Genomic DNA, 57671 nt, shown 5'->3' on the forward strand with positions numbered 1-57671 from the left:
GACTACGGCATCTGCGGCGACCTGTTCAAGGTCACCCCGCTGCTGATCGAGGCCATCAAGGCCGCCAAGGCTGCGAAATAAGAACCCCCAAATTTGGGAAAACTGGCCCCCGGCGCTTTTCAAAAGCGCCGGGGGCCATTGGCTGCCTGATGGATGTGAAGATCCCCCGGAGGACGACAGTCCTTCGGGGGATCTTTATCATGCGGGGGAGACCGTGGGATTTCTTATTTCCGTGGAAATGGATTTGGAATATCGCTGACACCGCAGATATAGTCCATGCTGACATTATAATATTTTGCCAGGATGATCATGCTCTCCAAAGGAATGCGGCTCTTGCCAAGTTCGTAATCAGAGTAGGTTTTTTGACCAACCTTCAAAAGTTCTGCGATATATGTCTGACTTACGCCTGCTTTTTTCCGCAGATTTTGTATCCGTTCCATGTACTGCAAAAACATCACCTCAAGATAAGTATACAACAGAGTTTATAACTCTAAAACCACCGTTTGAATCAAAGAACGTATTATCATTTGAGATGACAGAGATATCACAGAGAAGAGACAGGGGGAGGTGATTCGATGGAGTCCAGCTGTGAGACCTGCGCCTACTTTGTGCGGCATTATATCAAAATCGGGGAGAAGTATAAAACGGCATCCGGCGGGCACTGTTTTTATCCCCGCATCAAACTGCGCTTTGAGGATACGCCGGCCTGTGATCACTATCAGGCGCAGGAAAAGCAAAAAGCTGACTGACCCAAAGGTCAGTCAGCTTTTTGCTGGATGTCCGTGACGGTCAGCCTGCCGCCGTCCACGGAGAATTTCACCTCCATCCCCGCGAACCCAAAGCCATAGACCCGTGCGGGGTCGTTTTGGTAATGGGGCCGGGGGTCCTGGGCCAGCACGCCCCGCAGGGCCTCCAGCCGTTCCGCCGGGACGCGGGGCAGAAGGGCGTCGGGGATGACCACCTCCAGCGTCTCCCCGGCGGGGACGGAGGCAAAGCCGCCTAAGGCGTCGGGGTGGCAGTCGGCGTAGGGGATGTAGGGCTTGATGTCCAGAATGGGCGTGCCGTCCATCAGGTCCGCGCCCCGGATGCGCAGGATGGGGCCGTGCTCCGCCGTCTGCTGGATGCCTGCCAGCTTCACGGAGGACAGGGCGATGGGGTTGGGCCGGAAGGGGGAGCGGGTGGCAAACACCCCCATCCGCCGGTTGCCGCCCAGCCGGGGCGGCCGCACGGTGGGGGACCACTCCCCGCGGATGGCCTGGTCAAAGACCCACACCAGCCACAGGTGGGAGAAGTCCTCCAATCCCCGCAGGGCGTCGGCGTTTCGGAAGGCGGGCTCAAAAACAACGGTGGCTTCCAGGGCGTCCACCAGGCCGCTCTGCCGGGGAACGCCGAATTTGGTGGAAAAATCGCTGTGGATGCGGGCGATGACCTGCATGGAGAATTCCTGGGGCATGGGGCGTGCCTCCTTCATCGGTTCTGGTTTCAATTATACAGGATTCTGGGAAAAAAGAAACCCCAAAAAACGCGGGACCCCAGCGGTTGCCGGAGTCCCGTACTAGTCAGGGGGCGGTGCGTTAAAACATGCTGCTGGAGCTGTTCTCCCAGTCCGTCAGGTCGCCGTCGCGGTCATGGACGCGGGCGTTCCTGAGCATCTGCTCATAGGATGTGCCTCCCGTGGTGCCGCGGGTGCGGCTGGCGGTGCCGTTCTTGGCGGTGTCGCCGGTGAGGGCGTCGCCGACATCGTCGATGCCGTCCTTGACGTCATCGGCGCCGTCGGTGATGGCGTCTCCGACGTCCTCCATCAGAGAATCGTCCTTGCCGCCGTTGGTATTGCCATTGGTGTTGGCGCTGCCGTTGTTGCCGCCGTTGTTGCCACCGGTGGAGTCACTGCCGGTCACAGCGCTGCCGTTCTGGTTTGCGCTGTTGTCCTGCTGCTTGTCATTGCCGCCGCAGGCGGTCAGGGAAAATACCAGCAGCAGGGAGGCCACTAAGAGCGTTAAGCTTCTTCTCACGTTGTCTCCTCCTTTTGCGCGGGTCAAAGTGTGCGATACCCAATCGGGACCCCAGTAAACAAGGGGCAACACGCCTGGCGGCGTCTGCGATCAACGCCGCCAGCCGCTTGCAATGCCCTGAAAAACCGTGTTGTCCGTTGTTCACTGAGGGTATTGTCTCCGAAAATGCAGAGCGGAGTCATGGGAGTTTCTGCCGGAAAATCGATTTTTTGAAAAAAAGAAAACTTTGCAGGCAGCCGCGGCGGCGCTGTCCGGGACCATCCGGCCCAGGATTTGGGCTTGGGCGCTGGAAAAAGGCGCAGGGACCACAAAAAAATTTACTTCGCCGGCAAAAGGTTGGAGAGACATTTTTTTCCCGCGAAGGTTTGCAAAAATGCCCCTTAAGTGGTATAATTCCCGGTATCAGTGGTGTAAACTACCAAAAAGGGTTTTTCCATGCAGAGGATTTCCCAAAATGTTTGTGAAAATCGCCGTTGACGAGATGGAAAAAACCAGTTATGATGATGTTAGAAATATGACTTGCTATGCGAAGCTGTTCAATCTGACTTGGTATAGAAAAGGAGAGCTGTATCATGTATACACAGGAGATCACCATTAACAACGAAGTAGGCTTGCACGCCAGACCCGCGACTTTCTTTATCCAGAAGGCCAATGAGTTCAAGAGCGGCATCTGGGTGGAGAAGGAGGACCGCCGTGTCAACGCCAAGAGCCTGCTGGGCGTTCTGTCTCTGGGCATCGTGAAAGGCACCACCATCACCCTGATTGCCGATGGCTCTGACGAGAAGGAAGCTGTCAGCGCGCTGGTGGACCTGGTCAACGACAACTTCGGCGAATAAAAAAACAGATCCAGACCCTTGCGGCCCTGCCTGCGCAGGGCCGCCTTTTTTGCAAGACCGGGAAGAGGAGGAGCGCACCGTGACCCATGACGAGCTGAAGGAAAAAGCCAACGACCTGCCGCTGCTGCCCGGCGTCTATCTGATGATGGACAAGACCGGCAGGGTCATCTATGTGGGCAAGGCGAAAAAACTGAAAAACCGGGTGAGCCAATACTTTCAGGACAGCGCCTCCCACACCGCCAAGACGCGGCAGATGGTGAGCCAGGTGGACCACTTCGACACCATCTTCGTCTCCAGTGAATTCGAGGCCCTGGTGCTGGAAAACTCTCTCATCAAGCGCCACATGCCCCGGTATAACATCCTGCTGAAGGACGACAAGGGCTATCCCTTTGTCCGCCTCTCCAGGGAGACCTATCCCCGGTTCAGCATGGTCAACAAGTGGGCCAACGACGGCGCCAGGTACTTCGGCCCCTTCGGCGGCCGGTATGAGACCCGGCAGGCCCTGGACGCGGTGCTGGCCGCCCTGCGCCTGCCCACCTGCAGCCGCCGGTTCCCCCGGGACATCGGGGCGGAGCGGCCCTGTCTGAACTTCCACATGGGCCGGTGCGACGGGTTCTGCCGTCCGGAGATGACGGCGGAGGAGTATAACCGCCGCATCCGGCAGGTCTGCCAGATGCTGGAGGGAAAGAGCAGGCAGCTCCTGCGGGAGATGACCGCCGAGATGGAGGCGGAGGCCGAGGCCCTGCGGTTCGAGCAGGCGGCGGCCATCCGGGACCGCGTCAACGCCATCAGCGCCCTGGCCAACAAGCAGACCGTCATTGCGGGCCTGTGTGCGGACACGGATATCTGGGGCATTTACCGGGGGGCCGGAAAGTGCTGCTATGCCATCCTGCACATGGAGAACGGCAATCTGGCGGGCCGGGAGACGGAGCTGTTCACCGCCCCCATCGAGGAGACGGAGGCGGAGATGCTGGCGGCCCTGACGGCCCAGTATTACCTGCCCCGGGCCATCCTACCCCATGAGATCCTGCTGCCCACCGAGACGGAGGGGTACTGCGGGAACCTTGCGGAGGTCCTCACCAAGCGGGCGGGACACAAGGTCTGGGTCCATGTGCCCCAGCGGGGGGAGAAAGCGGACCTGCGGGACATGGCCCGCAGGAACGCCGCTGAGGAGGCGGAGCGGGCCACCACCACCGAGGAGCGCACCGCCCACACGCTGGAGCTGCTGGGCAAAATGCTGGACCTGCCCGCCCCGCCCAAGCGGATGGAGTCCTTCGACATCTCCAACACCGGCAAGAGCGACATCGTGGCCTCCATGGTGGTGTACAGCGGCACACGGCCTCTGAAGAGCGCCTACCGCCGCTTCCGCATCAAGGAGCTGGAGGGCCATCCCGACGACTATGCCTCCATGCAGGAGGTGCTGCGCCGCCGCCTCCAGCGGGCCGCCGACGGGGACGAGAAGTTCCTGCCCCTGCCGGATGTGTTCCTCATCGACGGCGGCGTGACCCACGCCAACGCCGCCCTGGCGGTGGCAAGGGAGTTCGGCGTACAGGTGCCCATCTTCGGCATGGTGAAGGATGACCGCCATCGCACCCGCGCCCTGGTGACGCCGGAGGGGCAGGAGATCGGCATCGTGAACAACCAGGCGGTGTTCTCCCTCATCGGGCAGATCCAGGAGGAGACCCACCGTTTCGCCATCACCTACCACCATGAGAGCCACACCAAAAGCGCCATGAAGTCCGCCCTGGATGATATCCCCGGTGTGGGACCCAAGCGCCGGGCGGACCTGCGGAAGCACTTCGGCACCATCAGGGCGATCAAAGAGGCGGATGTGGAGGCCCTGTCCGCCGTGGTGCCCCGCCCTGCGGCAGAGGCGGTCTGGAAGCATTTTCATGGGGAAAAGCCTTAAAAAAGTCTCCTGTCTGCATCGCAGACAGGAGACTTTTTTGCAGTTAAGTGCGGCATGGTATCGGGACCGCCCCAAAACAATGTTTTACAGCGTTTTTTCAATGAACCGGTGTCCGCTGTGGGCGATTGTGCCGCCTGCGTTCATGGATGAAATGCTCATGATATCCCCCATCTATGCACGAGCATCCAGTACCGCTTCCGCGAAGAGCTGTCTCACGAAAAGAACCGCCTCCGCAGCTTCCGCCGCCACAGGTTCGTCAGCCGGGCCAGCACCAGGTCCAGCAATAAGAATACCAGATTCCCCATGACCAGCAGGGCCGCGTTCATCAGCCGGGACGCCTCCATCAGGTCCGCCGTCAGCCCCAGCAGGCGCAGGAGCAGGCCGTACAGCGCCGCGATGACCCCGTTGCAGACCGCCAGCCTGACGGCCAGCCGCAGAAGCCGGGAGGGCATGCGGGCCACATGGGGGCGCAGGAGGGGATACCATCCGAACCCGATATATACCAGCGCCAGCTCCCGGTCCGGCACCAGCAGCAGGGCCAGAAGGGACACCGTGCAGAAGGCCGTGGCTGCGGCCCTGGCGCCGTATTCCTCCAGCACCGGGAGCAGGACCGCCATGGCCAGCACCGGCGCGGCAAAGGTGCCGATGCCGATGGCGCCTCCCAACAGCAGGACCACCACCGCCAGGGCGGACAGCATGCCGCACAGGGCGATTTTCCGGCTCTTCATCACGCCACTTCCTTATACCGCAGCTTGTAGTAGCTCCATTTCCGCCATTTCGGCAGGCTTTCCAGCAGGCTCTGCCCCCGGCTGTCCTTTTCCAGCTCATCCAAGAAGCACAGGCCGGCATCCGGCAGCAGGCAGGCGTTCTTCTGCACCACCGGGGCTGTCCGCCGCAGCTCATTCAGGAAGTCGAACCAGGGGCTCTCTCCGGCGCGGCCCGTCAGCTCCAGCACCGCGGCCCCCAGGAAGGCGGCGGAGATGGGATCGTTTTCCGGCAGGTCCAGCGCCTTTACAGCGGACTCCCAGTCCAGGGTTTCCGCGGCGGCGTCGTTGGCCCAGATCACATAGGGCGTCTCATAGGAGGTCAGGGCGTCCCAGGCCCGGTCCTCCGTCATGCCCAGCTCCCGGTAGCCCAGCTGGTTGTCCCCCAGATAGGGCAGATGGTCCCCGAAAAACACCAGCACCACCGGCTCCTCCTGGGCGGCGAAGTAATCCCGCAGGCGGCCCAGCATGGCGTCGGCGTCCCGGACGCCCTCCACATAGACCTTGAGCAGGATCTCCACCTGTTCTGTGACTGCCGCTGTCAGCGGTACGTCGGGGAAATCGTATCCCTCGCCGTATTTGTCCGGGGTGTAGGACATGTGGTTCTGAATGGTGGTGGTGTAGTTGAACAGCGGCTGGCCCTGGGCCAGGGCCTCCTCGAATTTGCCCTCGATAAAATCCGCCATATAGTCGTCCGTCACCCAGCGGCCCTTGTATTGGAGGGATTCCATCTCATCCGCAAACACGGTCTCCTCCGCGCCGAACCAGCGGTACACATTCTCCCGGTTGTAGAACCAGTCGTCGCCGGGGTGGAAGAAGGAGGTGTGGTATCCGTCGCCGCCGAACACCCGGAACAGACTGTCCAGGTCCCGGTTCACCACCCGGAAGGCGGAGGTGGTAGCGGCGGAGAGGGCGTTGGTCTGCATGCCCGTCAGCACGTCGAACTCCGTGTTGGCGGTGCCTCCCGCAAAGCCGGGCACCACGATGTGGCCGGAGAGGGCGTGGGGATCGTTTTGCAGGGCGTGGAGGCTGGACAGGGGATCATTGCTCTCGTCAAAGGCAAAGGCTGGACCGTCTGTGATGTCGGAGAAGGCCTCGTTCATCACCATGATGACATGGACCGGCTTGCCCTGCCCGGCTTGGCCGCCGGTCTCCCAGGCGGCGGCCTCCGCCTTGCTGAAGCCCTCCGGCCTGTCGATGGGATAGGTGGTGAACTGGTGGCAGAAGCAGTAGGGGAAGCCCAGCTCGTTGAACACCGAGGGGATATAGTAGGCGTTGGACACCCGGAAGGAATTGTACAGGTCATTGGAGGCGTACACGGTCAGGATCAGGGCCGCCAGCACGCCCAGGCTGGCGGCGGCCCCCAGCAGACTGCCCAGCCAGCCCCGCAGCTTTTCCACAGGGAATGGCCGGCACCCGACAAACACGCCCAGGACCAGCAGCAGAAAGGTGACCAGCACCACCACGGCGATGACCTTGATGGGGAAGTGGATGTCATAGCTCCCCATGGCGCTGCCCACCTCCTTCAGGAGGCCAAGGTCCCGGGGAAACACCGGCTCGTCCCGGACCTCGATCTTGATGCGGTTGGCGATGGACAGGCCGCACACGGCCAGATTCACCAGCGCCGCCCCCCAAAACACATTGCGGAACAGGCAGGTGCATACCAGCAGCAGCAGGCCGATGGGCATAGCGTTCAGCACGATCAGCAGGGGCTGGGCCTTGAGATGGGCCAGCACGGTCCGCAGGGCGTTGGGCTGGCACCACAGGGCCAGCAGGGTAATGGCGCCTGCCAGCAGCACCGCCGCCAACAGCGTCAGCGGCAGGGACAGGCGGTATTTGGGAAATCGTTTATGAATCTTCAAAGGCGGCAGGTCCTTTCCGAAAAAATACAAAGAATACCTCTATTATATGGATTTTGGCGGAAAATGCAAGAACAGCGGAGACGCTACGGCTCATGGGGGCATTTTTGCCGGGGCTGTGCTATGCTTTCCTGCCGGAACCCCTGGGCCCCAGGCACATCATTTTGACAAAATGCCCCTCTGTTTGAAAACAGAGGGGCATTTTTCTGTAAAAGATTACAAATGGTAAAAGAATTCGACGTGCTCCGCCGCCGGAAGCGGGGCGCCGCAAAGCGAGAACAGACCGCTTAGAACGTGACCACTTCCTGGGCGGGCTTCTCACAGGGCGCGATGGAGATGACATGCATCACCGGCCCCTTGCCGTTGTAGGCCTTGTGCTTCTCCACAGCCATCCGGGCGGTGACCTCGATCCAGTCCCGGTTCTGATATTGGTTTAGGTTCATGCCCTTGGCGATCAGCCCCAGGAACTGCACGTCGTTCTCGCAGCACACCATGGCGAACCGGCCGGGGCAGTGGATGCCGGGGTACTTTTTGGAGTGGCACATGATGAGCTTCATATGCACCGTTTTGCCCGCCCAACGGTCCGGGTGGTCCATCACATCCACATACCAGACGCCGAAGTCGTCGTCAGGGATGTCGATGATCTCCTGGTCCAGGTCAAAGGGGCACTCGTCGCCGGTGAGGTAATCCTCGCTGGTGCCGTCCACGTTTTCCAGATAGATGTCCGCCCGGCGGTTCACCATCCGCAGGTTCCGCTTCCGCAGGGAATCCCGCAGCTCCGGCGTGCAGCGGTTGAACACCAGCATGTCCGCGTTGGTGATCTTCTCCATCATCAGCTGGCCCATGTTCTTGGCGTACACGTCGAAGGTGGAGGCCTGGACGAAGGTCATGATCTGGTACAGCACCCAGTTGGCGGGCAGGACCTCCCTGTAAAGGCGTTCCATCTGCCACATGCCGTTGTATTCGATGAGGACCTGCTTGGGATGGTACTGCGCTTCCCACGCCTTGAGCTGGGAGCATTTCAGGTCCTCTTCCTCGTCAACAGTGACGACGCTTACATTGTCCAGGGCATTTTTCTCATATTCCAGCTCGCCCTCCTCGCAGCAGATGAGGAGCGTCTTGTCCTGCCGGGCAAAGCCGTCCTCCAGGATGCCGTTGATAAAATCGGTCTTGCCGGAATCCAGAAACCCGGCGATCAGATATACAGGAATATCAGCCATCGTAAAGTTCGTTTCCTTTCCAGCTTATGGAGGCGTTCTCAAAGGACTGTGTCCGTTGCCGGGCATAGGATCTGAAGGGAACGGCAGCCTCCGCAGCGCGCTAAAATTCTTTTGATACGCTTTTTCTCAAGAAAGGTATCACAGGCCGAACAGCTCCGCCAGCTTGTCTTCCTTCAGCTCCGCGCCGATGACGCACAGGCGGCCGGTGTAGTCGGGATGGCCGGTGCGGATGTCATGCTCCTCGGGCACGTAGTCGAACTCGATCCACGCGCCGTTTTCGCCGCCCACGATGCCCTTGGCCCGCAGGATCTTGCCGTATTCGCCGGAGTCCAGAGCGGTCAGGATGCGCTGGATATCCGCCTGGGAGAAGGTCTTGGGGGTCTCCCTGCCCCAGGAGGTGAACACCTCGTCGGCGTGATGGTGGTGATGGTGGCAGGAGCAGTTGGGGTCATCGCACTCATGATCGTGGTCGTGGTCATGATGGTGCTCGTGCTCCTCATGATCGTGGTGATGCCCGTGTTCATCGTGTTCATGTTCCCCATGATCATGGTGGTGCTCATGTTCCTCATGGTCATGATGGTGGTGGGTGTGCTCCGCCTCTTCGGCCTCGTGCTCCGCCCGCATTTTGGCCAGCAGCTCGTCGGCCAAAGACACCTTTTCAATGGCGGAGAGGATGACCTTGCCGTCCAGCTGGTCCCAGGGAGTGGTCAGGATGGCGGCGCCGGGGTTCTTCTCCCGCAGCATGGCCACGGCGGCCTCCAGCTTCTCCTCCGTCAGCTTCTGGGTGCGGGAGAGGATGATAGTGCCGGCGGATTCGATCTGGTTGTTGTAGAACTCCCCGAAGTTCTTCATGTAGACCTTCACCTTGGTGGCGTCCGCCACGGTGACGAAGCTGTTCAGCTTCATGTCCTGCACGTCGGCCACAGTGTTCTCCACCGCCACGATCACGTCGGACAGCTTGCCCACGCCGGAGGGCTCGATGAGAATGCGGTCGGGGTGGAACTGCGCCGTCACTTCCTTCAGGGCCTTGTTGAAGTCGCCCACCAGGGAGCAGCAGATGCAGCCGGAGGACATCTCGGAGATCTGGACGCCGGATTCCTTCAGGAAACCGCCGTCGATGCTGATCTCACCGAACTCATTTTCGATGAGCACCAGCTTTTCACCGGGATAGGCCTCCGCCAGAAGCTTTTTGATGAGGGTGGTCTTGCCGGCGCCTAAAAAGCCGGAGACGATATCGATTTTTGTCATATGATCAAGTCCTTTGCTAAAAATTTCTGAACAGAACTTATCATACCATTAAAATGAGAAAATGCAACTCCGTCACAGAAATTTTACGATTTTCGACTTGAATTTTGTGCCTTTGGGCGGAAAAATCCCGGAAAGACCGGCGGCGAGACCCGCCGCCGGGAGCGGGCGACCTGCCCCTGAAAGGCCCGGATGTCATGGGCCACGGTGCCGGAGAGGAGCAGGAGGGACAGCAGGTTGGGGAGGCACATCAGCGCGTTGCAGATGTCGGACAGGCGGAACACCACATCCAGCTGTTCCACAGCGCCCCAGAACACCGCCAGGATGAACAGAACGCGGTAGACTGGCAGACACCGGGAGCCGAACAGGTATGTAAAGGCGGTTTCTCCCTGGTACTCCCAGCCCAGGATGGAGGAAAAGGCGAAGAGAACGACGGAGATGCTGACAAAGCCGCCGCCCAGAGGTCCCAGCACCGTGCGGAAGGCCAGGATGGTCAGAGCCGCGCCATCCACCGGGGCCCCGGCGGCGTCCAGCGTGCCCAGCACGCCGGAGGAGCAGATGGCAAGGCCCGTCACCGTACAGATCACCATGGTGTCGAAAAAGGTGCCGGTCATGTTGATGTATCCCTGCCGGACAGGACTGCCGCTGGCGGAGGCGGCGGAGATCGCGGCGGAACCCATGCCCGCCTCGTTGGAGAACACGCCCCGGGCGATGCCCCAGCGGGCGGCGTCCAGCATGGAGGCGGTCACGGTTCCTGCCGCGCCGCCCGCCATGGCGCGGGAGGAGAAGGCGCAGCGGAGGATGGACGCGATCCCGGCGGGCAGATTTTCCCAATTGCCCAGGATCACGGCGAGGCCGGAGAGCAGGTAAAACACCGCCATGGCGGGCACCACGGCGGTGGAGACCCGGGAGATGCCGCGGATGCCGCCCAGAATGACCAGAAGGGACAGTCCGGCCACCACCAGGCCGATGACCTTGGGAGAGACGGCGGACACGCCGCGCAGAGCGCCGGAGATGGCGTTGGACTGGGTCATGCCGCCGATGCCAAAGGAGGCACAGACGGCGAAAAAGGCGAACAGGCCGCCCATGGCGGCGCCCAGCCGCCCCAGCCCCAGGCCGTCCCGCATGACGTACATGGGACCGCCGGACCACTGGCCCCGCCGGTCCCTGCGCCGGAATTTCACCGCCAGCATACATTCGGAAAATTTGGATGCCATGCCGAAGAGGGCGGAGAGTTCCATCCATACCAGCGCGCCGGGACCGCCGGCCACCAGGGCTGTGGCCACACCCACGATATTGCCGGTGCCGATGGTGGCGGCCAGGGCCGTCATCAGGGCGGAAAAGGGGGAAATCTCGCCCCGACCCGCCTGCCGGGCATCCCGGCTGAGGACGCTCCGCAGGGCGTACCCCAGGTTCCGCCAGGGGAGAAAGCGGGTGCGGATCGTCAAAAAAATGCCGGTGCCCAGCAGCAGGGTCAGAGTGCCGGGTCCCCAGAGAAATTCATCGATGGTTTTCAGACAGTCTGTCATGGTGACACCTCCGCTTCCAGCATACGGCGGCGGAGACGCGGCTATGCGAAAAAAAGCGGACGCCCGTGCAGGACGTCCGCGTGAAGCGCCGGTCAGCCCTCCATGTGCCGGCCTAAAAAGGCGGCGATGGTCTGGGCTAGCTTGTATTCCGCGTCTCCGGTGGCAAGGCCGGGGGTCGTGCCGATAAACAGCACCAGGCCCAGCAGATCGCCCTCGGAGAGGATGGGGGCGGCCACGTTAGTGGTCAGTTTGTCACTGCTGTCTGTGACGGGAATGGGCTGGCCGTCGCCGGTGTACTGATAGATGCGGCGGCTCTCCATGATCTGTTCCAGCTCCGGGGTGATGCGCTTGCCCATCAGCTCCCGCTTGCCGCCGCCCGCCACGGCGATCACCGTGTCCCGGTCCGTGACGGCGCAGATGCTGCCGGTGGAGCGGCTCATGGTCTCGCAGAGCTGTCCCGCGAAATCCTCCACGCCGCCCAACAGGGAATATTTTTTAAAGATGACCTCCCCGTCGCGGCTGGTGTAGATCTCCAGGGGGTCGCCGTTGCTGATAACTTTGACAGTGAAAACTTTGCTCCGGCGGCGGTCGCTCTCCTGGATGATCTGGATCTCGTAGGGACGGGCCTCCGCGCCTGTCCGTTTTCTCGGCGCCTCCAGAGGAATGGAGACGGGTGCCATGGCTGCCACGGCCTCATCCGCTTGGGACAGGCCGCCGCACCGGAGGATGCTGTCGATGTCGGCCTTCAGCTGGATTTCCAGGTGATCCTCATAGACCTTGATCTTCTCAATGATGAGCTGGAGGTCGTTCCGGTCCAGCTTGGGCTTGTTCAGAATATCGTCAAAGACCTCCATGGCCGTCTTGGCGGCACGGTTTACCCGGATGATAGTGCTGCGCTTGTCCAAGGTCATTTGAATCTGGTTTTGCAGGCCCTCGATCCGGCGGAGCAGGTCGTTTTCCAGCTCGTCGTAGGTCTCCTCCAGAATAGTCTCCCGCTCCGGGTGCTTCATAATGTCCCGCACCCGCTGGCGCTTGGTGGCTTTCAGCTCCTCCTGCAAGTCCGCCAGCACCGCCTCCAGATTGGCGGCGCTCTGCTCTGTCTCCCTGATGTCCTCGGTCTCCCGCGCCAGGTCGGCGTTGAGCCGGTCCAGCATGGCGGCGGAGTTGTCCTTCACCTTGCGGACGTAGATTTTCAGCAGCTCGTCCAGCTTGTCCACCCGGATGTGGTGGCTGGTGCAGCCCTTCAGCCCCCGGCGGTGGTACTCCCCGCAGCGGTAGGCGTCCCGCAGGTCGGCCCGGCTCATGGCGAACATGGGGGAACCGCAGTCGCCGCACTCCAGAAAGCCGGAGTAGACGTTGTCGTACTTTTTCTGCCCCCGGTAGTGGGCGGTGGAGCGGCTCTCCCGCAGCGCCTTCGCTGTGGCGAAGGTGCGGTAGTCGATGATGGGCTGGTGATGGCGCTCAATGACGATGTGCTCCAGCGCGTCCCGTTTCATGTCCTTGCCGTTGATCTTCTTCCGGGTATATTTGCCCTGCCGCAGGGTGCCAATATAAAAGTCGTTGTCCAGGATGCCCTGGACGGTGACGATGGCCCAGACAGGCTTTGCCCGGCGCTTGCAGTCCTCCCCGGCGGCTTCCTTCCGCTGCCGCTCCGCCATACGGGGGGTGGGGATGCCCTGGCCGGTGAGATAGCCCGCAATTTTCTTATAGCCCCAGCCGTCGATGTACAGCCGGAAAATTTCCCGCACCACCTCCGCCTCAGTGGGGACGATCTCAAATTCCTGCCGCTTGTTGACAATGTACCCGTAGGGAGCGGCGCAGATCCACCTGCCGTCCTGCTGGCGGCGCTTGATGACGGACTTCACCTTTTTGCTGGTGTCGGTGACAGGCATCTCGTTGATGAGGAACTGGAACTGAATCTTCAGCCAGTCGTCGTCGTTGGGGAAGTCGATGCCGTCGCCGATGGAGATGATCCGCACCCCAGCGTCCCTTAGATCCTCCAGCTCCACCAGCCCCCGGCTGTTGCGGCGGGAGAACCGGGAGAAGTCCTTGACGATGAGGATGTCTTTCTGATGGCTCATCAGCTCCCGGCGCATGGACTGATAGCCCTCCCGCTGCTCAAAGGTGTAGCCGGAGCGGTCCCGGTCCTCGTAGAAGGTCAGGGTGCTGTCCGGGAATTTTTGTTTTATAAAATCCTGAATGATGGCTTTTTGGTTTTCAATGGAGGTGTTGTCCCGGTCCAGCTCCTCGTCCACCGAGATACGGGCATAGCCCGCGATATCAAATTTTTCAATCATCGGCCACACCCTTTAAGTATTTCGCGGTCTAGGCGTGCGCTTCACGCTGCGTCCGCCCTCATTTTGAACTGTTTCCATTTTGGAAACAGTTGCATCCCGGCTGAGTTCTTCCTCCTCATAGATATTTTGCAGATGCTTGGAGATGGCGGAGGTATTCACATCGAACAGCTCTCCCATGGCTTTCTGTGTCAGCCCCAAATTTTCATCCTTGAAGATGACGCTGACAAATTCCTTGCTGTTGCCGCTGTCGTAAAGCAGGATCTCACCTGTTTTTCCAATTCCCTTGTCCAAAGTCAGCCCTCCTTTTCTATCCACTTTGGCTTTGTATTTTACATATAATTTCAGATAATATTGTATCACGCAACAGGGCCAATAGCAACTGGATTTTTCTTTATGTGATCCGCGGGCAAGGCGGCCGCGGCCATCAGCGCTGCTGCCCACGGTTGGTCTCTTGTTCTGTCAGATATCAAATGCACTTACGTCCCCAGAACCACGCCTGTCTGCCGCTCCTGCTCCACTTCCGTCTGGGCGATGCGATTGCGGTCATAGCACAACAGATCACTGGTGGCGTCGGCCAGATTTTGGCTGCCGGACTGAAACACCGCCACCAGATAATTCTTTTGCCTGTACGCCCGGTACAGCGGCTTCAGCTTTTCCCGCACAGACTCGTCCCGCCTTTCAGCGTTGGTGAGCCAGACCTCCACAAGTTTGTTTTCATCTCTGACATGGATCTCCAATGGGCTGCCACTCCTTCCTGTGGAAATAGTTTCCTCTGTTTTGATCCGTTTATTCACATGGACAGGATTGGCCCTTGTTTCTCATGGCCATCCTCCTTCTGGCCCGGGGCAATTTTTTCCCCCTCCCGTTTGAGGACTTTGCGGTGGCCGTGTCCGGGGCGTATAGTACCGTCGGCCACGAGAGCAGGGCGCTGAGATCGTTCCAGATCGCGCCCAAGCTGTATCACGCCAGCCACAACACCGCCAGGAACACCGGGACCGGCAGCCCCCACAGACGCGGCCTGGGCGGCGTGAGCTGTGATGCATTTGTGTCTGCGCGGGTGCGGGACGGTCCAGCGCCATGAGCCCGTCCATAGACAATCTCCGCGCTGTATTCTTCGCTTTACCGCAAGCGGCGAAGTTCACGCCCATTGCCGGGCATCCTCTTCCTATCGGACCCGCTGACGCCGGGCTTCGGCGGGAGCCCTGTTGACGCCTCCGGCCCCTCTCGCAAACTCGCCGCAAAAGCGGCTCAAACCGGGGCCTTACTCCACAGGTGGTAGGAGTCGCCCCAGAGGAAGTATATCCAGGAGCAAGAGAAACAGGATCAGATAAAAGATAAGGTAAGCCCCCAGGAATACGAAAACCCTTTTATGGGGCAAGCGGGGCAACCGGCCCACAATGGCCCGAACATAGTACGGCCAGCGTCTTTTAGACGCTGGCCGTACTTATGCCCCTATAGGGCCTTTTCAAGGCGGCCCCTGAAAGGAGTCGCCTTGACTTCCGCCGATATTCTTTTGTATAGAATTGCTGAAAGGAAGGAACGACAATGATGAACCAGTTCTATTGCCGTAAAGAACAGTTCCTTTTGGAGGCTGTTCCCGCGGTGGAAGCAGCGCCATCCAAATTCGACATTGCAGCATTGCGCGCCGCAGCGCCTGTGGCGCCAGGAGATGTATTGACAACACGCTTGGCAGCTGCACCGCCGGGCCGCGTCTTGCCGTCCCCATAAAACGAATCGACCGTTTTATGAAGAATGGATATAAAAAGACGGTTCAGCGTGTCGAAAAGTCTTTTCGACACGCTGCGGCCCCCGCCCTCAACAGAAGAGGGCAGGGGCCTGCGCTGATCAGAAGCAGATGACGGGTCCCCGGATCATGCCATCATCTGGCAGACGGCTTGAACGATATTCTGCGGCAGCACACGGCACTGATCCTCCAGATGGGGACTTACGGGAATGGGGACAAAGGGAGCGCCGATCCGGACCACGGGGGACTTTAGGGAGGAGAAGGCTTCTTCGGAAATGGTGGCGGAAAGCTCCCCGCCGAAGCCGCCGTGCCGAACGGCCTCGTGGGCCACGACCGCTCTGCCGGTCTTCCGAACAGAAGCCAGAATCGTCTCCTTGTCCAGAGGGGTCAATGTCCGAAGGTCCAGGACCTCCGCATCGATCCCCTTGGCGGCCAGGACCTCCGCCGCTTCCAGCGCGCGGTTCACCATGACGCCATAGACGACCAGAGTCACATCCCGGCCCTCCCGGGCAATGCGTGCTTTTCCAAAGGGGATCGTATAATCCCCCTCCGGCACGTCGCCCTCTGTTTTGAACAGGGTTTTATGCTCCAGAAAGATCACAGGGTTGTCATTTCGGATGGCGGTCTTCAGGAGACCCTTTCCTTCGGCGGGGCAGGAGGGGACCACCACCTGCAGACCCGGAATATGGGCGAACCACGCCTCCAGACAGTCTGTGTGATGGGCACCCTGCATTTTCACGATCCCGTCCGGGCAGCGGACCACCATGGACACCTTCCCCTGGCCGCCGAACATGTAGCGCGACTTGGCGGCCTGATTCACAAGTTCGTCCATACAGGCGGGAAGGCAGTTGGAAAACCGCATATCAATGACAGGCCGCATGCCTGAAAGGGCGGCGCCCACTGCGCTGGAGACGATGGCGGTCTCAGAGATGGGCGTATCCAGCATGTGGCTGGTGTCTCCGTTCAAAAGCTCCTTCAATCCAAGATAGTGGCTCAGTCCGCCGCCGCGGCCATGAAGGTCTTCAGCCATGACGAATACAGAGGGATCCCGGCCCATTTCCTCGGCCAACGCCTCCAGGGTAGCATCCTTATAGCTTTTCTTCTGCATGGAACCCACCTCCTCAGTCGTACAGGTCCGCGTAGAGTTCATCCGGCTCGGGATACGGACTCTCCACAGCGAACCGGCGGGCGTCCTCGATCAGGGAATCCACATGGGCGCTCACCATATCAAAATCCTCTCTGGTCAGCACACCGTCCGTCAGACAGCGCCGCTCAAAGTTCTGGATGGGATCGTCCGCCTCCAGCCTGGCCCACGCGGCTTCGGCGTCCCGATAGGGCTGCGAGTCGCCTACGTTATGCCCCAGCGCGCGATGAGTCTGGCATTCCAAGAAGCCGCAGCGGTTCCCCTCGCCGTTTCTGGCTCGCTGCACCAGCTTTTCCATGGCGGCCTGGACTGCGAAAAAGTCGTTGCCATTGACCACATAGCTGGTCATGTCGTAGGAGTCCGCCCGCTTGGAGAGGTTCAGCACAGCCTGCTGACCGCCTGTGGCATGCTGCGTACTGCAGGCAATCCCATTGTTTTCGCACACGAAGATCACCGGCAGGTGCCAAGCCGCGGCCATGTTGGCGGACTCGTGGAAGGGACCGCGGTTGATGGCGCCGTCTCCGAAAAACACGACGGAGATCGCATCGGAATTCTGGAAGCGGGCGGCCAGAGCGGCGCCCACGGCCAAACCGAAGCCTCCGCCGACGATCCCGTTGGCTCCCAGCATCCCCACCTGAAAATCCGCGATGTGCTGCGACCCACCCTTGCCTTTGCAGCAGCCGGTGGCCTTGCCGTACAGCTCTGCCATCATGGGGCGCAGGTCGGCACCCTTGGCGATGGTGTGCCCGTGTCCGCGATGGGTGCTTTCAATGCGGTCGTGGAGGGACAGGCAGGCACAGACGCCGGTGGCAACGGCCTCCTCCCCAATGTAAAGGTGGACATTTCCCAGAATGTCCCCGGATTCACGCGCGCGTTTTGCCTCAAGCTCAAATTTGCGGATTTTGACCATGGTCTCGTAATGCCGCAAAAGTTCTTCTTTGGAAAACATGATCCATCTCCTATCATGTGTATTTGCGGCGTAAAAAACAAGGACGCCGCAGGAACCTTGCCAGTCCGCCGCAGTGGGTATCTGCGGCAGGGCTGTTCAGGGACTGCCGGGCCGCCGGGACAGATATTGCACTGTATTTTCCAAGAGACCCAGGCTTCTCCGATGGATCAGATAACGCCCTTCTCTTTCAGTTCCGCCAGCTTGGCCTCGTCAAAGCCCAGCATGGTCTTGTAGATCTCAACGTTATCCTCGCCCAGCAGCGGCGCAGCCTTGCGGGGATAGGACTTGGTGCGGGTCAGCTTCTGGGGCATCGCGGTGATGTGCAGCTTGCCGATGCCGGGCTGGTCGATCTCGGGGAACATGTCTCTGGCGCCGGCGATCTGGGGGTCCACTACCATGCGGTCGATGGTGTTCACGGGGCTTGCGGGGCAGCCGGCACCGTTGAGCAGCTGGTCCACCTCGTTGATGGTGTGCTGCTCCGTCCAAGCGGAGACGATCTCACGCAGCACCTCATGGTTGGCGACGCGGTCTTTCACCGTCAGGAAGCGGGGATCTTCCTTTAGCTCCGGCTGCTCCATCACGTCGCACAGGATGCCGAAGAGCTTGTTGTTGCCGGTGGCCACGATCACATCGCCGTCCTTGGTGGGGAAGGCATCGTAGGGATAGGTGGACTCATAGCGGTTGCCGATGCGCTGGGGGAGACGGCCGGTGGACTGGTAGATCATGGTGATATTCTCCATGGCGGAGGCCACGGAGTCCACCAGGGCCACGTCCACCTTTTCCCCTAACCCTGTCTTCTGGCGGTTCACCAGAGCGGCCAGCACGCCGATGGTCAGGTTCAGGCCGCCCAGAACGTCGCCCATGGGCGTGCCCACGCGGGTGGGTTTTCCGCCGGGCCAACCGGTGGTACTCATCAGGCCGCCCATGGCCTGACCGACAATGTCATAGCCTGCCCGCTTGCTCAGGGGGCCGGTATGGCCGAAGCCGGACACCGCGCCATAGATGATCGCAGGGTTGACCTCTTTGAGCACGTCGTAGCCGAGGCCCAGCTTCTCCATGGTGCCGGGGCGGTAGTTCTCAATGACAACATCCGCCTTTTTCACCATCTCCTTGAAGATCTCCTTGGCCTCAGGCTCTTTCAGGTTCAGGGTGCAGCCGGTCTTGCTGCGGTTGAAGTTTGCGAAATACACGCTGTTGTCGTTGATGAAGGGACCCATGCTGCGGCTGTCGTCGCCGCCCTTGGGGTTTTCCACCTTGATAACCGTGGCGCCCATGTCAGCCATCAGCGCACCGCAGTACGGACCAGCCAGCACGCGGGTCAGATCCAGGACCACGATGCCCTCCAGCAAACCTCTCTCATTTTCCATGTTATACAGCTTCCTTTCATATGTGGATTTCCTGGCAGCGGCCAGTTAGCTTTGAAAAGGTATTCTAGCAAATTATGTGCCAATAAATTTGCCACACAGATCCGACCACAATTGACACATATTTGGCACATTTTTTGCTATAAAGATTTGACATAGAGAGGAAGTACGACATGTTTTTACAGAATTTATTGTTCAGCGCGAACCTGATTTTGCCGATATTTCTGGTCATCGGGGCAGGCTGCGCGATCCGGCAAAAGGGTCTTTTCACCGATGACTATGTGAAGCGGAGCATCAAGCTGATCTACTACATCTTTCTGCCTGCAAAGCTGTTCCTGGATATCTCCGGCACGGATATCAAAGCCGCCTTTTCCCTTCCTTTCCTATGCGTGATCGGTATAGGCAGTGTGGTGCAGTTTCTGCTGGCTTGGCTGAGCGGTAACCTGCTCTGCAAGGATAAAAGGAAGCAGAGCGCCTTTTCCCACGCCTGCTTCCGAGGAAATTTCGTCTATATGGGCGTCGCGCTGCTGCAGGATATCTACGGCGGCGTGGTGCCGGAGACGGCGATGATCCTGGCGCTGCTCATGCCGCTTTACAACATTCAGGGCGCGATCCTGATGAGCGTCAAGGAAGGCCGCGGGAGCGTGCATATCTCCAAAATCCTGCTGGATATCCTGAAAAACCCCATGATCCTGGCGCTTCTGGCGGGTATACCCTTTGCACTGCTGGAGATCCCGCTTCCGCACCTCGTTACAAAAACGCTGGAATACTTCCGTTCAGGCACCAGCATCATGGCGCTGCTGGTGGTGGGAGCCAGTCTCCGGATGGACACTGTGCGCAGAGATTTCCGGCTCCTGCTGAAGATCAGCAGCATCAAGCTGCTGCTGATGCCGGCGATTTGGGTTGTTATGGCGATGATGGCTGGACTGACGACGGTGCAGACCGTGGTCCTGGCAATGGTGGGCGGTATGCCCTCTGCCATCAATGTGTTCGTGATCACAGATCAGATGGGCGGCGACGGTGAGCTGGCCTGCGGCGCAGTGGTGATGACACATCTGGTGTCGCTGTTTACCGTTACCGGTATGGCTCTCCTGATGCGGAGTATTGGATGGATATAGGGCGAACCGTTTCTGAAAAAACAGACAGTTATTAAATATTCGCTATTTTAAGGAGGCCGACACAATGGAAAACGCAATGGCACTGAGCAACATCCGGGTTCTGGATCTGACCCGCGTGATGGCGGGTCCGTACTGTACGATGTATCTGGCGGACCTCGGAGCGGAGGTCATCAAGATTGAGATCCCGGGCAGCGGAGATGACACAAGAAAGTTTCCGCCGTTTCAGAATGGGGAAAGTCTCTACTATTGTAACGTTAACCGTAACAAGAAGGGCGTTACATTAAACCTGAAACGGCCCGCAGGAAAGCAGCTTTTTATGGAGATGGTAAAGCAGGCCGACGTGGTTGTGGAGAATTACCGGCCGGGCGTCATGGACAAGCTGGGGCTTGGCTACGATGTGCTCAAGGAGATCAATCCTCGGATCATCTACGGCGCGGTGTCCGGCTTCGGCAGCTACGGCCCGCTGCATCAGCGCCCCGGCTATGACATCATCGCTCAGGCCATGAGTGGTCTGATGAGCCTGACGGGCGAATGCGGCGGCGGTCCCATCCGGACCGGCAGCGCCATCGGCGATCTGGTGGGCGGCCTGAACCTGACCATCGGTATTCTGGCGGCGCTGAATGCGAGACAGCTCACAGGCAAGGGCCAGCGGGTGGATATCTCTCTGGTGGACGGCCTGGTATCCTTCCTGGAGACCAACACCCAGCGGTATTTGGCGAACGGCGTGCAGCCGCCCCGGATGGGCAACCGGTACCCCTCCGCCGCACCTTATGACTCCTTCAAAGCGAAGGACGGCGAGTTCGTGATCGGCTGCGGGAATGACAAGCTCTTTGCCCTCCTTTGCAGCCAGGTCCTCCAGCGCCCGGAGCTTTCCTCCGATCCCCGGTATGACACGCCGTCGAAGCGTTTGGACAGACAGGAGGAGCTGAAGGTCATCATTGAGGCGTGGGCGAAGGACCACACCATAGAGGAAGCGGTGAATTTGGTGCTGGAAGCCGGCGTCCCGGCGGCGCCGATCTACGATATCGCAGCGGTCATGGCCAACCAGCACATCGCGGAGGCCCGGGAGATGTTCCTCAACTGCGACCATCCCACCGCAGGCCACCTGCGCATCAACGGAAACCCCGTCAAGCTGATGGACAGCATGCCGAGTCTGCGCCGGCCCGCCCCCTCCCTTGGGCAGGACAACGAGGAGGTCTACGAAAACATCTTCGGCGTCAGCGCCCAGCAGCTGGAGGAGCTGAAAGCGGAGGGCGCCATCTGACGCTTTTTTAGAAGCGGGGCCCTCCCGGCAAGGAGGGGCCGTCTGAATACATGGAAACGATCTGCTGTATACACAAAACAGGAAAAAGAAAAGGAGATTGCTATGAAACTGCCCGAAAAAGTAGAAGTGATTGAAGTTTGCCCCCGGGACGGATTCCAGAACATCCACGACCTGATCCCCTTTGATGCCAAGGTCCGGATCATCAAAAAGCTGGCGGAGGCCGGCTTCAAGCGGATTGAAGCGGTGTCCTTCGTCAGCCCCAAGGCGATCCCCCAGATGGCCGACGCGAAGGACGTGATGCTGGCGGTGAAGGAGACGCTGAAGGAACACGGCGTCAGCTCCGTGGCGCTGGTGCCCAACGCCCGCGGCGTTGAGACCGCGCTGGAGTGCGGCGTGGATGAGCTGACCTACGTGATCAGCGTCAGCGAAAAGCACAATCTGGCCAACGTGCGGCGCACCCCTGCGGAGTCTCTGGAACAGTTCAAGGCCCTGATCGGGGAGTATGGCGACAAGATGCGCTTCCGCCTTGCGCTGGCGACCGCCTTGGGCTGCCCCTTTGGGGAGGAGATCCGGACAGAGCGGGTGGCTGAGATGGCCCGCTTTGGCCTGGAGCTGGGCTGCCAGGAGATCATGATCGCCGATACGGTGGGCATGTCCAACCCGGCGCGGACCCATGCGCTGATGAGCGCGCTGGTCAAGGAGTTCGGTGCGGATACCTTCGTGATGCACCTGCACGACACCCGGGGGCTGGCCCTTGCCAACACGCTGGCCTGTATGGAGCTGGGCGTGCACAAATTCGAGTCCGCCGCAGGCGGCCTGGGCGGCTGCCCCTTCGCTCCCGGCGCCGCGGGCAATGTGGCCACGGAGGACGTGCTGAATATGATGAGTGAGATGGGGATCGAGACCGGGATCGACAACGATATCCTCCACGAGGCCATCGAACTGATCGAGGCGGACGTACACGCACCCATCGTCAGCCACATGGCGCACCTGTATCATAAGGCTCCCTGCCGGTAAGGGACGGAAAAGGCGGATAGCGCAGCCCGTCAAAACAGATAAAAAGCGCTTTCTCTGAGCACAAAAAGGAGGGCCTCGGTCCTCCTTTTTACGCTTTTGAAAAATTATCCGGATATTTATCTAATTGAGAAAAAATCCATCTATGAAAAGCCGGGTGGAATAGTGTATACTGGACACAGCATGGGCAAGGGAGTGAAAATATGTTCAAATGGTGGGACTCAACTCAGATCAAGAAGGTGAGCGATATCTGCCTGATCGCGCCCACAGAGCAGCTTGCGGCGCAGGCAGACAAGATCATTTTGAAGCAGAAGATGGACAACATCGAAGTTTTTGCTGTGGGCCTTGGCCGGAACGCCATTATAGACTGTGCAAGAGAGCTTTATGAAAGAGGCGCGAAGGTCATCATCAGCCGGAAGGGCTGCGCCCAGATCATCGAGGAGACCAAGACCTTCGACGTCCCGGTGGTGAACCTCAACAATTCCATCATGGACTACCTGATCATGCTGAAGAAATGCGATTTTCAAACAGGCGGTCTGGTGGCGTTTTTCTCCTATGGGCCCCTGAGCCATGAGATCATAGAGATATGCGACTTTTTGGGCTTTCAGGCGCGGAATTATGTGTTCAGCAGCTTTGAGGACTGCCATACCTGCGTGCAGAAAGCGCTGGACGACGGTGCGGCCATGAGCATCGGCGGCGCCTGGACCGCGCCGGTGGCGAGGGAGGCGGGGCTGGAGCACGTGGTCGTGGAGAACTCTGAGGAATCCATCCTCAGCGCCTGTATGACTGCCCAGCAGCTTCTGGAGGTCGAATTGAAGGAAGCTGCCAAGCAGCGGACCCTGCAGGCCCAGATGGAGACGTATCAGGCGGTGCTGGAGTTTACCCACGACGCGATTATGTCCATTGACGACCAGGGACGGATCCAGGTGCTGAATCCCGTTGCGGAGCGGATCATGGGGGTCCAGGCCGCGGAGGCCATCGGGCGGAATATCGAGGAGGTCCTCCCGAACACGATGCTGCCTGAGGTCCTGCGCAGCGGCGAGCCGCAGCTGAACCAGATCATGCAGATCCACAAGACCTTGGCCAACACCAACCGCATTCCTATCGTGGTGAACGGGGAGACCCGGGGCGTGGTGGCGACCTTCCAGGACGTCAAGCAGCTCCAGACCACAGAACAGAAGATCCGCCTGAAGCTCCATGAGAGGGGGCTGGTGGCAAAATATACATTTTCCGACATTCTTGGCTCCTCCAGCGTGATCAGGGACACGATCCACCGGGCCAGAAGCTATGCTTTTTCTCAGGCATCCGTGCTGATCTGCGGAGAGACGGGAACAGGCAAGGAGATGTTTGCCCAGAGCATCCACAACGCCAGTGAGCGATGCAACGGCCCCTTTGTGGCAGTGAACTGCACTGCCGTGGCCGCCAATCTGCTGGAGAGCGAGCTGTTTGGTTATGAGGCAGGGGCTTTCACCGGCGCGTCGAAAAACGGGAAAGAGGGCCTGTTTGAGCTGGCTCACGGTGGAACGATCTTTCTGGATGAGATCGGCGAGATCTCCAAAGAGACGCAGGTGGAGCTGCTGCGCGTCCTCCAGGAAAAGGAGATCCGCCGGGTGGGCGGCAGCCGCCTGATCCCGGTGGATGTGCGGGTTATCAGCGCCACCAATCTGGACCTGCTCCAGGAGATCGCGCAGAACCGCTTTCGGGAGGACCTCTATTACCGCCTGAATGTTCTGAATCTGGAGATCCCCCCGCTGCGGGAACGGGAGGACGATGTCAAGCTGATCGGGGAGCGGCTGCTGCGCCGCCTTGGCGGCGAGTCGCCGGACATCAGAAACCAGTATCTGCGGCTGCTGCACAGGATGCAGGGCTATCCCTGGTACGGTAATGTCAGGGAGCTTCAGAATTTTACAGAGCGGGTCTATATCCTTCTGCAAAACGGCGCCGATGCGGACAGTGTCGTTTCTGAAATGACCCAGCGAAAGCCCAACGCGAATCAGATGCAGAAGCTGGTGGAATCTGAGGAGAGGAACCGTGTGAAAGCCGCGCTGAAGGAGCATGACCGGGTGGAGGACGCGGCGGCCAGCCTGGGATACAGCCGGCAGACGCTGTGGCGAAAGATGAAAAAATACGGGATATATCGTTGAGACCGCCTGAATGTTGCGTAACACTGAAACGTGCTACGCAACATTTTTTCCTTTTTTTGACAGGAAACCTCCGAAATCGGGAATTCACTGCCAAATATTTGGTGAGTATCCCAAATTACAGAGGGGGAATTTGGACAAAAAGTTTGCGGCCCATCTCGGTAATTTGGCATGTTTTTTGCTTAATTATTTTGCATAAACTTTTAGGAGGAGGATTCTAAATGGGCAAATACAAAATTCGCAAAATCGGCTTCATCGTGGGTATTTTGCTGATGCTGATCATCGGCTTCATGCCTACACCCGAGGGCCTGACCGTTGTCGGCCAGCGGGTATTGGCGGTGACTGTGCTGATGGTGGTGTTCTGGATCACCGAGGCTATGCCGATCCCCTTTACGGCCTGGCTGCCGATCCTGCTGTTCCCGCTTATGGGCATCACCGGCGCCAAGGGACAGAACGAGATCAAGCTGTTCACCCACTATGCGTATCAGACCTGCTTCCTGCTGGTGGGCGTGGGCTTCCTGTCTGGTTCCATGGTCAAGCACAATCTGCATAAGCGCATCAGCCTGGGTATCGTCAGCAAGATCGGCAAACGGCCGACGACGCTGATTCTGGGATTCATCTTGGCTGTGGCTTTCGTCTCCATGTGGATGAGCAACACCGCCGCCACCGTCATGATGCTGCCTGTGGCGATGGCCATCGCCAAGACCCTGGGCGATGAGGCCCAGGGTCTGAAGAAGGCCATGCTGCTGAGTATCCCTTACGCCGCTACCATCGGCGGCATGGCGACCACTATCGGCACCACCACGAACCCCACTGGTATCGGTCTGATCCAGGAGACCATCGGCATTGAGATCAACTTTGTGGACTGGTTGAAGATCGGCCTGCCCTTCACCATCATCCTGCTGCCGCTGATGTGGGTCTACATGGTGAAGTTCTTCAAGGTCGACAAGATGCCCCCTGTGGACATCTCCATCGCACGCAAGCAGTATCAGGAGTTGGGCCCCATGAGCAAGGGCGAGAAGTGGACCGCCATCGTATTCCTCTGCTGCTGCGTCCTCTGGTGCACTCGTTCCCTGGTTTGGGGCAAGTGGATCCCCTTCGCCTCTGACGAGACCGTCGCAATGCTGGGCGCTTTCCTGGTCATGGCAATTCCTCTGGACTACAAGAAGGGCGAATATGTCTGCGACTGGAAAACCGGCTTCAACGACATCCCCTGGAATGCGTACATCCTGCTGGGCGGCTCCATGGTCATGGGCAACGCCTTCAAGGACGCGGGCGTCGCGGCCTGGGTCGCCAACATGCTCCAGGGCCTCGCCGGCATGAACGCTGTGGTCATCTGCATCATCGTTGGTATTGCCACCGCTCTGCTGACCGAGCTGACCACCAACGCAGTGGTCGTGGCGGCCTTTATCCCGGTACTGGTGGGCGTGGGCGAAGCTGTCGGCGTAAACCCCTTCGCCATGATGATCGCCTGCATGCTGTCCTGCAACTTCGCCTTTATGCTGCCTCCCGCAACTCCGCCCAATGCCATCGCCTATGGTACCGGCGAGGTTACCATGAAGGACCTGGTCAAGTGCGGCCTTGGACTGAAGATCATCGCACTGATCATATTCCCCTTCGTGCTGTATGGTATTACGATGGGTATTTTCAAGATCGGCGTTGTCTGATTACTACATAGGCTTTCCTGAAAATACCCGCTGTGCATTCCGCTGGTAACGGCGGACCACAGAAACAGAGGAACACAAAAAGAGGCCGCTGCGGAATGCCTTTTCCGCGGCGGTCCCTTTTTTCATATACAGAAGCCCCACATGAACTGCGTGGCTCAAGAGAATTGGGGCTATCATATTACTATGCCGCAAGGGAGCGGCGGCAGAGGAACTGGCCCGGCTCGTATAATTTTACATGAGCCGGGCCAGTTCTATTTGACCTGGATGGCACAAAATTTTTATGTATCGCCCCATCCCATCCGCTTCTCCAGCGCCAGCATTCCAAAGCAGAATCGCTCCCACCATGCCAATGTTGTCTGTGATGGGTCACCCTCACGGATGCGCATGGTGCGGCGGATCTCCTTGGGGATGACCACCCGGCCAAGGTCGTCGATCCGCCGCACGATTCCAGTTGCCTTCATATTGAAAACTCCTTTGTCAGTTTAAATTCTATGTCTGCTGGCAAAAGATAGTATCCACAATATTTCCTGCGTTATGCCGGGGAAAGCGTTGGAGAAGTTTGGGAAAATCATGCGGCTTTCCGCATGAAAAAGCGGCCACCGTTTTCGGCGGCCGCTTGCTTGAAAACGGATTATTTCTGTTTTTTGGATTCCCACTTGGTGACGCACAGGGAACAGGCGATGTCGCCGGTGACGTTGAGGCAGGTGCGGCCCATGTCAAAGATCCGGTCCACAGCCACGATCAGGCCGATATAGGCCACGGGGATGCCCAGGGCTTCCAGCACCATGGCCAGCATGATCATGCCGGCGCCGGAGACGCCCGCGGTGCCGATGGATGCCAGGGTGGCGGTGATTACCACGACGACCATCTGGCCGAGAGTCAGATGCATCCCGGCGCAGGAGGCGATGAACACGGTGGCCACGCACTGATAGATGGCGGTGCCGTCCATGTTGATGGTGGAGCCCAGAGGCAAAACGAAGGAGGCGATATCGTCTTCCGCACCCAGCTCATGGGCACACTCCTTGGAGACAGGGAGCGTCGCCGCGGAGGAGGTGGAGGTGAAGGCGAAAATCATGGCGGCGAAGGCACCCTTGAAGAACTTGATGGGGCTCATGCCGGCAAAGACCTTGGCGGACAGGGAGTATACCACCACAGCGTGGACGATATAGCCCAGATAGGCGCAGACGATGACCAGCAGCAGGGTGATCAGGATCTCGGAGCCCTGGGTGGCAACGACCCAGGCCATGTAGGTGAACACGCCGATGGGGGCTAGGCTGATGATAAAGCCCATCAGCTTTTCAATGACAGCGTAGAAGGAGGACACGATATCCCGGGCCAGCTTGCCGCGCTCACCGGCAGCCATGATGGCGCCGCCGAAGAACAGGGCGATGACGATGACCTGCAGCATGTTGGCGTCGGTGAAGGACTTCCACATGTTGGTGGGGAAGATGCCCACCAGAACGCTCATGAAGCCGTTGAACTCCTTGGCCTCATAGACGGCCTCCTCGGGGTTCAGCGGGGGGAACAGTCCGGCACCGTTGAAGATGTTGGCAAACACCAGGCCAATTACGCAGGCGATGGCGGTGGTGACCATGAAATAGGCCACGGTCTTGATGCCCACGGAGCCGACCTTGCGCATGTCATTCATGGAGAGGATGCCGTCGATCATGGACAGCAGGACCACGGGCACCACGATGAATTTCAGCAGGTTGACGAAGATATCGCCAAAGGGCTTGAGATAGTTCGTGGCGATATTCGCCAGATCGGCGGAGTAGAGAATGAAACCTACGACGATACCAGCAATCAAAGCGATCAGGATCTGCATGGGGAGACTCATTTTTTTCTTCATACACACACCTCAATTTCAATTTTTTTCTCTCTCGTTCTCCAAAAGCCGCTGTCTTGTGTTTTTGACAAAACAGCGCCCTATAAAATAGCCATATTATACCAATCCATAGGGGAATTGTAAAGAAAAATCAAAAAGACTGGAAGATATGTGAAGAAAATATAAACAAAAGCTTCCAGTTCGGTAAAAAATGCCGGACTGGAAGCAGGAGCAGGCAAGCGTTTACAGGATGGCCGCCGGATTTACAGGATAACCGCAGAAACGGATGGCGGCCCTGGCAAGCTCCGAGGTGGGGTCCACGGTAGGGACGGAAAGCCCCAGAAGGGACGCCGCCAGGGGCAGCTCCGTGCAGCCCAGGATGAAATAATCCGCGCCCTGGGCGGCCAGACGGTCCAGGACCATCTCCATGTCCGCCCGGTAGGACTCCGGGGGCCTGCCCGCTTTGACGCCGCCGTAGATGACCCGCATCAGGGCCTCCTGTTCCGCGCCGCCGGGAACCAGAAAGGGAACCTGCTCACCGGACAGGGCATCCTGATACAGTCCGGCGGACAAGGTTCCCTGGGTGGCCAGCACGGCGGCGGCCTTTCCGGGGAACTTCTCCCGGCAGGCCCTGGCGGTGGCCTCCAGCATACTGAGGAAGGGAATGGCCGTCAGCGCCTGGAGGTGGGGCAGAAAGTAGTGGGCAGTGTTGCAGGGCATGATGAGGCAGTCCGCACCGCAGGCCTCCAGCTTCCGCAGGGAGTCGGTCATGGCGGGCAGGGGGTCCGGTCCTCCGTGGAGGATGGCCGCCGTGCGGTCGGGGATGGAGGCGTTGTCGTCGATGTAGATGCGGATGTGGTCGTTGTCGCAGGCGGCGCCGGTCAGGAGCACGATCTTGCGGAACAGGTCCGCCGTGGCCAGGGGGCCCATGCCGCCCAGAATGCCGATGGATTTTTTCACAGGTGTCACCTCATGCCCAGAATTCCGGGAACAGCAGCTCACTGCCCACCTTGATGGTCAGCAGGATCAGCACAATGATGACCGTGGGACGGACGATCCTGCTGCCGTTTTTGATGGCGAGCCCCGCGCCGATGTAGTGCCCGGCGATGGAGGCCACGGCGGAGACCAGACCCACGCCGATGTACACATACCCGGCGGTCAGGGCGGTGAACAGACTGCCGAGATTGGAGGCCAGGTTGATGACCTTGACGCCGCCTGCGGCATGCCGGGTGTCCAGCTTGGCCAGGCGGATGAAGATGATCATCAGGAAGGTGCCGGTGCCGGGGCCGTAGTACCCGTCATAGGCGCCGATAAAGAGGGCGGCCGCCCACACGATCAGCGCCTGCGTGCGGGGATCGGCATCCCCCGGCTCGTCCGGCCACTGGCGGTTCCGCAGGGTGACAAAGGCCACCACCGGCAGGACGAACAGCAGCAGGTACTTCAATACCACGTCCGGCGTATGGAGCTGGAGCCAGGTGCCGCCCATGGAACCCACCAGGGCCAGGACGATGGCGGGGGCGAACAGCGTCCAGTGGACATAGCCGTTTTTGATGAACCGGGCGGTGGAGAACACCGTGCCGATCCCGGAGGAGAGCTTGTTGGTGCCCAGGGCGTAATAGGTGGGCAGACCGGTGAAGGCGATCAGGTAGGTGGGCACGGAGATGATCCCCCCGCCGCCTGCGATGGCGTCCATAAAGGACGCCAGAAACACGCCCACGCAGATTAGCAGAACGACCCACAGGGGGAATCCGTTGATCGTGAACCCGGTGAATAGAGAAGCGGCAGTATCCGCCATAAAAGGACCTCCTCATCCATGATCTTACAAAAGCCACTCCATTCTAGCAGGTGTTTTTCATAAAATCAATCGTTCTATGAAAAAGTTCCCGCCCAGGCTCCATGCGGCTGGAACGGACGGCGCCGGGCGCACGGAAAGCCTCTGCTGTGAACGGTTTGACCGCGTGGTAAAATGTGGTATCCAGCGGACTTGAGGAAGCTGGATATGGGAGCAAAGCGCGCCGGCATCCGTCCAAGATGCGGCGATGGAAAAGGAGCGCTTGCAAAGCTGAAAGGGGAGCCGTGAAACAGGGGGAGCGGGCCGTATGCAGGGCAAATGGGAGAAAATGTAGAATCTTGGAAAAATTTTATTTAATTTGACGAATAATGACAAAAAATATCGTGAAAACAGCGAAGAAACCGGTGAAATATACCAAAGGAGGAGGGCTTTTTCGACAGGAGCATCCTTGACGCTATTTCATTCAGGAAGTATAATAAATACAACATATTGTATAAAAGCGATACGTATCAAAAATGGCAGGAACGATCAGAAAGACCCGGCTTCGCGCGGCCGCGCCGGACGGGGAGAGGAGTTTTACATGGCGAAAAAGGAACAGAGCAGCCGCTTTCACGCAGGGACTCTGACCGACGGCTGGCGGTGGTTCGGCGCCCATCCGGCGGAGAAGAATGGAAAACCGGGATGGAGCTTCCGCGTGTGGGCCCCTCACGCCAAGGGCGTGTCCGTGGTGGGCGACTTCAACGGCTGGGACGAGCAGGCCCATCCCCTTGTCCGCAGGGGCGAGGTCTGGGAGGGCTTTATCCCCGGCCTGAAGGAGTACACCGCCTACAAATACGCGGTGGCCGGAGCCGACGGAAAGACGCATTTGAAAGCCGACCCCTATGGGTTCCACACGGAGACCCGCCCCGCCACGGCCAGCAAGCTGTACGACATCACGGGCTTCCGCTGGAGCGACGCCGCTTTCCGGAAAAAGCAGGCGGAGCATCCGGTGTATGACTCCCCCCTGAATATCTACGAGGTCCACCTGGGCTCCTGGCGCAAGCGGGACAATGGGGACTTCATCGACTACAGGGACATGGCCAGGGAGCTGGCCGCCTATGTCAAGGAGATGGGCTATACCGCCATTGAGCTGCTGCCGGTGACGGAGCATCCGCTGGACGACTCCTGGGGCTACCAGTGCACGGGCTACTTCGCCCCCACCTCCCGGTTCGGCGCACCCAAGGACTTCATGTGGTTCGTCAACTATATGCACAAAAACGGCATCGCCGTCCTGCTGGACTGGGTGCCCGCCCACTTCTGCAAGGACGAGCAGGGCCTCTATGAGTTCGACGGCGCCTGCTGCTATGAGTACAGCGACCCCAACAAGTGGGAGCACGCCGGCTGGGGCACCCGGGTCTTTGACTACGGCCGGCCGGAGGTCAAGAGCTTCCTGTTCTCCTCCGCCCGGTTCTGGCTGGAGGAGTACCATATCGACGGACTGCGGGTGGACGCCGTGGCGTCCATGCTGTATCTGGACTACGGCCGCCAGGGCGGCGGCTGGACCCCCAACCAATACGGCGGACATGAGAACCTGGAGGCCATCGACTTCCTGCGGGAGCTGAACGCCATGGCTTTTGGCGTGAACCCCAATGTGCTGATGATCGCGGAGGAGTCCACGGCCTGGCCTCTGGTGACCCGGCCCGCCGACGCAGGGGGGCTGGGCTTTAACCTGAAGTGGAACATGGGCTGGATGAACGACATGTGCCACTATCTGAAACTGGACCCCTGGTTCCGCCAGGACCACCACAAGGACATCACCTTCTCCATGATGTACGCCTTTTCGGAGAACTTCGTGCTCCCCATCTCCCACGACGAGGTGGTCCATATGAAGGGCTCCTTGGTGGGCAAGATGCCCGGCGATTACAGCAATCAGCTCCGGTGCACCAGGGGCTTTTACGCCTACCTCCTGGCCCATCCCGGCAAGAAGCTGCTGTTCATGGGCGCGGAGCTGGGCCAGTGGCACGAGTGGAACTCCAAGGAACAGCTGGACTGGTATCTGCTGGACCAGCCGGAGAACCAGAAGATCCACCGGTTTTTCAAGGACGCCAACGCCTTTTATAAAAAGACCCCGGCCCTGTGGGAGATCGACTTTGGCTGGGAGGGCTTTGAGTGGCTGGTGCCGGACGACAACCACAACAACGTGGTGGTGTTCCTGCGCAAGGACAAGAAGGGCCGCGACCTGCTGTGCGCGGTGAACTTCTCCCCCAATCCATATGAGGGCTACCGGGTGGGCGTGCCCGGCCACAGAAAATATGTTCCTGTGTTCAACACCGATGATCCCGCCTACGGCGGCGACGGCTTCGGCGATGATGCGCCCGTGATGGTGGAGGGCATTCCCTCCCATGGCAAGGAGCACTCCGCCGCCATCCGGATCCCGGCCTTCGGCGCGGTATTCCTGTGGGGAGAGGGCACCTTCCCGAAACCCAGGCAGAAAAAACAGGCAAAGGAGCTGGAGAAAGCATGAAAAAAGAATGTATCGCCATGCTGCTGGCAGGAGGCCAGGGCAGCAGACTCTATGTCCTCACGGGGGACATGGCCAAACCCGCCGTCCCCTTTGGCGGCAAATACCGCATCATCGACTTCCCGCTGTCCAACTGCACAAACTCCGGCATCGACACCGTGGGCGTGCTGACCCAGTACCGTCCCCTGGAGCTGAACAGCTACATCGGCAGCGGCCAGCCCTGGGATCTGGACGGCTCCACCGGCGGCGTACATATCCTGCCCCCCTACCAGGGCAGCAAGGGCGGCACCTGGTACAAGGGCACCGCCAACGCCATCTACCAGAACATCGGCTTCATCGACCTGTATGATCCTGACTATGTGGTGATCCTCTCCGGCGACCATATCTATAAGATGGACTACTCCAAGATGGTGGAACGCCACAAGGAGGCGGGGGCCGCCTGCACCATCTCCGTCATGGAGGTGCCCTGGGCCGAGGCGTCCCGCTTCGGCATCATGGCGGTGGACGGCAGCGACATGATCACAGAATTTGCGGAAAAACCCAAGGAGCCCAAGAGCAACCTGGCCTCCATGGGCATCTACGTGTTCTCCTGGAAGGCCCTGCGGAAGTATTTGACCGAGGACGAGGCCGACCCCAACTCCGAGAACGACTTTGGCAAAAACGTCATCCCCGCCATGCTGAACAACGGCGAGCGGATGGCGGCTTACCGGTTTGAGGGCTATTGGAAGGACGTGGGCACCCTGGACTCCCTGTGGGACGCCAACATGGATATGCTGTCCCCTGAGTCCGGCCTGGACCTCCACGACGAGTCCTGGCCCATTTACGCCCGGTCCGTCAACGCGCCCCCCGCGTTCCTGGGCACCCAGTCCCACGTGACACACAGCGCCTTTAACCGCGGCAGCGTGGTGGACGGCACGGTGGAGAACTCCGTTCTGGCCCCCAACGTGAAGGTGGGCGAGGGTGCGCGGGTCAGCTACTCCGTGCTGCTGCCCGGCACCGTGGTGGAGCCCGGCGCGGTGGTGGAGTACGCCATCCTGGGCGAGGAGTGCCGCATCGGCAGGGACTGCCGCATCGGAGGCACGCCGGAGAGCGCGGCGGAAGAGGCCTGGGGACTGACGGTCCTGGCTCCCCACTGCACAGTGGAGGCAGGCAAGGCGGTCCGGCCCGGCGTGATGCTGGACCGCAATGGTGAGGAGGTGTCCAAATGAAAGGCCTGCATGGTATTATCTTTTCCTATGAACGGCGCAACGACCTGCGGGAGCTGGGTGAGATCCGCTCCGCTTCCTCCATTCCCTTCGGCGGCCGTTACCGGGCGGTGGATTTCGCCCTGTCCAATCTGGTGAACGCGGGCGTGACCGATGTGGGCGTGGTGCTCCACGGCCGCTACCAGAGCATGCTGGACCACCTGGGCACCGGCAAGGCCTGGGACCTGAGCCGCAAGCGCGGCGGCCTGCGGGTGCTGCCTCCCTTCAACTATCAGCAGGACTGGGGCGTGATGCCCTTCCGGGGCAAGATCGAGGCCCTGTCCGGCATCCGCACCTATCTGGACACCATCCGGCAGGACTACGTGGCGCTGATGGACGGCGACCTGGTGGTGAACCTGCCCCTGGCGGACGTCTATGAGAGCCACATCAAGTCCGGCGCGGACATCACCGTGGTCTGCGGCAACGACAGCTTCGCCACCGACGACGGCACCTACTTCGAGAAGAACAGCGAGGGCCGCGTCACGGAGGTCCTGTTCCGGCTCCACCGGCCCCGGGGCTACCGCGGCCTGGAGGTCTACCTCCTCTCCACACAGCTGCTGAAAGATTTGGTGGACGAGTGCGTGGGCAGGGACCAGTTCAGCTGGCGGCGGGACATCCTGCAGGCGAAAAAGGACTCCCTGTACCTGCGCAGCTACATCTGGGAGGGCTTTGCCGCCCAGATCCGCTCCGTGCAGGAGTATTACGACCGCAGCATGCAGCTGCTGGACCCCGCCATCCGGGCGGAGCTGTTCACGCCGGAGCGCCCCATCCGGGCCAAGGGAGCCGACAAGTCCTCCACCTATGTGGGAGCCAATGGACGCTGCGTGAATTCCCTGGTGGCCGAGGGCTGCCGCATCGAGGGCACGGTGGAGAATTCCGTCCTGTTCCCCGGCGTGGTGGTGGAGGCCGGCGCTGTGGTGCGCAACTGCGTTCTGTTCAAGGAGGATATCGTCCGCGCGGGCGCGCAGCTGGCGTATATCATCGCGGACAAGGATGTGGAGGTATTGCCTGACCGGACGCTGATGGGCCACGCGACCTATCCCATCGTCCTGGCGAAGGGCAGCAAGGTTTGACGCCTGCAAGGGGGAGCTTACTCCCCCTTGTGGTTTTCCTCCGGGCCGCCGGGGGAGAGAAGATATGTTTGAAAGATTGGGAAATTGGGAAGAAAGAAAGCTCCCTCAACGAATGAAAGGGGATTCTATGATGAAAATCTTATATGCGACCAGCGAGGCGGTGCCGTTCTGCAAAACCGGCGGATTGGCGGACGTGGCGGGCTCTCTGCCCGCGGCTCTGGCGGAGCAGGGGGCGGAGGTGGCCGTGGTGCTGCCCCTGTACCAGCGGGTCAAGGAGCGCTTTGGCAGCCAGCTGACCTTTGAGTGCTATGACTATGTGGACCTGGCCTGGCGGCATTGCTACTGCGGCCTGTTCTCCCTGGAGAAGGACGGCGTGACCTGGTACTTCCTGGACAATGAGCAGTACTTCAACCGCCCGGACCTGTACGGCTATATGGACGACGGCGAGCGGTTCGGCTTTTTCTCCCGGGCCGTGGTGCGGATGCTGCCCCGCATGAAGTTCTGGCCCGAGGTCATCCACTGCAACGACTGGCAGACCGCCCTGGTGCCCATCTATCTGAAGGACGACAGCGTGCGGGAGGAACGCTACCGCTCCATCAAGACGGCGCTGACCATCCACAACATCGAATACCAGGGCCGCTACGGCAGGGAGACCCTGGGCGACCTGTTCGGCCTGGACTCCGGCTGGGCGGAGGACGGCACCATCCTGATGGACGAAGATGTGAACCTGCTGAAGGGCGCCATCCTGTGCGCCGACGCCATCAATGCCGTGTCTCCCTCCTACGCCAACGAGCTGAAGATGGCCTATTTCGCCCACCGGCTGGAAAACATCATGCGCCGTTGTGCGTATAAGCTCTCCGGCGTGCTCAACGGCATCGACATGAAGCTGTACGACCCCGCCGCAGACCAGCGGATCACCGCCCGGTACTCCGTGGAGGACATGTCCGGCAAGGCGGCCGACAAGGCGGAGCTGCAAAAGCTGATGGGACTGCGGGAGGACCCCAACGTGCCCATTGTGGCCCTGGTCAGCCGTTTGGTGTCCCACAAAGGATTGGACTTGATTTGTGAGGTCCTTCATGATATGATGGAGCTTCCAATGCAGCTGGTGGTCCTGGGCAAGGGCGACCAGAGGTATGAGGAGTTCTTCCACTGGGCCGCCCAGCAGTATCAGGGGCGGATGGCGGTGCGCCTGGATTACAACGAGGCGCTGTCCATGGCCATCTACGCCGGCGCGGACCTGTTCCTGATGCCCTCCAAGAGCGAGCCCTGCGGCTTGAGCCAGATGATCGCCATGCGGTACGGCACGGTGCCCATCGTCCGGGAGACCGGCGGTCTGAAGGACACGGTGCACCCCTATGAGGCCTGGCGGGACGCCGGCAACGGCTTCACCTTTGCCAACTACGCCAGCAGCGACATGCTGCATGTCATCCGGGAGGCCGTGTACCTGTACAAGGACTATCCCGACGCCTTTGCCCGCCTGCGGCGGCGGGCCATGGAGTGCGACTTCAGCTGGGCGCGCAGCGCCAGGGACTATCTGCGCATCTATGCCTCCATCACCGGGCAGGCCTGGTCCGCATCGGAAGCAGAGGCGGCTCCTACAGAGCCGGAGCACCCTTTTGAAGAACCGCCTGCGGCAGAGTCCGTGACAGCGGCGGAAGAGACCGCCGCCCCTGCGGAGGCGGCCGCAGAAGAGCCTGTCCCTGTGGAAAAACCCGCTCCTGCGGAGGAAAAGCCTGTGAAAAAGGCGGCTGCGAAAAAAACAGCCGCGAAAAAGCCTGCCACTAAGAAAACCGCCGCAAAGAAGCCGGCCGCGAAAAAGACCGCTGAAAAGGCGCCCGCAAAAGAGAAGCCCGCTGCGAAGGCAGCTGTTAAGACCGAGAAATCCACAAAGAAAGGGCCTGCCGCCAAGACCAAGAAGGAGACGGCAGAATAAGGAACATTCATGACACCATTCACCACAAAAACACTGGAAGAGGCCCTCACCGCCAAGCTGATGCTGAACTTCGGCAGGGCGCCTGAGGAGGCCACCGACCAAGAGATGATGAAGGCCAGCGCCCTGGTCCTTCGGGACGTGATGGCCATGCGGGGCGTGGAGACCAACAAGCGGACCCGCCGGGAGCACAGGAAGCAGGTCCACTACCTGTCTCTGGAATTCCTGATGGGCCGCAGCCTGATGAAGAACGCCTATAACCTGGAGGTCCTGCCCCAGCTGAAGGAGGCCCTGGAGCACATGGGGTTCAAGGCCGCTGATATCTTTGAGATCGAGCCGGACGCGGGTCTTGGCAACGGCGGCCTGGGCCGCCTCGCCGCCTGCTATCTGGACTCCATGACCACCCTGGACATCCCCGCCACCGGCTACTCCATCTGCTATGAGCTGGGAATTTTCAAGCAGAAGATCGTGGAGGGCCAGCAGGTGGAGCTGCCTGACGATTGGAAGGGCCTGGGCTCCGCCTGGCTGCTGCCCAGGACGGAGGAGGCCGAGGAGGTCTACTTCGGCGGCACGCTTCGGGAATTCTGGAACGACGGCCATCTCCACATCGTCAACGAGAACGCCACCAAGGTCCTGGCCGTGCCCTGCGACATGGTGGTGGCCGGTTACGGCACCGACCACGTCAACACCCTGCGCCTGTGGGACGCCCGCTCCACCAAGCCGGTGGATATGTCCCTGTTCTCCCGGGGCGAGTATCTGAAGGCGGCGGAGGAGGAGGCCATGGCGGAGACCATCGCCAAGGTCCTCTATCCCGAGGATAACCACTACGAGGGCAAGTCCCTGCGCCTGAAGCAGCAGTACTTCTTTGTCTCCGCCACGGTGCAGTCCATTGCCCGCAAGCATTTGGAGACCTATGGCACGCTGAAAAACTTCCATGAGAAGAACGTCATTCAGATCAACGATACCCATCCCGCCCTGGTGGTCCCCGAGCTGATGCGTATTTTCATCGACGAGGCGGGCATGAACTGGGACGAGGCGTGGGAGATCACCACCCGGTCTGTGGCCTACACCAACCATACGGTCCTGGCGGAGGCGCTGGAGCGCTGGCCCCAGAACCTGGTGGAGAGCCTGCTGCCCCGCATCTGGCAGATCATCGTGGAGATCTCCCGCCGCTGGCAGGAGAAAGTGGAGAATTTCTACCACGATCCCGGCAAGACCCGGGCCATGGCCATCGTCTGGAGCGGCGAAGTCCGCATGGCGAACCTGTGCATCGCCGGCGGTATGGCCGTCAACGGCGTCAGCGGCCTCCATTCTGATATTTTGAAGAAGGATGTGTTCCGCGACGCCTGCGGCATGGAGCCTTGGAAATTCCAGAACGTCACCAACGGCATCGACCACCGCCGCTGGCTCAGCGAGATCAACCCCGGCCTGGACAGCCTGATCCGCGATCTGACCGGCGGCGACGATTACCTGACCCATCCCCTGGCCCTGAAAAAGCTGGATGATTATGCCGGCGACAAGGCCGTGCTGGCCCGCCTGGCGGAGATCAAGCGCCAGAACAAGGAGAGCTTCGCGGCCTACGCCAAAAAGACCCGGGGCGTGCTCCTGAACCCCGACGCCATCTTTGACGTGCAGGTGAAGCGCCTTCACGAGTACAAGCGCCAGCTGCTGAACGTCCTGCATATCATCGCCCTGTACCAGAGACTTCAGGACGATCCCAACGCCGTCACCCAGCCCCACACCTTCCTGTTCGGCGCCAAGGCCGCGCCGGGCTACGCGGTGGCGAAGCGCATCATCCGCCTCATCAACTCCCTGGCGGATGAGATCGACCACAACCCCATCTGCAAGGATAAATTGCAGGTGGTGTTCCTGGAGAACTACCGGGTGTCCCTGGCCGAGCGCCTGATGCCCGCCAGCGAGGTCAGCCAGCAGATCTCCACCGCCGGCAAGGAGGCCAGCGGCACCGGCAACATGAAATTCATGATGAACGGCGCGCTGACCATCGGAACCCTGGACGGCGCCAACGTGGAGATGCACGGCGTACTGGGCGACGAGAACATGTTCCTCTTCGGCCTCCACGCCGACGAGGTGACCCAGCTGAAGCGGGAGGGCTATGTGCCCCAGCGGCTGTACAGCCGGGACGACACCCTGCGCCGCTGTCTGGACGCCCTGCGGGGCGGCTTCCGGGACGGTGTGGCTTACGACGACCTGTACCAGCGCCTGCTGTTCGGCGCCGGCGGAAGCCCCGCCGACGAGTACCTGCTGCTGGCGGACTTCCAGGCCTACTGCCAGGCTGAGGAGCGCATGGCGGCCACCTACACCGATGTGGAGCAGTGGAACCGCATGAGTCTCCGCAATATCGCCCGCAGCGGCATCTTTGCCGCCGACCGGGCCGTGGCGGAGTATGCCGACAACATCTGGCACGTGCCCCACAAGTAAATGCAGACCAAGAGGTCCGGGCCAGCGGCCCGGACCTCTTTTGCGCGCTTGTCGGGAGAAGACTCCCGTGATAGAATGGGAAATAGAAAGCAGGGGGGACGGCTGTGAGGGCGGTACGCCATCACAGCCGTCCTCAGTCAGGACCTGATTTCATAACGGAGATGTGCGCAAGCTGTGGGCGGCCGGATCATCCGGCCGCCCTTTTCATGCAGGATGGAAAAACTTTTCCCGGTGTGAGATATTTTCCCCCGCTGATGGATATTCCCCATAGAAAGGCCTTTCGGGGCGGCGCTGCCGCCCATCCCTGAACGAGCGAGGTGAGACGCGTTGACAGCCCCAGAACTGGAAGCCGCCATAGAGCGGTACGGCGATATGATCTTCCGGCTGGCGTACAGCTATCTGAAGAGCCGGGCCGACGCGGAGGACGTGATGCAGGAGACCCTGCTGAAGCGCTACACGGAGCAGGCGGACTTCGATTCGCCGGAGCATGAGCGGTACTGGATCGTCCGGGTGGCGGTGAACGAGTGCAAAAAGCTCCTCCGCTCCCCCTGGCGGCGAAAAACCGGCCCGCTGGAGGAGGCGCCGGAGACGGCGGTGTTCGACGCCCCGGCCCAGACGGAGCTGTTCCAGCAGGTGATGGCCCTTCCGCCCAAATACCGGGCGGCCATCTACCTCCACTACTACGAGGGATACGATGTCCGGGAGACCGCCGCCCTCATGGGGGCAAACCCGTCCACCGTGCAGACCTGGCTCATGCGGGCCAGGGGACAGCTGAAAACCAATTTGAAGGAGGCAGAGAGCCTATGATCGACAGGAATTTATATTGTGAGACCTTTTCCCGGCTGTGTGCCTCTGAGAGAGCCAAGAAGGAGGCCTTTCAAATGATCGAGAAAAAGCAGAACAGACAGAAAATGTCCAAGCTCCTGCGGACGGCGGCCATTGCGGCGGCGATGACCTGCGCGCTGGCCGTCAGCGCCGGGGCCGTGAACATGGCTACGGGCGGGGCGTTCCTCCGGAGCCTGCGGGAGGTATGGTCCGACGGCTATGAGACCCGCTATGAGGCCGTGGACGAGGCGGGCAATGTGATGGAGGTCAGCGCCACAGCGGGCGCGTCTGTGACGGAGGAGAACGGCCGGATGATCCTCCACGCGGTGAAAGAGGACATCGACATCACCGATGAGATGGCGGAGAACGGCGCGTATCATCGGGAGTGGGTCATGGAACAGCGCACGGTGACCGTGGATGTCACCGGGACACAGGAGGAGTGGAAGCTGGTGGAGGAGGTCACCGACCAGGCGGGGAACATCTACCGGAGCACCGTCACCAGCGATGATATGATGACGGATGTGTACATCGGAGATGTCAAGGTCGGCACCGCCGTCGTCAGGGAGGACCCCGATGGGGCACCTGATGAAAACGAGGAGGAGAGCAGGACCACTGTGACAATGATGGAAAGCAGCGAGACCGATCTTGCGGTGGGCGCTTCTCCAAAGGCCGCTGGCTGAGAAAAAAACACGGACAGGAAGGATTTCCTGTCCGTGTTTAATGCTCTTTACTGAGTCCGAGCAGATAGTCGGTGCTGACGCCATAATATTTGCTGAGTGTGATCAGATGGTGGATGGGAAGCTCATTGGCACCGCGCTCATATCTGGCATACATGGTTTGCGAGGTCCCCAGGACCTCTGCGATCTGCGTCTGGGTCTTGTCAGCGTCCTCCCTTAAATCACGCAAAATGCGTACGTAGTCCATTTCGTCCATGTCAGCCACCTCCGTACGTATATATCACTCTCTGTGAAAATAATTTAGCATAAAAAGGGGAACCCGTTGTGGACACAATAAACAATTTTACTACAAATTATGCAAAAATTTATGACAAAAAAAGGGGAAATATTCCGCCTTTTGTCAAAAATTTACTAAATTTTAAAACTTCCGGTGAAAAAGTGCCCGAACCTGGCCGGGTGTGAAAGCGCGGCGCTTTACAAGCGAAAGGATTCCCTGTATAATATCATATCATACTGCACCTTAAGTGCAAACAGAAGAAGAGGAAATACGATATGGAATATACGGAAGGCGTCCGGTTCGACAGTCTGGGACTGTCACCGGAGATCATGCGCGCCATCGGACAGCGCAATATTGAACTATCCACACCGGTCCAGGCGGGCTGCATCCCGCCCATGATGGACTGGCAGGACGTGATCGCCAAGGCCCCCACCGGCACCGGCAAGACGTTTGCGTACGGCATCCCCATCGTGGAGCACGCCGACCCGGAGTCGGAGAGCGTCCAGGCGGTGATCTTGGCCCCCACCCGGGAGCTGGCGATCCAGATCACCGACGAGATCCGGGACCTGGCGGCCTACAAGCCCGGTATCCGCTGCGTCTGCCTGTACGGCGGCGCGCCCATCGGGCGGCAGATCGAAACCTTGAAGAAGCACCCCCAGATCGTGGTGGCCACCCCCGGCCGCCTCTCCGACCACATGAAGCGCCGCACCGTTCGGGTGGATACCGCCCAGACCGTGGTGCTGGACGAGGCGGACCGGATGCTGGACATGGGTTTTATCCACGATGTCACCCGCCTGCTGGACCGGATGAACAAGCGGAGAAATTTGGGCCTGTTTTCCGCCACCATCTCCCGGGAGGTCATGGACATCGCCTGGGTGTATCAGCGGGACGCGGCGGAGATCACCGTCCGGGAGGACGAGCAGAACAAGCCGGATATCAAGCAGTTCCGCATGGACGTCAGCTATGACGGCAAGGCCGACGCCATTGAGAAGATCCTCAACGAGACGGGCTTTGACCGCTGCATGGCCTTCTGCAACACCAAGGGCACCACGGAGCGCATCACCAAATTCCTCCAGATGCGGGGCATCGACGCGGAGTGCATCCACGGCGATATCCCCCAGAAAAAGCGGGAGCAGGTGATGGAGAAGTTCCGCCAGGGCAAGCTGCGGGTCTTTGTCTCCACCGACGTGGCGGCCCGGGGCATCGACGTGGACGACGTGGACATCGTGTTCAACTGCGATATCCCCGATGAAAACCAGGACTATATCCACCGCATCGGCCGCACCGGCCGGGCCAAGCGGCAGGGCGTGGCGGTGAGTCTGATCGCGGATTTCCCCTCCAAGATCCGCATCGAGGACATCGCCCAAAAGACCCGGAACGAGATCGTCCCTGTGAAATTCGGAGACGACGGCAAGCTGACCACAGTGTAGAGGAGAGAAAAGCGCGGACCGGATCTTCCCTGGCCCGCGCTTTTCTTTGACCTTTTTTGCGGGATGTGATATGCTGATGGGGAATCCACATCCCATAAAGGAGGCAGTCTTATGGACGACATACAGACTCGGGAGCGCATCCGCCCCTTCAAAACCGTCAAATATCTGCTGCTGGGGATCATCCTGTGCATGCTGGTGGGCCTGGCGGGCTTTCTGAGCGGCCGCTATGCCGCGCAAGAGAAACCGCCTCAGGTGTCCGCCGTGGTGCTGGAGAGCCGTCTGGCGGAGATCAGCGAGCTGGCCAGCGTGACCTATTCCTATACCAACATGGCCCAGTTTGAAAACAGCAGCGATTTTTACGGCGTGACCATCCCCTTTACCACCAAGCGGTTCATCCTCACCTATGACGGGACCATCAAGGCCGGCATCGACCTGGAGAAGGTGAAGGTCCATGTGTCCGGAAACGATGTGACGGTGACTTTGCCGGAGGCGGAGATCCTGTCCCACGAGATCGACGGGAACAGTGTGGAGATCTTTGACGAAAAGACCAGCATCTTCAACCCCTTCACGGTGGAGGACTTCACCGCGTTCCAGACCGAGCAGAAGCAGGTCATGGCGGAGAAGGCCCTTCAGCGGGGCCTGCTGGAGGAGGCCCGGGAAAAGGCCGGAAACAGCGTCCGCCTGCTGCTGGAAGCGGCCCTGCCGGAGGATGCGGTGCTGACAGTCCGATAGAGATACGGCAAGCCCGCCGCGGGGACCGCGGCGGGCTGTTTGCAGGATCAGGGGGGATCAGTTGGACGCGGGGGCGCAGATGGCGTTCAGCTGGACCCAGATGCCGCGGCCTCCATGCCCGTCAGGGCATAGCATTTGTTCACCTTGTACAGATATCCGGCCTCATCCATGGCGAACCAGCCGTCGGGGTCGTTACTGGCAAAGGAAAAAAACAGATGCCTGGACATCAGAAATTCATCGCTGTTTTTCTTGCTCCGCTGGACCTTGAGCTGTCCCAGCAGGTCCAGCAGCGCTTCCCGCTGCCGGGCGGTGAGGGCGTGATCGTTGGCCTCCGCCGACAGGGAGACGGAGAAGACATATACGGCGTCCGCCCTCCCCAGGGCCACCGGCGTCACGGAGGAGGCCTTGCGGGAGGACAGGCTAATCATCAAAAAGAAGGCGAGGATAAACAGGATGACCACCGCCAGGCTCTTGGGGCGGTTGGCCTTCAAGTATTTTTTAAAGGGCTCCCTGTTGGCAGCCTGGACCTCCGGGGCATTCAGGGCTGCCCGGATATCGTTCAAGGATTCAAGCTTTTTTGGTTCCATGTCGGCGCATCCTTCCTTGTAAACATATGTTTCGTATAGCATGGGCCGGAAACTTCCGCAACTTTTAAGAAGGTATGAACAAATCCTGAATTTTGTAATTTTTGTTACTTTTTTGCCCCGGAGCCTTTACAACAACGGCGGAATTCATTATAATATTCCTGAATTTTGTGAAAATGTGTGGTGCTGCATCCCCGCGGCACCTGTTTTTTGCTCCCAAAGGAGGGGTGTTTTCCATGCGTGATCTCAAACGATTGACAGCGCTGGCCGTATCGGCGGTGCTGTGTATCTCCCTGCTGGCAGGCTGCACCAAGGACGGCGAGGGGCTGACGCTCTCCGTCTGTGTGGGAGACGAGCCGGTCTCCCTGGACCCGATCTTTGCCGAGGAGATCGGGGACCAGACGATCCTGGCGCACCTGTATGAGAATCTGATGCGGGTGACGGTGGACGTCTCCGGCGACACGACGGTGACCAACGGCATGGCCAAGAGCGTGTCCCGGACGGAGAATTATGACGGCACCGTGACCTATACCTTCAAGCTCCGCAGCGCCAAGTGGTCGGACGGCCGCGCGGTCCAGGCGGGAGATTTTGTATATGCCTGGCAGCGGCTGGTGGACCCGGCCAGCCATTCTCCCTATGCGGAGCTGCTGTCCGTGGTGGCGGGCTATCAGGAGGCCCGGACCAGCGGAGACCTGGAGCTGCTGCAGGTGACCGCGAAGAACGACACCACCCTGGTGGTGGTGCTGGCCGGCAACTACGACTGGTTTTTGACAGAGGTGTGCACCTCTCCCGCCACGATGCCCCTCCGGCAGGATGTGGTGCAGAAGCTGAAGGATGCCGCGGCGGTGAAAAACCAGGAGACCGAGGACCGGGGCGGCGAGGGGACGGCCCGCTGGTGGTCGGACCCCACCGCGCTGGTGACCAACGGCCCGTATCAGGCGGTGTCCCAGGCAGAGGGGGAGTCCCTGCTTTTGACAGCCAGTGAGCGGTATTACAGCAGCGCGGCCGGTCCCAAGAACCTGACCTTCTACTTCGCCGGTGCGGCGGAGGAGGCCCAGGACCTCTATGCGGAAAAGCTGGTGGACGCCGTGTGGCCCTTGACGGAGGAGCGGCTGACAGAGCTGGCAGCGGACGAGGAATGGACGCCTGTTCCGGAATTGAACACCTACTCGGTGGTATTCAACTGTGGGAAGGAGCCGTTTTCCGACGTTTTGATCCGGCAGGCGCTGTGCATGGTCATTGACCGCAACGCACTGGCCCAAACCGCTGGCGTGGCCGCCCTGCCGGCGGGAGGACTGGTGCCCCCCGGCGTGCCGGAGAACGAGGAAGAGGACTTCCGCACGGCCGGCGGCGCCAAGCTGGAAAACGACCCGGAGCTCTATGAGGAGACCTGCCAGCAGGCCAAGGCGCTTCTGGAGGAGGCTGGTTACGACCGGGGCGCGGATCTGGGTGAATTGGAATACCTGTATCTGGAGGAGGGAGGGAATGCCGCTGTAGCGGAGGCCCTGTGCCAGATGTGGCAGGAGACCCTGCGGGTGCATGTCACGCCTCGGGGCATGACGGAACAGGAGCTTTGGTCCGCCCTGCACAAAGGGGAATACACCCTGGCGGGCATGGACATAGAGGCGGTGGGCAACGACGCGGAGTGCTTCCTGATGGAGTGGACATCCGACAGCCCGGATAATGTCTCAGGCTACGAGAACAGCGCCTATGACACGCTGATGTCGATCATTGCCAGCGCCGCCAACGGCATGGCGCGCATGGGCTGCCTCCATGACGCCGAAGAGCTGATCCTGGCGGATTATGTCATGGCGCCGCTGTATACCAAGGGAACGGCCTGGGACCTGCGGGACACGCTGACCGGCGTCTGCCGGGATGCCAGGGGCTGGTTCAGCTTTGCGGGCGTGACGCTGAAAGCGGTCTGAAAATATGCAGACAGCGGAGAGGTGCGGATCCCAAATGGGACCCGCACCTTTGTTCAACGGGATCTTTGCCGCTCCCACAGGAAGATCAGCAGGATGCAGAGCCCTGCCGCTAAAACAGCGCCGGACAGCAACAAAGGGAGCTGGAAGGAGGCAGGCTCCCCGACGTACTCACCGGCTGCCATGAACCGATACATGGTGTATTGGATGCCGAGCATGGCGGACTCCAGGGCTTTTAAATAGGCAAAAAAGAGACCGCCCAGAAGGATGGTAAAGCTGCCGGCCGCAGCAAGGACCGTCATCCGCTGGCGCTGCCGGTTTTCGGCGGCCAGCTGCCGGATGTCCAGCTCTCCCCGGGGTGGCCCGTTGGGTGTACCCTTGACCAGCTGGTCCAGGGAGATGCCGAACAAATTGCCCAATAAGACCAGTTTGTCCAGGTCCGGCGCGGAGGTGTCCAGCTCCCATTTGGAGATGGCCTGCCGGGAGACGTCTAAACGCTCGGCCAGCTGTTCCTGCGACAGACCGGCGGCGGAGCGGAGGGTGTGGATACGCTGTCCCAATGTCATAGTATGATCCTCCTGTGATGATTTCCTGCTGTCAGGTTACAATGAGGATCGGAAAATGTCCACCGTTTTTCGTGGCAATTTGACAACCGGCGGTTGCGAAGCAAAAAAGAAAGCCACCCAAAGGGTGGCTTTCTCCATAGATCGCACAGACAAAATCAGCGCTTGCTGAACTGAGGCGCACGACGGGCGGCCTTCAGGCCGTACTGCGCCGGCCCACAAACTCGTATCCATTGTGCCGCAACGGTTTCAGGACTTAAAAATGTTTCCCACCGCAAATTTAACCTCAAACAAAGGGGGGGATCAAAGAGGGCATCCTCGCGACCTGCCGCACAATTACGCATACACCATAGAATGAGAGAAAAATGGGGCTTCATGATCTGGATTCTCTCTGGTATAATAATATCAGATTTTTAGCCAAAAGAAAAGGCCGGAGTTTTTCGGACATTTCAATAGGGGCTATTTGAGTTTTGATATATCTTAGTTCTTTTCTTGGTAAGTTGAGAGGTGACATAGTATGCCGTTTCATATCATCCATCAGGATATAACCAGAATGGATTGCGATGCCATTGTAAACCCAACGGATAAGTGGCTTTCAGGCAGCGGTGGGACTGACTATGCGGTTCATGAAGCGGCGGGAGAAGAACTTGACGAAGCCTGCAAGAAAATTGCAGATTTACAGGTTGGTACAGTCGCAGTAACGGACGGCTACCGTCTTCCATGCCGGCACATTTTTCACACGGTCGGTCCGATTTGGCACGGCGGAAGCAACAACGAGGAGGTCCTCCTGCGTAGCTGCTATTTGAGTTCTCTCTTGAAAGCAAAAAAGATGAACCTTTCTTCTATTGCCTTTCCGCTGATTTCCTCCGGTACATTTGGATTTCCCAAAGATAGAGTTTTACGAATCGCCATTGATGCAATCTCTGATTTCCTTTTTACGACAGACAGTGAATTTCAAGTATATGTTTGCATCCTCGATCGGCGCTCCTTTGAAGTAAGTAAAGAGCTTGCGCTGAATGCGTATTTGCAGGAGGGCAGTAGGCGATTTATCTATGAAGAGCATACGCTGAAAATGTGCTCTTCCCCGGAACCGCTTGAGGAAGTATGCTACGAGTCGGCTCCAGATCCGGAGCTATCAGTTCCAGTTGTTCCAGAGCTATCAGCTCCATTCGTGGCGGGGGTAATTCCACCGGTTGAGAAAAAGCAAGCTCCGGTTGATCTGGCAAAGTGGATCGAAAAACAGGATGACAGCTTTGCCGTAATGCTCCTGAAACTGATTGACAAAAAGGGAATGACAGATGTCCAGTGCTACAAGAAGGCCAATGTCACCAAGGGTACTTTTTGGAAAATCAACAATGATCCCAAGTACCGTCCCAGTAAGGCAACGGTACTTGCATTTGCCATTGCACTGGAACTGGACATTGAAGAAACAGAGAATCTGTTACGGACAGTGGGTTTTTCGCTTTCCAACAGTAATACTTTTGATAAAATCATTCAGTTTTACATTCTGAATGGCAACTATGACATCTTCGAGATTAACGCGGCCTTGTTCCGGTATGATCAGGTTTGTCTGGGATGCTGATTCAGACTGATGGTTCAGATAGGATTGTCAACGGAGGGGATGAAGAAAAATATGAGCAGTGGTTTCCAGAACCCGATTACGATTAAAGATGCAATTGACAAAATTCACAGCCGCCAGTTTCTGCTTCCTGCCATTCAGAGGAAGTTTACTTGGAGCAGTAGCCAGATTGAAATGCTTTTTGATAGCATTCTGCGAGGATACCCAATCAATTCCTTTATGCTATGGAAGATCTCGGACAGTGAAATAAAAAGCGGCTATAAATTCTATGAGTTCATAACCTCATATAGAGAGTTTTTTGCTGAGAATAATAAGGACATTGATACAAAAGGCGTTCCTGATTTCGAGGCCGTCATTGATGGTCAGCAAAGATTGACCAGTCTGTATATTGGCTTACGGGGCACCTATGCTTATAAAATGCCAAGAAAGTGGTGGAAAGACACTGAGGAGTGTATTCCGACAAGGAGACTGTATTTGAATCTTGGCGCTCCAGTTAAACAGCAATATGACAATCAAAAAGCATTTGATTTTCGTTTCTTGAGCAAATCGGATTTAGAAAAATTTGATAGCAATCAAGATGGAGCTTTCTGGTTTGAAGTTGGGAAGATACTGGAGTTGGATACCAATGAAAAACTGCTTCGCTATCTAATGAATAATGGACTGGTTGACAACGCATATGCATTTGAAACACTATCAACTCTTTTTGAAGCCATCCATCAGAAGCCGCTAATCAATTATTATCTTCAGGAAGAACAAGAACCAGATAAGGTTCTGGACATCTTTATTCGAACAAACAGTGGCGGGACACCTCTTTCATTTTCTGATCTGCTCATGTCAATTGCTTCTGCTAACTGGAAGACAATTGATGCAAGGAAAGAAATTGAGAATGTGGTGGCAGAGATATATCGGATTGGAAGACCAGGATTCCTTATTGATAAAGACTTTGTGTTAAAGACTTGCCTTGTCCTTTTTATTGATAACATAAAGTTCCAGCTCAAAAACTTTACCTATGAAAATGTACAGCTGTTTGAAACAAATTGGGATAAGGTGAAAGAGAGCATTGTTGCAGCTTTTTCGCTTTTTGAGAAGCTCGGCTTCAACAACAGTACCTTCAGAGCAAAAAATGCCGCTATCCCAATCATATATTACATCTACTACCATGGACTAGCAGGCTCAATAGTAAAGGCCACATACGATGCAGAGGATAGGGAAAACATTGCGAAGTGGCTTTCCCTGACCTTCATTAAATCCATTTTTGGTGGGCAATCAGATAGTGCCCTAGTTACCATGAGGAAGGTCCTCAAAGATACTAAGAGTACAAAGTTCCCTGCTCAGGAGCTGATGGACGCATTCAAGAATGACCCTGCAAGAAACTACAGTTTTGATGATGAGTTCTTGGAAGGTTTGTTAGAGGCACAGAAGGATAGTAATGATGCTTTCTATGTGCTGCACCTTTTGTATCCAAATTTGGATTACTATAACCAGGACTTCCATCAGGATCACCTGCACCCCGCAGCTACATTTTATTTACCAGACAGACTGGTAGCCGCTATTCCAGAGGAGGACAGGGAATTTGCTGCCGACAGCAAGAACTGGAACAGTGTGGCAAACTTGCAGCTTTTGAACGGCCTTCTGAACGAGTCGAAAAGTGATATGCCGCTAAAAGAATGGGTTGAGAAAAATGGGATTGACAAAAAGACTCTATTTATTGACGAAACAACAAGCTTGGATGTCAAAGACTTTAAGGCATTTATAACCGAAAGAAGGAAAGGCCTTATTGCCTACCTTAAGAAAACGATAGGCCGGAATTGAACAATCACAACTGCCCCAGTTAAAGAATACTGTGGTCTCTCGCTGAGAGACCACTGCCCACAAATAACCTGCTAAAATGTGACCGTAAGCTAAAGAAAGCGAACGGTCACATTTTTATTTGGTATTTGGGAGGTTTCTGAAACATGAAAAACGGCATCACGGAACTGGTATTTATCCTGGATCGCAGCGGCTCTATGGCAGGACTGGAAGATGACACCATTGGCGGATTCAACGCAATGATTGAAAAGCAGAAAAAGCTGGATGGAAAGGTATATGTGTCTACCGTACTGTTTGCCAACGACAGCAAGGTGCTGCACGATCGGATCAACATTGAGAAGATCGAGCCTCTGACGGATCGCGACTATTGTGTGGGTGGCGGCACCGCACTGATTGACGCTATCGGGGGTGCAATTCACCACATCGGCAATGTCCATAAGTATTCCTGCTATCAAAGCGGCAATATGAGCATGCAACAGGCCGCAAACAGGCACATGATGTAATCGCCTATCAGGTCCGCCAGTCCTTCAAACCAGGTGAGGTTACACCGGAAGAGGCAAACAGAATCGGCTATGAAACCGCTATGCGATGGACAAAAGGTAAGTATGCTTTCATTGTTGCAACCCATACGGATAAAGCTCATATTCACAACCATATTGTTTATAATTCAACCTCATTGGATGGTAGCAGAAAATTCAGGGATTTTTATTTCTCAGCGATAGCTCTCAGGCGCCTAAGTGATCTGATTTGTATGGAGCACATGCTTTCAGTAATCAAGCCTAGACCATATGAAGAAAGGGAGAAAAGGACAGATTATCCGAGGCAGGTACCGCACCGAGATGTCTTATGCATGGCTATTGATGAGGCACTGAAGCAGAGACCAAAGGATTTTGATGAGTTGATCAAAATTCTGATTTCATTGGGATACGAGTATAAGGATGGAAAGCAACCTGCAGTTCGCGCGGAAGGTCAAAAACGATATATACGGTTCCGGTCATTGGGGGAAGGATACACAAAAGAAGATCTGGAAGCGATACTGGCTGGGTTAAAAACTCATGAGGAAAAAAGCTATAGCAGACAGCCGCATAACAGGAAGCCGAAGATGTCTCTTCTTATTGATATAGAAGCAAAACTTCAGGAAGGAAAGGGCGCTGGATATGAGCGATGGGCTAAGGTATTTAACCTGAAGCAGATGGCCAATGCCATGAATTTTATCCAAGCACACAATATCAGGAGTTTACAGGAACTGGATGATTTTGTGAACAATACCGTCGCTACTAATGACGGTATTCTGACTTCTATAAAAGCTGATGAGGAACGCCTGCAGGAGATAGCAGTTCTGAAGAAACATATTCTGAATTATTCAAAAGCAAAGGATACCTTTGCAGCCTATAAGGCATCCGGATACAGTAAGAGATTTTATGAAGAGCACCGAGATGTACTTACGCTCCGTAAAGCTGCCAAGCAAGCCTTTGATGAATATCGGGAAAAGCATGGAGAAGATGTTCCGATTCCAAGGGTAAAGGATCTGAATGCAGAATATGCTGAGATTCTTGCCAGGAAAAAGAAGAATTATACGGAGTATAGGAGAGAAAAATCTCAGATGCAGGAATATCTGATGGCTCAGAAAATTGTAGAGACCATGCTGCACGATGACAGAAATCGCCAGGCAGATCAGCAAAGAGAGGAACAGGAAAAATCAAAGAAACAGAGATAGAAAATGGTGTCAGGCGGTACCTTTACGGTACTTCCCGACACCGTTCTTTTTTTATGTCTGTGTGTACATATAAGCGTCCGTTTACGGATGCGCAGCCCAGAGACTTGTCTCTGTTCTTATGGGGATTGGGGAAGGCTCCCCAACAAGCATTTCGCACCGGGTATGACCGGAGCACTGCTTGCAGCAGATAGATTTGCTTGCATTTTATTAGCAAGTTTGTTATTATTATATATTATTTAGAGAATGGGTATTTATATATCTTTATATATATCGGTACTATTTGAAAAATGTGAGGAGGATTATATATGGGAGATTTAAAAAATACTGTCCTAACAAAAGAACAAGTGCTAAATGATCCATATGGATATACATATAATGAAATTCTTCAGGTTCTTGGAGAAAACACTTCCAAATCATTAATGGCAGATTTGTATAGAAAAAAAGCAAAGAATGCTCACTATACGATTAAGGTAAAAGACTATTATAATGGAAAAGATACTACTAAATATGCGTTTGAGATGGAAGACGGTTATTGCATAGAAACCGTGTGCATTAAGCGTAAAACGGGAACTACCATTTGCATTAGTACTATGGTTGGTTGCCCAGTCGGTTGTATATTTTGTGCATCAGGAAAAAATGGATTCATTCGAAATCTTACACCATCAGAAATAGTGCAACAAGTTGTTATGGTCAAAGAAAAAATCAATAGAATTGTATTCATGGGTATGGGAGAGCCATTGTTTAATTACAAGAATGTGATTCAAGCTATCCATGTGTTACGTGATCGTAATGGACTGAACTTCCCGACAGATGGAATCACTATTTCGACAGTTGGTCCAATTCCTCAACTTAAAAAGTTAAGAGAAGAACATCTAAAGATTCAATTAACACTTTCCCTGCATGCAACGAATCAGAGAACAAGGGACATGGTTATGCCTCATATGAAGGGATTTGATATAAATGAGATTGTTGAGTCTGTTTTGTCTTATTCGGATCGTCATAATCGAAAGATTACAATCGCATATTTGCTCATGCCAGGCATTAATGATAAACCGTCAGATGTGAGGCAATTGGCAAAATGGTTTAGCGGAAAAAATGTTCTGATTAATGTACTTCAGTATAATGAAACTGAATGCCCTGCAATTAAAAGACCAAATAAGCAACAGTTAGTTGTGTTTAAAAATAAATTAGAAGAGGCGGGGCTTGTTGTTAAACTTAGAGAATCACGAGGAAACAATATAAAGGCTGCTTGTGGTCAGTTGGTTAGTAAGTTTAATAGAAGTACGGGAAAAGATGGCAATTCAAAGAGTGTAAAAAACAGTTCAGAAAGGATAGTATCAAAGAGAACAGACACTGTAGCTTTTATAGATAAATCAAGCGAAAAAGGAAGAACTAAGCGTAAAAAGAATAAATAAGTTCTTGTTGAACTGGTGTTTGTATATTGGGCAAACACCAGTTCTTTTCAAATGATATTCAGAGTTGGTTTGTTTGTAAGGATAAAGTATACATAGGAGACAGCGTTTGGCGTTGAATTACAACATATAAACAAAAAGTACGATGGGGTTTGGTTATGATAGCAGATATGCATGTGCACTCAACCTTTTCTCCGGACGGCATTTCCACAATGGAGGAACAGTGCATTGCCGCACTGGAAAAAGGAGAAAGAATAATATGTTTTACAGATCATGTAGATTATAATGTGGCTGAAAAAAATAACGGCATAATAAAAGACAATTCAAGGATATCCTGAAGATGACTACAACTCTGATTGCCAATACAAAAGGTGATGGAAAAGCCGGTGACGAATTCTGGACGAAAGCCGAAACTCTTCTCTACTGTGCACTCATTGGATATATCCACTATGAGGCGCCTGTTGAAGAGCAGAACTTTTCAACTTTGATCGAATTCCTGAATGCAATGGAAGTCAGAGAAGATGATGAAACCTTCCAGAATCCGGTAGACCTGATGTTTGAGGACTTGAAGAAAAAGAAGCCAAATCACTTTGCAGTTCGCCAATATGCTAAGTTCAAATTAGCGGCGGGAAAAACTTTAAAAAGTATTCTTGTTAGCTGTGGTGCCAGATTAGCTCCGTTCGATATTCAGGAAGTTCGAGACATTACCATGTACGATGAACTGGAACTGGATACCCTGGGAGATAACAAATCCGCGCTGTTTCTCATCATGAGTGATACGGATCCAACCTTTAATTTCCTGATTTCTATGATATACACACAGCTTTTTAATCTCCTGTGTGAAAAGGCTGATGATGTGTATGGAGGAAGACTACCGGTTCATGTACGCTGCCTGAGGCACTATTTAATAACTCGGAAATATCAAGGAGGAGAGGGGCCGTAGCCACTCTCCTCCTTGCCCTGCGTATCAGTTCACTTCTTGTTTTGAAATGCACAGTTTACCTTGTCAATAATATCCTCTGGCCGGTTATATGTTAAATGGGCATATATGTCCAGCGTGGTCTTAGATTTTTCGTGTCCGGCGAGGTATTGGACTGTTTTGATGTCCGTGCCGGCTAAAAGAAGATTTGTGATGTAGGTATGGCGAAGCAGATGGGGCGTCACTTCAAAGTCAATAGTATAGGAATACTTCCTGCATTTGGCTCGCATCCCCTTTTCGGCCTTGACGGTAAACTGAACTTTCTTACCATCAGTGTACTTATAATAGGTGCGTTCACCTACACTCCTCGATTCGACAGTATGCCACAAATGCCTGAATTGTGTGTAAGAGAGCGGGCCTCCAGTTCTATTTGCAAACACATACTCAGACGAGGATGAATCTTTGGCTTTCCTTAGCTCTTCCACTAGTCGATCAGGGATGGGAACTGTTCTCCTGGCAGCCTTTGTTTTGAGCTGGTCCGAAATAACGGCTTTATTTCGTTCATGCTTAAGTGCTCGTTTTACTTCAATTCGCGGGACATTATCTAACTCGATGCAATCCCATTTCAATGCCAAGATTTCTTCTCTCCGCAACCCCGCATATAGAGCAATCATGCAAAACAGATGGGTTCGAGTTCCTTCCAGCGCATCCAACAATACCTCAACCTGTTTATCAGTCAAAGCCGTTTTTTCTTCCGGTTTTTTTCCGCCATTGTGCATTTGGGGACATGGATTTGTGGGAATAATCCTGTCTTCATAAGCTGTTGTAAGGATTCGCTTCAGCAGCATATAAGTTTTGTTATGCACTGACTCGCTCATCTGACCAGCCCTCGTAATGACTACCTTTATGTCACGGGGGCGAATCTCGTTCATACGCAGATCGTCCAAAAACGGAATAATATGGTTATTCAGAACGGTTAAATAGCCCTTTTGCGTCGCCTTGGTGAGATTCCCACAATTCAATTCTAACCAACGCCGAGCGTAGACGCTGAATAATGGGTCTTTCATCTCCTCAGCGTCAATGTCTCTCTGCTCGTAAAAATCTATCAGTTGTTTGGTGACATCCTCTGGAGTCTCACCATAGATTGCAACATATTTACCGGTTGCATCTTTCACACGCTTACGAAAGAGACCATCGCGTTCTACATATTCGTAATGCTCATTCCTGGTTCTTGCCATAGCTGAAGTCCTCCCTTGCTTGGTTGCCATCGAAAGCAGCTTGCACCTTCTTCAAGATCTCCTCGGGCTTGTTGTAGGTAAGATGCGCGTAAATATCTAAGGTGATTTTGGAATTCTCATGGCCGGCAAGATACTGGACGGTCTTTATGTCTATCCCGGCGAGAAGCAGGTTTGTGATATAGGTGTGGCGAAGAATATGTGGTGTTACTTGAAAGTCAATGGTATAGAAGAAATCCTGGTGTGCAGCCTTTTGTCCCTTCTCAGCCATAATCGTAAAGGTTTTCTTCTGCCCATTTTCAACTTTCTTTACCGTGCGCTCGCCGACAGATCTGCGCTTCACGGCCATCCATAACTCACGAAAAGAAGATCCTGATAGTGGGTTCCCGGCTTTGTCTGCAATGACATGGCTGGAGTTCGATTTTTCGCGAGCCTCCCGCAGACATATAACAAGCTGATCGGGGATTGGGATAATACGCTTTGCTGCCTTTGTTTTCAGCTTTTCTGAAACAACAGGGCGATTATGTTCAAAGCGCAGTGCCCGTTTCACCTCTATCCTCGGAGTATCATCAAGAAAAACGCAGTCCCACTTAAGACCAAGGATTTCCTCCCGCCTCATTCCAGAGTAAATGGCAATCATGCAAAAAACATAGGCTCTGGTATCTTTCACGGCATCCAGCAATACATTTACCTGCTGATCTGTCAGTGCAATGCGCTCTTTTGTAGGAACTCCACCTTTGCTGGGTTTGGGACAGGGATTATAGGGAATATCCTGGTTTTCATAGGCAGATGTAAATATCTGATTGAGTAACTGATATGTTTTCCGGTAAACCGACTCGCTCTTCTCGGTTACACCCAGCATGATTTCTCTGAGATGATCAGGCCTCACATCAAGAAGGTGCTTTCCCTTCAAGTATGGCTTGATATTTCGGTTAATAATACTTTGATAGTCTAATTGACCACCATAAGTCATATTAACCGTGTGAAGTCCCACCCACTCCTGAATGTAGTCATTCACGAGTGGGTTTTTTCTGCCAATCGGGCTAAGATTACTCTTGTTATTGAAGTTGGAAAGCTTTTCGGTCAGTTCCTCTTGGGTCTGTCCGTAGACAGCAACATACTTACCCGTGGCATCCTGCACGCGCTTGCGATACAAGCCGAGCTGCTCCACATACTCATATTTTGGCTTCTTTTGACGAGCCATTATCATTCACTCCTCATGACTTATTTAATGGCTTTATACGGAGGAGCCAAGGAAATAACAACGAAAGAAAACCAGAGGTGACCTGGCAATCGCAGGTCCATCTCTGGTTTTTTTATTTTTTTCAAAAAAATTTGGTTTTTGGGGTTTCATTTACCCCCCCTTTTTCTCCATTCATAACGAGAGGGTTTGATGCGGTTTCACAATCGGCCACCTTTCACCTCTCGCTTCCCCTTGGCAAATGCACCTTGAAAACCGAATACGATCTCAAGACATCACCATGTTCGAGCCACTGTAGCGAAGTGTTAAGGGCCGAGGACAAGCCCAGAGCGAAGACAACATGGGAAATTAAAGGTACTCCCGTCCGGCTAGGCCTCAAACCGAGGGACGGCTGGCCCACAAGAATGGGCAGAGGCTGAGACGCCTGTGTTCCCCGTATGACCAGGGGACTTGAGATTGATTTTTAATTATTCTATTTTCGGAAAGGAGGCGCAGTGAATGGCTTGTACTCAACAGCAGCAGCTTATCTGCTTCCCCAGAGTGCGTGTTCAGAAGAAGTGGTTTCGCTACTTCAACGACCATAAGGACTTTCGTAATGAAGGAACTCTACATCTGTTCAGCCTCATGTCATTATTCTCCTATGCAAACTTCAGATCCAACAACCGCAGGTTTGACACACAAACCTTCATGGAGGGTCCCGGCCAATGGATCTGCAAACTCTCTGCCTTACCCCGCATCCTTCGCGTACATTCCAAGGCGCAGGCTCTTGACCTTCTAACTTATTTCAGAGATGCCGGGTTCCTTGACTACGAAATCTTGGATGAAGAAACCGGGCTTCTTCGATATACGATCAACGATTGGAAAAAGCACTGCATTCATCTGGAGTATAACTACTATAGCTATAAAGGATCGGGCTTTTTCTTTTTCCCACTGTCGGTGGGGCGCTTGCTGGTCATAGCCAGCAGGCGGAACGGCCCCTTGGTGTTTAGTGAACTGGATGCCATCATGGACTTCTGGCTCCACACTGTTTTGAATGAGCCAAGGGTGCAAGGCTCGGAGTTCATGCCAGTCGTCTACTATTCCAATATGAAAGGGCAGCCGTTGCTCTCCTACTCCTACCTCGCAAAAAGGTGGGGGTGGTCGAAATCCCGTGTCGGCAGATTCATATTAAAAATTGAGGAAGCAGGAATTATCAGCCGCGTCAGCTTTTCCAGCTCACGCGGCTCTGTCATTTCTCCGTGCAGATACCGGGAAATGATTTATGGCGAGGATTGTGAAAAGCTATCCCTGCAACGGATCGGTGAAATCCTCGGCATAGCTAATGTCATTGAACCGATCGGCGACGCCAAGGATCTCCAGTTGAGTATTCAATCTCGCGTCCCATCCGGCCTCATTGTTTATCCGGGCGGGAAATCCTTGAGAATTCAGGTGTTTCGCGTGCCTGAAGGCTCTTTTTTTGCTCGACCGGTGCCTTTAGTCTTTTATAGTTCTTTAGACTGGGGTAAGTCAGTAGCAGAAGACGGCTTTTACCGTGGCCCGCCGAAAAGCGGCCATGACGGAGAAAGGGGGTGATCTACATGGGGAAAATAAAACAAGGCGATGCACGCCCAGCTTACAGTCTGGAAAAGGAAGCTGTTCGTGAGGAGATTCAGACTGGCCTTCAGACCGGTGTGGAAATCCTTGCGGGGAATGTGGAAAAAGACAAGGAAACGGACCATTTCCACAACACAAAGTATCTGCTCAAGCAGTATCGCAGGGTAGAATACTCCATTCGCATTTCCGAAGCGGATCTGAACCTGAGAATGGAGATGCAGCACGGAATGCGCTTATCCACTCTTGAGGTCAATTCGGAACTCGCAGGAATTGATTTGACCGGTACGAAGTTGGAGAACCACGCCAGGAGTGTGATT

Annotated in this window: 50 protein-coding genes and 2 pseudogenes (1 of these 52 running past the window's edge); 29 read left to right on the plus strand and 23 right to left on the minus strand. The window is 56.7% G+C overall.

The annotated features are described in order from the left end of the window. Positions 1-224 precede the first annotated feature (224 nt). Complete coding sequence (locus Q0Z71_RS03930) at positions 225-440, minus strand: helix-turn-helix transcriptional regulator (RefSeq protein WP_298018902.1); 216 nt, start codon at positions 438-440, stop codon at positions 225-227. A gap of 135 nt (positions 441-575) precedes the next feature. Between Q0Z71_RS03930 and Q0Z71_RS03935 the strand changes: the two genes are divergently transcribed. After that, positions 576-749: a hypothetical protein gene (locus Q0Z71_RS03935; RefSeq protein WP_298018586.1), complete on the plus strand. Its 174-nt coding sequence runs from the start codon at positions 576-578 to the stop codon at positions 747-749. Between the two features lie 8 nt (positions 750-757). Here Q0Z71_RS03935 and tsaA read toward each other — a convergent pair whose 3' ends face one another. Then, the gene (gene tsaA, locus Q0Z71_RS03940; RefSeq protein WP_298018590.1) at positions 758-1453 is read right to left on the minus strand and encodes a tRNA (N6-threonylcarbamoyladenosine(37)-N6)-methyltransferase TrmO; all 696 of its coding nucleotides are present in this window, start codon (positions 1451-1453) and stop codon (positions 758-760) included. A 121-nt stretch (positions 1454-1574) separates the two neighbouring features. After that, complete coding sequence (locus Q0Z71_RS03945; RefSeq protein ID WP_298018593.1) at positions 1575-2012, minus strand: hypothetical protein; 438 nt, start codon at positions 2010-2012, stop codon at positions 1575-1577. A gap of 572 nt (positions 2013-2584) precedes the next feature. Here Q0Z71_RS03945 and Q0Z71_RS03950 point away from each other — a divergent pair. Both Q0Z71_RS03950 and uvrC read left to right on the plus strand, forming a co-directional pair. After that, positions 2585-2848, plus strand: coding sequence for an HPr family phosphocarrier protein (locus Q0Z71_RS03950; RefSeq protein ID WP_298018596.1), 264 nt, complete (start codon positions 2585-2587; stop codon positions 2846-2848). Positions 2849-2897: 49 nt separating this feature from the next. Then, positions 2898-4757, plus strand: a complete 1860-nt coding sequence (gene uvrC, locus Q0Z71_RS03955) for an excinuclease ABC subunit UvrC (RefSeq protein WP_363316676.1) — start codon at positions 2898-2900, stop codon at positions 4755-4757. A 212-nt stretch (positions 4758-4969) separates the two neighbouring features. Here uvrC and Q0Z71_RS03960 read toward each other — a convergent pair whose 3' ends face one another. The 8 genes from Q0Z71_RS03960 to Q0Z71_RS03995 form a co-directional block, all read right to left on the minus strand. After that, positions 4970-5485: a hypothetical protein gene (locus tag Q0Z71_RS03960; protein ID WP_298018599.1), complete on the minus strand. Its 516-nt coding sequence runs from the start codon at positions 5483-5485 to the stop codon at positions 4970-4972. After that, positions 5485-7383: an LTA synthase family protein gene (locus tag Q0Z71_RS03965; protein ID WP_298018602.1), complete on the minus strand. Its 1899-nt coding sequence runs from the start codon at positions 7381-7383 to the stop codon at positions 5485-5487. Before Q0Z71_RS03965 ends, Q0Z71_RS03960 begins: the two co-directional genes overlap by 1 nt. A gap of 284 nt (positions 7384-7667) precedes the next feature. After that, on the minus strand, positions 7668-8600 hold the full coding sequence (locus Q0Z71_RS03970) for a GTP-binding protein (protein ID WP_298018605.1): 933 nt from the start codon (positions 8598-8600) through the stop codon (positions 7668-7670). A gap of 138 nt (positions 8601-8738) precedes the next feature. Next, positions 8739-9848, minus strand: a complete 1110-nt coding sequence (locus Q0Z71_RS03975) for a CobW family GTP-binding protein (RefSeq protein ID WP_298018608.1) — start codon at positions 9846-9848, stop codon at positions 8739-8741. Positions 9849-9931: 83 nt separating this feature from the next. Further along, the gene (locus Q0Z71_RS03980) at positions 9932-11374 is read right to left on the minus strand and encodes a sodium:alanine symporter family protein (protein ID WP_298018610.1); all 1443 of its coding nucleotides are present in this window, start codon (positions 11372-11374) and stop codon (positions 9932-9934) included. 92 nt (positions 11375-11466) lie between these two features. Then, positions 11467-13671 (minus strand): stage V sporulation T C-terminal domain-containing protein, encoded by a 2205-nt coding sequence (locus Q0Z71_RS03985; protein WP_298018614.1) that lies wholly within the window; start codon positions 13669-13671, stop codon positions 11467-11469. A gap of 12 nt (positions 13672-13683) precedes the next feature. Further along, positions 13684-13962: a hypothetical protein gene (locus Q0Z71_RS03990; RefSeq protein ID WP_298018617.1), complete on the minus strand. Its 279-nt coding sequence runs from the start codon at positions 13960-13962 to the stop codon at positions 13684-13686. A 185-nt stretch (positions 13963-14147) separates the two neighbouring features. Then, entirely contained in the window at positions 14148-14408 is a 261-nt protein-coding gene (locus tag Q0Z71_RS03995; protein WP_298018620.1) for a hypothetical protein, read from the minus strand. Positions 14409-14482: 74 nt separating this feature from the next. On the opposite strand from Q0Z71_RS03995, the gene Q0Z71_RS04000 reads away from it, so the two are divergent. Together Q0Z71_RS04000 and Q0Z71_RS04005 are read left to right on the plus strand one after the other, a co-directional pair. Next, entirely contained in the window at positions 14483-14752 is a 270-nt protein-coding gene (locus Q0Z71_RS04000; protein ID WP_298018623.1) for a hypothetical protein, read from the plus strand. Between the two features lie 464 nt (positions 14753-15216). Next, positions 15217-15399, plus strand: a complete 183-nt coding sequence (locus tag Q0Z71_RS04005) for a hypothetical protein (RefSeq protein WP_298018626.1) — start codon at positions 15217-15219, stop codon at positions 15397-15399. A 143-nt stretch (positions 15400-15542) separates the two neighbouring features. On the opposite strand, the gene Q0Z71_RS04010 is transcribed toward Q0Z71_RS04005, so the two are convergent. The 3 genes from Q0Z71_RS04010 to Q0Z71_RS04020 all read right to left on the minus strand — a co-directional run bounded on the left by Q0Z71_RS04010 (position 15543) and on the right by Q0Z71_RS04020 (position 18875). Further along, complete coding sequence (locus Q0Z71_RS04010) at positions 15543-16523, minus strand: alpha-ketoacid dehydrogenase subunit beta (protein WP_298018629.1); 981 nt, start codon at positions 16521-16523, stop codon at positions 15543-15545. Between the two features lie 13 nt (positions 16524-16536). Beyond that, positions 16537-17508 carry a thiamine pyrophosphate-dependent dehydrogenase E1 component subunit alpha gene (locus tag Q0Z71_RS04015; RefSeq protein WP_298018632.1) on the minus strand — a complete coding sequence of 324 codons (972 nt, stop codon included), beginning with the start codon at positions 17506-17508 and terminating at the stop codon, positions 16537-16539. A gap of 167 nt (positions 17509-17675) precedes the next feature. Further along, a complete protein-coding gene (locus tag Q0Z71_RS04020; protein ID WP_298018635.1) occupies positions 17676-18875 on the minus strand; it encodes a CaiB/BaiF CoA-transferase family protein in 1200 nt (399 codons plus the stop codon). Between the two features lie 170 nt (positions 18876-19045). Between Q0Z71_RS04020 and Q0Z71_RS04025 the strand changes: the two genes are divergently transcribed. From Q0Z71_RS04025 to Q0Z71_RS04045, 5 genes are all read left to right on the plus strand, one after another. Continuing rightward, positions 19046-19990, plus strand: a complete 945-nt coding sequence (locus Q0Z71_RS04025; protein ID WP_298018638.1) for an AEC family transporter — start codon at positions 19046-19048, stop codon at positions 19988-19990. A gap of 64 nt (positions 19991-20054) precedes the next feature. Next, positions 20055-21254 carry a CaiB/BaiF CoA-transferase family protein gene (locus tag Q0Z71_RS04030; RefSeq protein ID WP_298018641.1) on the plus strand — a complete coding sequence of 400 codons (1200 nt, stop codon included), beginning with the start codon at positions 20055-20057 and terminating at the stop codon, positions 21252-21254. A 102-nt stretch (positions 21255-21356) separates the two neighbouring features. Continuing rightward, a complete protein-coding gene (locus Q0Z71_RS04035; RefSeq protein WP_298018644.1) occupies positions 21357-22271 on the plus strand; it encodes a hydroxymethylglutaryl-CoA lyase in 915 nt (304 codons plus the stop codon). Positions 22272-22471: 200 nt separating this feature from the next. Beyond that, the gene (locus Q0Z71_RS04040; RefSeq protein WP_298018648.1) at positions 22472-24412 is read left to right on the plus strand and encodes a sigma 54-interacting transcriptional regulator; all 1941 of its coding nucleotides are present in this window, start codon (positions 22472-22474) and stop codon (positions 24410-24412) included. 218 nt (positions 24413-24630) lie between these two features. After that, positions 24631-26076, plus strand: a complete 1446-nt coding sequence (locus Q0Z71_RS04045; protein WP_298018652.1) for a DASS family sodium-coupled anion symporter — start codon at positions 24631-24633, stop codon at positions 26074-26076. 356 nt (positions 26077-26432) lie between these two features. On the opposite strand, the pseudogene Q0Z71_RS04050 reads toward Q0Z71_RS04045, so the two are convergent. The 4 genes and pseudogenes from Q0Z71_RS04050 to Q0Z71_RS04065 all read right to left on the minus strand — a co-directional run. Further along, positions 26433-26537: pseudogene (locus Q0Z71_RS04050) on the minus strand (AbrB/MazE/SpoVT family DNA-binding domain-containing protein); the annotation flags it as partial. Positions 26538-26707: 170 nt separating this feature from the next. Further along, on the minus strand, positions 26708-27925 hold the full coding sequence (locus Q0Z71_RS04055; RefSeq protein ID WP_298018655.1) for a dicarboxylate/amino acid:cation symporter: 1218 nt from the start codon (positions 27923-27925) through the stop codon (positions 26708-26710). 219 nt (positions 27926-28144) lie between these two features. Further along, on the minus strand, positions 28145-28861 hold the full coding sequence (locus tag Q0Z71_RS04060) for an aspartate/glutamate racemase family protein (protein ID WP_298018658.1): 717 nt from the start codon (positions 28859-28861) through the stop codon (positions 28145-28147). A 10-nt stretch (positions 28862-28871) separates the two neighbouring features. After that, positions 28872-29696, minus strand: coding sequence for a TSUP family transporter (locus tag Q0Z71_RS04065; RefSeq protein WP_298018660.1), 825 nt, complete (start codon positions 29694-29696; stop codon positions 28872-28874). A 577-nt stretch (positions 29697-30273) separates the two neighbouring features. Here Q0Z71_RS04065 and glgB point away from each other — a divergent pair. From glgB to Q0Z71_RS04100, 7 genes are all read left to right on the plus strand, one after another. After that, positions 30274-32196, plus strand: coding sequence for a 1,4-alpha-glucan branching protein GlgB (gene glgB / locus Q0Z71_RS04070; protein ID WP_298018663.1), 1923 nt, complete (start codon positions 30274-30276; stop codon positions 32194-32196). Continuing rightward, on the plus strand, positions 32193-33401 hold the full coding sequence (locus Q0Z71_RS04075; protein ID WP_298018666.1) for a glucose-1-phosphate adenylyltransferase: 1209 nt from the start codon (positions 32193-32195) through the stop codon (positions 33399-33401). The genes glgB and Q0Z71_RS04075 overlap by 4 nt, the downstream gene beginning before the upstream one ends. Continuing rightward, on the plus strand, positions 33398-34510 hold the full coding sequence (glgD, locus tag Q0Z71_RS04080) for a glucose-1-phosphate adenylyltransferase subunit GlgD (protein WP_298018669.1): 1113 nt from the start codon (positions 33398-33400) through the stop codon (positions 34508-34510). Before Q0Z71_RS04075 ends, glgD begins: the two co-directional genes overlap by 4 nt. A gap of 130 nt (positions 34511-34640) precedes the next feature. Continuing rightward, complete coding sequence (glgA, locus tag Q0Z71_RS04085; RefSeq protein ID WP_298018673.1) at positions 34641-36443, plus strand: glycogen synthase GlgA; 1803 nt, start codon at positions 34641-34643, stop codon at positions 36441-36443. Between the two features lie 9 nt (positions 36444-36452). Then, positions 36453-38879, plus strand: coding sequence for a glycogen/starch/alpha-glucan phosphorylase (locus tag Q0Z71_RS04090; protein ID WP_298018675.1), 2427 nt, complete (start codon positions 36453-36455; stop codon positions 38877-38879). A 327-nt stretch (positions 38880-39206) separates the two neighbouring features. Next, positions 39207-39686, plus strand: a complete 480-nt coding sequence (locus tag Q0Z71_RS04095) for an RNA polymerase sigma factor (RefSeq protein ID WP_298018678.1) — start codon at positions 39207-39209, stop codon at positions 39684-39686. Positions 39687-39760: 74 nt separating this feature from the next. Further along, the gene (locus Q0Z71_RS04100; RefSeq protein WP_298018681.1) at positions 39761-40384 is read left to right on the plus strand and encodes a hypothetical protein; all 624 of its coding nucleotides are present in this window, start codon (positions 39761-39763) and stop codon (positions 40382-40384) included. A gap of 37 nt (positions 40385-40421) precedes the next feature. Here the strand turns inward: Q0Z71_RS04100 and Q0Z71_RS04105 are convergent, their stop codons facing one another. Beyond that, positions 40422-40637: a helix-turn-helix transcriptional regulator gene (locus tag Q0Z71_RS04105; RefSeq protein WP_363316677.1), complete on the minus strand. Its 216-nt coding sequence runs from the start codon at positions 40635-40637 to the stop codon at positions 40422-40424. Positions 40638-40933: 296 nt separating this feature from the next. Here Q0Z71_RS04105 and Q0Z71_RS04110 point away from each other — a divergent pair, with 296 nt between their 5' ends. Both Q0Z71_RS04110 and Q0Z71_RS04115 read left to right on the plus strand, forming a co-directional pair. Continuing rightward, positions 40934-42088 carry a DEAD/DEAH box helicase gene (locus Q0Z71_RS04110; RefSeq protein WP_298018684.1) on the plus strand — a complete coding sequence of 385 codons (1155 nt, stop codon included), beginning with the start codon at positions 40934-40936 and terminating at the stop codon, positions 42086-42088. Between the two features lie 111 nt (positions 42089-42199). Further along, positions 42200-42820 carry a DUF4230 domain-containing protein gene (locus tag Q0Z71_RS04115; RefSeq protein WP_298018686.1) on the plus strand — a complete coding sequence of 207 codons (621 nt, stop codon included), beginning with the start codon at positions 42200-42202 and terminating at the stop codon, positions 42818-42820. An 86-nt stretch (positions 42821-42906) separates the two neighbouring features. On the opposite strand, the gene Q0Z71_RS04120 is transcribed toward Q0Z71_RS04115, so the two are convergent. Continuing rightward, positions 42907-43407, minus strand: coding sequence for a hypothetical protein (locus tag Q0Z71_RS04120; RefSeq protein ID WP_298018687.1), 501 nt, complete (start codon positions 43405-43407; stop codon positions 42907-42909). Between the two features lie 233 nt (positions 43408-43640). Here Q0Z71_RS04120 and Q0Z71_RS04125 point away from each other — a divergent pair, with 233 nt between their 5' ends. Beyond that, positions 43641-45329 carry a peptide ABC transporter substrate-binding protein gene (locus Q0Z71_RS04125; protein WP_298018689.1) on the plus strand — a complete coding sequence of 563 codons (1689 nt, stop codon included), beginning with the start codon at positions 43641-43643 and terminating at the stop codon, positions 45327-45329. A gap of 53 nt (positions 45330-45382) precedes the next feature. On the opposite strand, the gene Q0Z71_RS04130 is transcribed toward Q0Z71_RS04125, so the two are convergent. Beyond that, positions 45383-45892, minus strand: coding sequence for a helix-turn-helix domain-containing protein (locus Q0Z71_RS04130; protein WP_298018690.1), 510 nt, complete (start codon positions 45890-45892; stop codon positions 45383-45385). A 514-nt stretch (positions 45893-46406) separates the two neighbouring features. On the opposite strand from Q0Z71_RS04130, the gene Q0Z71_RS04135 reads away from it, so the two are divergent. The 7 genes and pseudogenes from Q0Z71_RS04135 to Q0Z71_RS04165 all read left to right on the plus strand — a co-directional run. Continuing rightward, positions 46407-47471 carry a macro domain-containing protein gene (locus tag Q0Z71_RS04135; protein ID WP_298018691.1) on the plus strand — a complete coding sequence of 355 codons (1065 nt, stop codon included), beginning with the start codon at positions 46407-46409 and terminating at the stop codon, positions 47469-47471. A 51-nt stretch (positions 47472-47522) separates the two neighbouring features. Continuing rightward, the gene (locus Q0Z71_RS04140; RefSeq protein WP_298018692.1) at positions 47523-49280 is read left to right on the plus strand and encodes a DUF262 domain-containing protein; all 1758 of its coding nucleotides are present in this window, start codon (positions 47523-47525) and stop codon (positions 49278-49280) included. Positions 49281-49423: 143 nt separating this feature from the next. Beyond that, complete coding sequence (locus tag Q0Z71_RS04145) at positions 49424-49780, plus strand: hypothetical protein (RefSeq protein WP_298018693.1); 357 nt, start codon at positions 49424-49426, stop codon at positions 49778-49780. Then, on the plus strand, positions 49780-50994 hold the full coding sequence (locus Q0Z71_RS04150; protein ID WP_298018912.1) for a relaxase/mobilization nuclease domain-containing protein: 1215 nt from the start codon (positions 49780-49782) through the stop codon (positions 50992-50994). Before Q0Z71_RS04145 ends, Q0Z71_RS04150 begins: the two co-directional genes overlap by 1 nt. A gap of 305 nt (positions 50995-51299) precedes the next feature. Beyond that, complete coding sequence (rlmN, locus tag Q0Z71_RS04155; protein ID WP_298018694.1) at positions 51300-52409, plus strand: 23S rRNA (adenine(2503)-C(2))-methyltransferase RlmN; 1110 nt, start codon at positions 51300-51302, stop codon at positions 52407-52409. 167 nt (positions 52410-52576) lie between these two features. After that, positions 52577-52744: a PHP domain-containing protein gene (locus Q0Z71_RS04160; protein WP_298018915.1), complete on the plus strand. Its 168-nt coding sequence runs from the start codon at positions 52577-52579 to the stop codon at positions 52742-52744. After that, positions 52732-53396: pseudogene (locus Q0Z71_RS04165) on the plus strand (type IV secretory system conjugative DNA transfer family protein); the annotation flags it as partial. The gene Q0Z71_RS04160 and the pseudogene Q0Z71_RS04165, both read left to right, overlap by 13 nt. Here Q0Z71_RS04165 and Q0Z71_RS04170 read toward each other — a convergent pair. Both Q0Z71_RS04170 and Q0Z71_RS04175 read right to left on the minus strand, forming a co-directional pair. After that, entirely contained in the window at positions 53379-54593 is a 1215-nt protein-coding gene (locus Q0Z71_RS04170; RefSeq protein WP_363316678.1) for a tyrosine-type recombinase/integrase, read from the minus strand. The pseudogene Q0Z71_RS04165 and the gene Q0Z71_RS04170 overlap by 18 nt on opposite strands. Then, entirely contained in the window at positions 54544-55764 is a 1221-nt protein-coding gene (locus Q0Z71_RS04175; protein ID WP_298018695.1) for a site-specific integrase, read from the minus strand. The genes Q0Z71_RS04170 and Q0Z71_RS04175 overlap by 50 nt, the downstream gene beginning before the upstream one ends. Before the next feature lie 495 nt (positions 55765-56259). Between Q0Z71_RS04175 and Q0Z71_RS04180 the strand changes: the two genes are divergently transcribed. Further along, entirely contained in the window at positions 56260-57333 is a 1074-nt protein-coding gene (locus Q0Z71_RS04180) for a hypothetical protein (protein ID WP_298018696.1), read from the plus strand. Positions 57334-57338: 5 nt separating this feature from the next. Continuing rightward, positions 57339-57671, plus strand: partial view of a hypothetical protein gene (locus Q0Z71_RS04185; RefSeq protein ID WP_298018697.1) — the 5' portion only. The gene runs 288 nt beyond the window's last position; the window shows 333 of its 621 coding nt (coding positions 1-333); it begins with the start codon at positions 57339-57341; its stop codon lies beyond the right edge, outside the window.

Source organism: uncultured Dysosmobacter sp. (assembly GCF_947631635.1).
Lineage (GTDB): Bacteria > Bacillota > Clostridia > Oscillospirales > Oscillospiraceae > Oscillibacter.

Bases quoted from the DNA above. Each gene is read 5' to 3' on its own strand.
- Q0Z71_RS03930 (WP_298018902.1), bottom strand. From the start codon at position 440: ATGGAACGGATACAAAATCTGCGGAAAAAAGCAGGCGTAAGTCAGACA.
- Q0Z71_RS03935 (WP_298018586.1), top strand. From the start codon at position 576: ATGGAGTCCAGCTGTGAGACCTGCGCCTACTTTGTGCGGCATTATATC.
- tsaA (WP_298018590.1), bottom strand. From the start codon at position 1,453: ATGCCCCAGGAATTCTCCATGCAGGTCATCGCCCGCATCCACAGCGAT.
- Q0Z71_RS03950 (WP_298018596.1), top strand. From the start codon at position 2,585: ATGTATACACAGGAGATCACCATTAACAACGAAGTAGGCTTGCACGCC.
- Q0Z71_RS03960 (WP_298018599.1), bottom strand. From the start codon at position 5,485: ATGAAGAGCCGGAAAATCGCCCTGTGCGGCATGCTGTCCGCCCTGGCG.
- Q0Z71_RS03970 (WP_298018605.1), bottom strand. From the start codon at position 8,600: ATGGCTGATATTCCTGTATATCTGATCGCCGGGTTTCTGGATTCCGGC.
- Q0Z71_RS03975 (WP_298018608.1), bottom strand. From the start codon at position 9,848: ATGACAAAAATCGATATCGTCTCCGGCTTTTTAGGCGCCGGCAAGACC.
- Q0Z71_RS03980 (WP_298018610.1), bottom strand. From the start codon at position 11,374: ATGACAGACTGTCTGAAAACCATCGATGAATTTCTCTGGGGACCCGGC.
- Q0Z71_RS03985 (WP_298018614.1), bottom strand. From the start codon at position 13,671: ATGATTGAAAAATTTGATATCGCGGGCTATGCCCGTATCTCGGTGGAC.
- Q0Z71_RS04005 (WP_298018626.1), top strand. From the start codon at position 15,217: ATGATGAACCAGTTCTATTGCCGTAAAGAACAGTTCCTTTTGGAGGCT.
- Q0Z71_RS04010 (WP_298018629.1), bottom strand. From the start codon at position 16,523: ATGCAGAAGAAAAGCTATAAGGATGCTACCCTGGAGGCGTTGGCCGAG.
- Q0Z71_RS04015 (WP_298018632.1), bottom strand. From the start codon at position 17,508: ATGTTTTCCAAAGAAGAACTTTTGCGGCATTACGAGACCATGGTCAAA.
- Q0Z71_RS04020 (WP_298018635.1), bottom strand. From the start codon at position 18,875: ATGGAAAATGAGAGAGGTTTGCTGGAGGGCATCGTGGTCCTGGATCTG.
- Q0Z71_RS04025 (WP_298018638.1), top strand. From the start codon at position 19,046: ATGTTTTTACAGAATTTATTGTTCAGCGCGAACCTGATTTTGCCGATA.
- Q0Z71_RS04030 (WP_298018641.1), top strand. From the start codon at position 20,055: ATGGAAAACGCAATGGCACTGAGCAACATCCGGGTTCTGGATCTGACC.
- Q0Z71_RS04035 (WP_298018644.1), top strand. From the start codon at position 21,357: ATGAAACTGCCCGAAAAAGTAGAAGTGATTGAAGTTTGCCCCCGGGAC.
- Q0Z71_RS04040 (WP_298018648.1), top strand. From the start codon at position 22,472: ATGTTCAAATGGTGGGACTCAACTCAGATCAAGAAGGTGAGCGATATC.
- Q0Z71_RS04045 (WP_298018652.1), top strand. From the start codon at position 24,631: ATGGGCAAATACAAAATTCGCAAAATCGGCTTCATCGTGGGTATTTTG.
- Q0Z71_RS04055 (WP_298018655.1), bottom strand. From the start codon at position 27,925: ATGAAGAAAAAAATGAGTCTCCCCATGCAGATCCTGATCGCTTTGATT.
- Q0Z71_RS04065 (WP_298018660.1), bottom strand. From the start codon at position 29,696: ATGGCGGATACTGCCGCTTCTCTATTCACCGGGTTCACGATCAACGGA.
- glgB (WP_298018663.1), top strand. From the start codon at position 30,274: ATGGCGAAAAAGGAACAGAGCAGCCGCTTTCACGCAGGGACTCTGACC.
- Q0Z71_RS04075 (WP_298018666.1), top strand. From the start codon at position 32,193: ATGAAAAAAGAATGTATCGCCATGCTGCTGGCAGGAGGCCAGGGCAGC.
- glgD (WP_298018669.1), top strand. From the start codon at position 33,398: ATGAAAGGCCTGCATGGTATTATCTTTTCCTATGAACGGCGCAACGAC.
- glgA (WP_298018673.1), top strand. From the start codon at position 34,641: ATGAAAATCTTATATGCGACCAGCGAGGCGGTGCCGTTCTGCAAAACC.
- Q0Z71_RS04090 (WP_298018675.1), top strand. From the start codon at position 36,453: ATGACACCATTCACCACAAAAACACTGGAAGAGGCCCTCACCGCCAAG.
- Q0Z71_RS04100 (WP_298018681.1), top strand. From the start codon at position 39,761: ATGATCGAGAAAAAGCAGAACAGACAGAAAATGTCCAAGCTCCTGCGG.
- Q0Z71_RS04105 (WP_363316677.1), bottom strand. From the start codon at position 40,637: ATGGACGAAATGGACTACGTACGCATTTTGCGTGATTTAAGGGAGGAC.
- Q0Z71_RS04110 (WP_298018684.1), top strand. From the start codon at position 40,934: ATGGAATATACGGAAGGCGTCCGGTTCGACAGTCTGGGACTGTCACCG.
- Q0Z71_RS04115 (WP_298018686.1), top strand. From the start codon at position 42,200: ATGGACGACATACAGACTCGGGAGCGCATCCGCCCCTTCAAAACCGTC.
- Q0Z71_RS04120 (WP_298018687.1), bottom strand. From the start codon at position 43,407: ATGGAACCAAAAAAGCTTGAATCCTTGAACGATATCCGGGCAGCCCTG.
- Q0Z71_RS04125 (WP_298018689.1), top strand. From the start codon at position 43,641: ATGCGTGATCTCAAACGATTGACAGCGCTGGCCGTATCGGCGGTGCTG.
- Q0Z71_RS04130 (WP_298018690.1), bottom strand. From the start codon at position 45,892: ATGACATTGGGACAGCGTATCCACACCCTCCGCTCCGCCGCCGGTCTG.
- Q0Z71_RS04135 (WP_298018691.1), top strand. From the start codon at position 46,407: ATGCCGTTTCATATCATCCATCAGGATATAACCAGAATGGATTGCGAT.
- Q0Z71_RS04140 (WP_298018692.1), top strand. From the start codon at position 47,523: ATGAGCAGTGGTTTCCAGAACCCGATTACGATTAAAGATGCAATTGAC.
- Q0Z71_RS04145 (WP_298018693.1), top strand. From the start codon at position 49,424: ATGAAAAACGGCATCACGGAACTGGTATTTATCCTGGATCGCAGCGGC.
- rlmN (WP_298018694.1), top strand. From the start codon at position 51,300: ATGGGAGATTTAAAAAATACTGTCCTAACAAAAGAACAAGTGCTAAAT.
- Q0Z71_RS04160 (WP_298018915.1), top strand. From the start codon at position 52,577: ATGCATGTGCACTCAACCTTTTCTCCGGACGGCATTTCCACAATGGAG.
- Q0Z71_RS04170 (WP_363316678.1), bottom strand. From the start codon at position 54,593: ATGGCAACCAAGCAAGGGAGGACTTCAGCTATGGCAAGAACCAGGAAT.
- Q0Z71_RS04175 (WP_298018695.1), bottom strand. From the start codon at position 55,764: ATGGCTCGTCAAAAGAAGCCAAAATATGAGTATGTGGAGCAGCTCGGC.
- Q0Z71_RS04180 (WP_298018696.1), top strand. From the start codon at position 56,260: ATGGCTTGTACTCAACAGCAGCAGCTTATCTGCTTCCCCAGAGTGCGT.